Origin of the sequence: Streptomyces sp. NPDC001549 (genome assembly GCF_042894025.1) — a bacterium.
GTDB classification, from domain to species: domain Bacteria; phylum Actinomycetota; class Actinomycetes; order Streptomycetales; family Streptomycetaceae; genus Streptomyces; species Streptomyces kutzneri.
This window is the reverse complement of record NZ_JBIAVJ010000036.1, coordinates 1-48919: the sequence shown is the minus strand read 5'-3', so window position 1 is coordinate 48919 and position 48919 is coordinate 1. Positions and strand designations below refer to the sequence as shown.

Sequence of the window (48919 nt, the reverse complement as noted above, 5' to 3'; positions counted from 1 at the left end):
GACGGTCGTCGCGGCGGAAGCCACCACGGTCGCCACCACGGTCATCGCGGTTGAAGCCACCGGACGGACGGTCGTCACGACGGAAGCCACCACCGGTCGGACGGTCGCCACCGGAGCGGAAGCCACCCGACGGACGGTCGTCGCGGCGGAAGCCACCACGGTCGCCACCACGGTCGTCACGGTTGAAGCCACCCGACGGACGGCCACCGCGGTCACCGCGGTCGTCGCGGCGGAAGCCGCCACGGTCGCCACCGCGGTCGCCACCGCGGTCGCCGCCACGGTCGCCGCCACGGTTGTCGCCACGGTTGTCGCGACGCTCGAAGTTGCCACGGTCGTCACGCTGGGCGCGCTGCTCCTCGCGGCGCTCCTGCGCGGCCAGCTCGGCGGCAGCGGCGGCGGCAGCAGCCGCGACCTCGGCCTCGGCGGCCTCGGCCACCTCGGCGACAGCGGCCTCCGGGTCCTCGCCTCGCTCACGGGCGGAGCGGGCGACCAGGCGGTCGGCCTCCTCGCGCAGCTCCACGGCACGGCGCGACAGGCGCTCGAGCTGCTTGGTGAGCTCGGCGACCTCACGCTCGGCCTGCTTGGCGGCGTTGTTCGCGGAGTCGGCCTGGACCTCGGTCAGCGAACGGGCACCGGTGATCTCGGCGACCTCCGGCTCGAAGGCGCCGGCGCCCTGGACGATGTGACGCGAGGCGTCGACGCCCGCGTCCTCCATCAGGCGGAAGATCTGGCGACGCTGGTGCGGCAGCGCGAGGGAGACCACGACACCGGACTTGCCGGCGCGGGCGGTACGGCCCGAGCGGTGCAGGTAGTCCTTGTGGTCGCCGGCCGGGTCCACGTTCAGGACCAGGTCGATGCCGTCGACGTGGATACCGCGGGCGGCGACGTCGGTGGCGACGAGCGCGTTGACGTAGCCGTCCTTGAAGTCGGCGAGGACACGGGTACGGGCACCCTGCGTCATGCCGCCGTGCAGCGCGTCGGCCTTCACGCCGGCCTCGACGAGCTGCTCGGCGATGCGGTCGGCGCCCAGCTGGGTGCGGACGAAGATGATGGTGCGGCCCTTGCGGGCGGCGATGGCGGCCGTGACCGGCGCCTTGTCCTTCGGCTTCACGACGAGGACGTGGTGCGTCATGGTCGTGACGTTGCCCTGCGCGCTGTCGACCTCGTGCGTGACGGGGTTGGTCAGGTAGCGCTTGACCAGGGTGCCGATCTCGTTCTCCATGGTGGCGGAGAAGAGCATGCGCTGGCCGCCGCCGGGGATCTGGTCGAGCAGCTCGGTGACCTCGGGCAGGAAGCCCAGGTCGGCCATCTGGTCGGCCTCGTCGAGGACCGCGACCTGGACGTTCGCCAGGGAGCAGGCGCCACGGTTGATGATGTCGCGCAGACGGCCCGGGGTGGCGACGAGGACGTCGACACCGCGCTCCAGAGCGAAGATCTGGTTGCTCATGGAGGTACCGCCGCAGACGACCTTCATCTTCAGGCCGAGGACGTCGCCATAGGGCTGGAGGGCGTCCGCGACCTGCATCGCGAGCTCACGGGTCGGCGTGAGGATGATCGCGCGGGGCTTCTTCTTCTCGGTGTGGCCGCCGGCCAGCGAGGCCAGGGTGGGCAGACCGAAGGAGAGGGTCTTGCCGGAGCCGGTGCGGCCACGGCCGAGGATGTCCTTGCCGGCCAGGGCGTCCGGGATGGTCGCGGCCTGGATCGGGAAGGGGGCGGTGACGCCGTTCTGGGCGAGCTTGCGCACGATGCCCTCGGGCAGACCGAGGTCGCCGAAGGTGATCGTGGGCTCCGCGTCAGCGTCAGCGTCGTCGTCGAAGTCGGTGGTCGAGTCCTCGAAGGACCCGTCGGTGTTCACGTCGGCCTCAAGAGCCTCGATGATCTCGTCCGCCTCGGCGGCCTCGATCGCCTCGGTGACCACAAGGGCCTCGGCGTCGATCATCTCGTTGGAGTCGTTCTCGGGCATGACGGAACGGTCAGAGCTGGAAATGGACATGCGAAATGCGAAACCTTCCGGAGTCTCGGCACGCGCCCAAACTCCGTGAATCGCAAATCGACCGCCTCAATGCGGTCAGCCACGGCTAGGGAGAGTACGCGCCACACGGCGCTCTTCGGATTCGGCGCCGGGCAATGGGATCAAACGATCTATAACCATACGCACCCTCCCCGGGGTCTGGCAAGTCGCTCCCGCAGAAACGTCCCTGACCTGCGAAAACGACCCCGGGCCGGACACCGGACCGAGCCCTCACGGACCCGGCCGGACGCCCGCCGGGCCTAGAGCTCGGGGGCCGGCTGGGTGGTCGGCTCCGGCCGCGGAGTCGGCAGCTCCGGAGTGGGTTCCGTCACAGGGGGAGTCGTGGCGGGGGGCGCCGGGGTCGGGCTCGCCGACTGCTGCCCGCCGGCCGAACCGCCCGGCCCACCGGAGCCGCCGCCCGACCCGCCCGTGGTGGGTTCCTGCGGGCCCTGCCCGCCCGCGCCGCCGCCCGGTCCCGCCGACGGTGCGGGCACCCCCGGCCGGGCGCTCGGCGCGCCCGGGCTCGGCGAGGCCCCGGTCGCACCGGAGGCCTTGCCGTCCTCCTTGGGCCTGCCGTCGTGGCTCCCCGTACCGTCCTTCGCGCCGTGCCCGTTGCCGCGGACCCCGGAGCCCCGCCCCGAGGCGGTCCCCGCGCCCGCCTCGGCGCCGCTGCTGCGGTCCCCCGAAGCGGAGGGCCCGGGCTTCGCCGCGTTCTCGCCGACACTCATGCAGCCGGCCGTCGCCGCGACCGCGAGCGCGGTGACGGCCAGTCGGAGGGAAGCGGACAACTGGCGCACGGGGGACCTCCGGAGCCTGAGGGCGAACGTTCCGCATGAGCGGGTCAATGTGCCCAACTCCCTTTTCCCCGTAAGGGACACGCCCTCGGGCGAACACCGGGACGAAGCCCTGGGCCCGACCCCTCAGCCGAAGAGCCGCAGCGCCACCCGCGACCCGAGGTGCACCGCGCCCAGCCCGACCAGCACCGACATCACCACGTTCGCCGCGGCGAGGAACCCCCGGCCGCGTTCGGCCAGCCGCAGCGTCTCGTACGAGAACGTCGAGTACGTGCTGAGCGCCCCGCACAGCCCGGCCCCGAGCAGCAACTGCAGCCGCGAGGAGGCGGCCCCCGCCAGCGCCGCCCCGGCCAGCGCCCCGAGCACCAGGCAGGCGGCCGCGTTGACCACGAAGGTGCCCCAGGGGAAGACGGATTCGTGCCGCACCTGCACCGCCCGGTCCAGCAGGTAGCGCAGCGGCGCACCGACGGCCGCGCCCGCCACCACGAGCAGCCAGTTCACCGCGGAACGCGCCCGGGACCGCGCCCGCGGACCGCGAGCCGGGCCGCCGCGGCCGCCGCCCACACCGCGCCGAGCGCCGCCACCACCGTGAGCCCGCCGTAGGCCAGGGCGGTCCCCGCCTCCCCCTCGTCCAGGAGCCGCGAGAAGTCCACCGCGTAGGTGGAGAAGGTGGTGAAGCCGCCGAGCACGCCGACCCCGGCGAAGGGCCTCAGCAGCGGGTGCGGGGACGTCCGGCCGCCCTCGCTGATCAGCACCATGAGTACGCCGATCAGCGCACTGCCGGAGGCGTTGATCCACAGGGTCGCCCACGGGAAGGCCCCGGGCCCGGCCGGCCACAGCAGGGAGATCCCGTACCGCGCCGCGCCCCCGATCGCGCCGCCCACCGCCACCGCCGCGAGCACCCGGCCCTGCGGCTCGGCGCGCTGCGCGGGCACGTGCAGGTCGACGTCCGGATCGATCGCCTCCGCCGGCTGCACCGCGCGCGCCGCCCCGTCGCCTGGCACCGGGACCGGCCGGGTCACCCGTACCCCAGCGCGTGCAGCCGGTCGTCGTCGATCCCGAAGTGGTGGGCGATCTCGTGCACCACGGTGACCTCCGTCTCCGCGACCACGCTCTCCCGGTCCTCGCACATGCGCAACGTGGGATTGCGGTAGATCGTGATCCGGTCCGGCAGCACCCCGGCGTACCACTCGCCGCGGTCCGTCAGCGGAGTTCCCTCGTACAGACCGAGCAGCTCGGGGTCGTCGGCGGGCGGTTCGTCCTCGACGAACACCGCCACGTTGTCCATCAGCCGCGTCAGCTCCGGCGGGATCCGGTCCAGGGCCTCTGCGACAAGCTCTTCGAACTCCTCGCGCGTCATCTCCAGCACCCGGCCATTGTCGCTCCGGGGGAAACCGTTTTGGCGATAGCTCCCCGGATCCCATATGCTTCTCACGTCCCCGACGCGCTGAGAAGTGCCCGGCGGGCCTTTAGCCCTCATCGTCTAGTGGCCCAGGACGCCGCCCTTTCAAGGCGGTAGCACGGGTTCGAATCCCGTTGGGGGTACGCATTACCGTGTGCAAGACTTGTTCTCGCACACTGCAAGGTCCTGTGGAGCAGTTGGTTAGCTCGCCACCCTGTCAAGGTGGAGGTCGCGGGTTCAAGTCCCGTCAGGATCGCTGAAGCCGGAAACGGTTTCGTGGCTGGGTAGCTCAGTTGGTACGAGCGATCGCCTGAAAAGCGATAGGTCGCCGGTTCGACCCCGGCCCCAGCCACCATCAAGAAGGCCCCGTCCATCGGACGGGGCCTTCTGTGGTTACTCCCCTTCGGCCTCGGCCGCCGCCGCACGCTCCCTGCGGCGCCACTGCACGACGCCGACGGCCGCCGCCCCTACGGCGACCAGCCCGAGCAGCGCCCCGTCCGGAACCGCGTCCGCCAGCGAGCGGACCCGCTGCTCCACGGCGAACGAGTCGTCCACGTCCAGCAGCCCCGGCAGCGCGCTCGCCCCGTCGTAGGCGAGGAACAGCACGCCCAGCGTGATGAAGAACAGCCCGGAAAGCAGCGAGGTGGTGTGCAGCTCGAAGCGGCCGGCGCGCAGGGCCCGCCCGCGCAGCCAGCGCCGCCTGCCCAGGTCGAACCGCTCCCACAACAGCGCCAGTACGAACAGCGGTACGGCCATCCCCAGGGCGTAGACCGCGAGCAGCAGGCCGCCGTAGACGGGGCTGCCGCTGACCGCCGCGACCGTCAGGACGCTGCCCAGGATCGGGCCGGCGCAGAAACCGGCCAGCCCGTAGACCGCCCCGAGCGCGTACACCGACAGGGCGGTGGTCGGCCGGATCCGGCCCGACAGCTCCGAGATCCGCTTCGGGGCGAAGCCGAGGCCCAGGATCTGAGCGAGGCCGAGCGCGATGATCAGCCAGCCGCCGGCCAGCACGAGCTGGTCGCGGTTGCTGTGGAAGAACCGCCCGGCGTACGAGCCGGCCGCCCCCAGCGGTACGAGGGTGCTCGCGAGGCCCGCGTAAAAGATCCCGGTGCGCGCCAGGAGCCGCGAGGTGGAGTCGATGGAATACGCGAAGAAGGCCGGCAGCAGCAGGGCGCTGCAGGGGCTGAGCAGCGCGAGGAGGCCGCCCAGCAGGGCGGCCAGGTATCCGATGCCGGTCACTGCTTCGCCGCCTCGGCCTTCGCCTTGGCGATGGCGGCCGTGAAGGTGCCGAGCGGCTGGGCGCCGGCGATGGGCTTGCCGTTCAGCAGGAAGGACGGGGTGGAGGTGACGCCGATGCGGTAGCCCTCCTCCTGGTCCTTCTTCAGGGCCGCGGCGGCCTGCTCGCCGGCCAGGTCGGCCTTGAAGCGCTCCAGGTCGGGGACGCCGGCCTCCCGGGCCAGCTCCACGAGCCGCGGCTCGCCGAAGCCCTTCTCCTTCGAGCCGGCGGCGTAGGCGGCGGCGTGGAAGGCGTCGAAGCGGTCCTGCTGCCCGGCCGCCCAGGCGGCCTTGGCGGCGGCCTCGGACTCGGCGCCGAAGATCGGGAAGTTGCGCCACTCGATGCGCAGGGTGCCGTCCTCGACGTACTTCTTCATCAGTTCGGGCTCGGTGTCCCGGGCGAACTTGCCGCAGTAGCCGCACTTGAAGTCGGAGTACTCGATGAGCACGACGGGCGCGTCGGCGCGGCCGACGGCGAGCTTGTCCCCGGACTCGCGGCGGGCCAGCGCCTTGAGCTCGGCGGCCGGGTCGGTCCGGGGCGCGGCCACGGCGCCGGAACCGGAGCCGGAACCGGCCGAGCCGGCCTCGGCGGGGGCGGTGGCCCGCCAGGAGACGAGGCCGAGGGTGATCGCGGCGAGGGCGACCCCGGCGGAGATCAGCAGGGGCTTCGTGGCGGACTTCTTGGCGGAGGACTTCGTGGAAGAGGGCATGCGGGTGCTCCAGTGCTGCGGGTGGGTGGGACGGGACCGGGGGGACCGGTCCGTCTAGACCCGCATCACGCAGAGCTCCAGCCGGTCGGGGGCCGGGCGGCCGGGACCGCGCACGGGGTTCCGTACAGGCACGACCGCGGCCGGACCGGCGTCCTCGGGCGCCGCCCGGACCGGCGGGGCCTGGGCGTGCTGCTCGCCCGCGGCGCGCGTGGGGACGGCGGGCGTGCCGCCGTGCCCGGGAGCCGCCGGCGCGCAGGCGGGACCGTCGGCGTCGGTGAACACGGCCGCCCGGGGCCACGCCGTGGCCGATCCGGTGGCCAGGGCCGGAACCGGGAGCGCCGCCGGGGCCGAGGCAGGAGCCGGGTCAAGGACCGAGGCCGGGGCCGAGCCCGAGCCCGGGGCCGGGGCCGGGTCAAGGACCGGGGCCGGAACCAGCGCCCGCGCCCGCGCCGGGGTCGGCGTCTGAGCCGGCGGCGAGTCCGCGGCCGGGGCCGTTCGGGGCGTCGGAGCGAGCGCCACCGCCGGGGCGGCGCAGCCCAGCAGCACCGCCAGTACCGCGAGCACGGCGCAGCCGAAGAGGCGGGGGCGGGACAAGGTGGGCTGCCTCTCACTCGTACGACCGACGGACTCGTCCCGAAATGGTACGGGTCCGCCCCACAAATGCGTTCGCCACCCGGAGGGCCCAGGTGAGATCCTCGACCAGGTATGTCTACTTCCTTCGCCGCCCTGCAGACGCTTCTCGGTGAGATCTCCCTCCGTGACGCGCACCGCCTCGGCCGCCGCCTCGAAGGCGCCCGCCGTATCCGCAAGCCCGAGGCCAAGCAGGCCGTGCTCGACGAGATCGCCGCGGAGGCCACCAAGGCCGCCGGGCGACTGGCCGGCCGTGCCTCGCGGATGCCGGAGGTCACGTATCCCGAGAACCTGCCCGTCAGCCAGAAGAAGGACGAGATCGCCGAGGCGATACGCGACCACCAGGTCGTGATCGTCGCGGGCGAGACCGGGTCCGGCAAGACCACGCAGATCCCCAAGATCTGCATGGAGCTGGGCCGCGGCGTCCGGGGCATGATCGGGCACACCCAGCCCCGCCGGATCGCCGCCCGCACGGTCGCGGAGCGGATCGCCGAGGAGCTGAAGTCCGAGATCGGCCAGACGGTCGGCTGGAAGGTCCGCTTCACCGACCAGGTGGACCAGGACGCGACCTTCGTGAAGCTGATGACGGACGGCATCCTGCTCGCCGAGATCCAGACGGACCGCGAGCTGCGGGCCTACGACACGATCATCATCGACGAGGCCCACGAGCGGTCGCTGAACATCGACTTCCTGCTGGGCTACCTGGCCACGCTGCTGCCGAAGCGTCCCGACCTCAAGGTCGTCATCACCTCGGCGACCATCGACCCCGAGCGCTTCTCCCGGCACTTCGGCGAGGCGCCGATCGTCGAGGTCAGCGGGCGGACGTATCCGGTGGAGGTCCGCTACCGGCCGCTGCTGGAGGAAGAGGGCGACGACAGCGACCGGGACCAGATCACCGCGATCTGCGAGGCCGTGGACGAGCTCCAGTCCGAGGGGCCGGGCGACATCCTGGTCTTCCTCTCCGGCGAGCGGGAGATCCGCGACACGGCGGACGCCCTGAACAAACGGAATCTCCGCTTCACAGAGGTCCTCCCCCTCTATGCACGCCTTTCGCACGCCGAGCAGCACCGCGTCTTCCAGCAGCACACCGGTCGCCGGATCGTCCTCGCGACCAACGTCGCCGAGACCTCGCTGACCGTCCCCGGCATCAAGTACGTGATCGACCCGGGCACCGCCCGGATCTCCCGCTACAGCCACCGCACCAAGGTCCAGCGCCTGCCGATCGAGCGGATCTCGCAGGCCAGCGCCAACCAGCGCAAGGGCCGCTGCGGCCGTACCAGCGACGGCATCTGCATCCGGCTGTACTCCGAGAACGACTTCGACGCCCGTCCCGAGTTCACCGACGCCGAGATCCTGCGGACGAACCTGGCCTCCGTCATCCTCCAGATGACCGCGGCGGGCCTCGGCGAGATCGAGAAGTTCCCCTTCATCGACCCGCCGGACCACCGCAACATCCGCGACGGCGTGCAGCTGCTCCAGGAGCTCGGCGCGCTGGACCCGGTCGAGAAGGATCCGTCGAGGCGGCTCACCCAGATGGGCCGCCAGCTCTCCCAGCTCCCCGTGGACCCGCGGCTGGCCCGCATGGTCATCGAGGCCGACAAGAACAACTGCGTCCGCGAGGTCATGGTCATCGCGGCGGCCCTGTCCATCCAGGACCCGCGCGAGCGGCCCTCGGACAAGCAGACCCAGGCCGACCAGAACCACGCCCGGTTCAAGGACGAGACCAGCGACTTCCTCTCGTTCCTGAACATGTGGCGCTACGTGCGCGAGCAGCAGAAGGAGCGCGGCTCGTCCTCGTTCCGCCGGATGTGCAAGCAGGAGTACCTGAACTTCCTGCGGATCCGCGAGTGGCAGGACATCTACTCCCAGCTGCGCACGGTCGCCAAGGGCATGGGCATCCACGTCAACGAGGCCGACGCCCCGGAGCAGGTCGTCCACGTCTCGCTGCTGGCCGGTCTGCTCTCGCACATCGGGCTCAAGGACACCGACAAGAACGAGTACCTCGGTGCCCGCAGCGCCAAGTTCGCGATCTTCCCGGGCTCCTCGCTCTTCAAGAAGCAGCCGAAGTTCGTGATGTCGGCCGAGCTGGTGGAGACCTCGCGGCTGTGGGCCCGGGTGAACGCCAAGGTGGAGCCCGAGTGGGTGGAGCCGCTGGCGCAGCACCTGGTCAAGCGCACGTACAGCGAGCCGCACTGGGAGAAGGACCAGGCGGCCGTGATGGCGTACGAGAAGGTCACGCTGTACGGCGTACCGATCGTGGCCCAGCGGAAGATCAACTACGGCCGGATCGACGCCGAGGTCTCGCGCGAGCTGTTCATCCGCAACGCGCTGGTCGAGGGCGACTGGCGCACCCACCACAAGTTCTACGCCGACAACCGCAAGCTCCTCACCGAGGTGGAGGAGCTGGAGAACCGGGCCCGGCGCCGCGACATCGTGGTGGACGACGAGACCCTCTTCGACTTCTACGACCAGAAGATCCCCGCCCACGTCGTCTCGGGGGCGCACTTCGACTCCTGGTGGAAGCACAAGAAGCACGAGGAGCCGGAACTCCTCGACTTCGAGCGCGAGATGCTGCTGACCGAGAAGGCGGCCGGGGTCACCAAGGCCGACTACCCGGACTCCTGGCGGCAGGGGCAGCTGAAGTTCCGGGTGACCTACCAGTTCGAGCCGGGCGCTGACGCCGACGGCGTGACCGTCCACATCCCGCTCCAGGTGCTGAACCAGGTCACCGACGAGGGCTTCGACTGGCAGATCCCGGGCCTGCGCGAGGAGGTCGTCACCGAGCTGATCCGCTCGCTGCCGAAGCCGATCCGCCGGCACTACGTGCCCGCGCCGAACTACGCCGGCCGCTTCCTGGACACGGCGGTGCCCCTGCAGGAGCCTCTGCCGGTCACGCTGGCGCGCGAGCTCCAGCGGATGGTCGGGGTCCCGGTCTCGGCCGAGGACTTCGACCTCACCCGGATCCCGGATCACCTGAAGATCACCTTCCGGATCGTCGACGAGCGCCGCAAGAACCTCGCCGAGGACAAGGACCTGGAGGCCCTGCGGCTGAGGCTGAGGCCGAAGGCCCGCCAGGCGCTCTCCAAGGCCGCCGCGGCCACCGCCGAGCGGGCGGGCGGGGAGTCGGTGGAGCGCACCGGACTGACCGACTGGACGATCGGCACGCTGACGAAGGTCTTCGAGACCCGTCGGGCGGGCCAGCCGGTGAAGGCGTACCCGGCGCTGGTGGACGAGGGCACGACCGTCTCCGTACGGCTCTTCGACACCGAGGCGGAGCAGCAGCAGGCGATGTGGCTGGGCACCCGGCGGCTCATCCTGCTGAACATCCCGGTGAACCCGGCGAAGTTCGCCTCCGACCACCTGACCAACCAGCAGAAGCTGGCCCTGTCCAGGAACCCGCACGGTTCCATCCAGGCGCTCTTCGACGACTGCGCGACCGCGGCGACGGACAGGCTGATCGCCGACCACGGCGGCCCGGCGTGGGACGAGGCGGGCTTCCGCAAGCTCTACGAGGCCGTCCGCGCCGACCTGGTGGACACGACCGTGCGCACGGTGAGCCAGGTGCAGCAGGTGCTGGCCGCCTGGCAGGCCTGTGAGCGCCGGCTGAAGGCCACGGGCAGCCTGGCGCTGGTCGCGAACATCCAGGACGTCAAGACGCAGCTGGCGGCCCTCATGCCGGCCGGCTTCGTGACGCTCACGGGGCTGCGCAGGCTGCCGGACCTGATGCGCTACCTGGTGGCGGTGGACCGGCGGCTCCAGCAGATGCCCACGGGCGTCCAGCGCGACACCACGCGCATGGAGAAGGTCCACGAGATGCAGGACGAGTACGCCTGGCTGCTGGAGCAGTTGCCGAAGGGGCGCCCGGTCCCGTCCACGGTCACCGACATCCGCTGGATGATCGAGGAACTGCGCGTCAGTTACTTCGCGCACGCGCTCGGGACGGCGTATCCGATCTCCGACAAGCGGATCGTGAAGGCGGTGGATGCGGCGGCGCCGTGACCGGCGCCGTGGTCCGGTTCGACTGCACCCCCTGAGCTGCGGTACAGTCTGATTCGCAGCCGCCGAGCGGCCGCAAATCAAGGACCTGTGGAGCAGTTGGTTAGCTCGCCACCCTGTCAAGGTGGAGGTCGCGGGTTCAAGTCCCGTCAGGTTCGCAGAAACGTCAGGGCCCGTATCCCTCTGGGGATACGGGCCCTGACGCGTTGGCGGGCGACACCGCCCGGGCGGCCTTGGGGGGCGCCTGGGGCCCGTGGAGCGCCCGCGCCGCCCGTGAACACCTCCGGGCCGCGTCCGCCGCCCCTGCGGGGCACCCATGAGCGCATGCCGGGTCCTCTCCGGACCCGCCCCGGCCTCTCCGGACCCGTCCCCGGACTCTCCCGGCCTCTCCGGACCCCTCCGGACCTCCTGGCGCCGCGGACGAGGCGGCCGCCGGGCCGGCCGTCACCCGGAATCCCCCGTTCGCATGATGCGCCTCGCGAAGCGCGTCCCCTTTACGGGGTGCATTACCGGATATACAAGAGTGATCATCTGTGACGGGAGTCACCGCATGAGTTTTTGAGACTCATACTTTTATCGCACTCATACGCCCGCTCGATAGAATATGTGCAATGGCACCTACCTCGCCGGTGCCCCCGCGCGTTCTTGGAACCGCCCTGACCTGGGCATAAAAAGATCGCGCTGGACCCGGCGGAGTCCAGCGCGATCGAACGGCTTGGAACCTGTTGGGGCAGGCCCGGCCGTATGAAGCTATGTGGGTTTCATCGGATTGGGGGACCCGATATAAACCCGTTAAAGCGGGGTGTTTACGCGACCTCAGGCTTCGCTGCGCTGCTGCGGAATTCCCGCGAGCAGTGCGCGAACCTCGGCCTCGCGGTACCGGCGGTGTCCACCCAGGGTGCGGATGGACGTGAGCTTGCCAGCCTTGGCCCAGCGGGTGACCGTCTTCGGGTCCACGCGGAACATCGTGGCAACCTCAGCCGGGGTCAGCAGCGGCTCGGCATCAGGGGTGCGAGCGGTCATGAGCGGCCTCCTCGGGAGAACCGAACCATCTCGGTTCTTTCCTCTAAATTCTGCACCTTGGCCCGCGTTGCCCGAAATGGACATACGCGGGCCGAGTCGGTTATAGGACGAACGGCTTGTCCTCGGCACTACAACTACACCATCCGTCCAGCCTCGACGGCCAAACCGACGGAATTGCCCTCCGAGGTGTTCATCAGCGGCGGAAGCCGATGGACCGTCCCATAACGGACAGTCACCCCACTGTGACGATCAGTCACAGAGCGATCAGGAGTCATCAGACCCCCCGTAGAGTGCAATGCCGAGCATTCCGCCCTTAGTTGGGCGGAAGGAACCCTCCCCGGACTCCTTGTCCTATTTTGGCACGAGGGTAGGGGAAGGGCGCAAGGGTGTAGTTAGTGCGGTCCGTCACGCTTGGGCCAATGGCCCGTATCAGGACGTAGGTCCTGGCACTACGTCCCAAATGCCATGATCAGGCCTCTGATCAGCCAATATTGACCGATCGACCGATACCGGACGATACGTACTGACCCCTCCTGAGTGAAACCAGCCACACAGGCCCCTTTCGGCCTAATTCGCGAAAAGCCGCTCCCGGACCGCCCGCCACCGCTCCGCCAGCCCCTCGTACACCTCGGTCGCGCCCTCCGTGTCCCCGGCCCGCAGGGCCGCGATACCCGCCGCGAGGTCCCCGGCCGAGCGGTCGGCCGCCAGCCGGTCCGCCGGCAGCGCGTGCAGCAGCCCGCCGTAGTCCAGCTCGACCATCGAGCGCGGGTGGAACTCCTCCAGCCAGCTACCCACCTCCACCAGCCCGTCGGCGAGCATCCCGTACCCCTCCGCGTCGCGCAGGGTCCGCAGCGCGCGGGCGAGCCGCCGCCGGGCCTGCACCATCGGCGTGCGGTAGCGCAGCCGCTCGCCCGGCACGTGGTCCCGCTCCTCGTCCGCCACCAGCACGAACCAGCGCAGCGGAACCTGCCACACCCCCGTACGGATCCAGGGGCGCGCGTCGGGGTTCCGTTCGCGCCAGCGCTCGTACTCCTCGGCAGCCCGCCGGCGCGCCCCCGGCGGGAGCGCCGCGTCCAGCACCGGGCGCGGGAACCACTCGACGAGCTCCTGGAGGGCCAGCCAGCCGCGCAGCCGGGTGCGCCACGGGCAGACCAGCAGCACCCCGTCGACCACCGCGGTGAAGGCGTCGGCGCTCTCGTGCGCCGGCACCCCCACCACCGGGACCCGTACCAAGTCCGACAGCGACCGGCGCAGTTCGTCCTGGGCGGTCGGGGTATCCCCGCGCCGGGCGTAGTCGGCCCAGTGCGTGCGCTCCGGCTCGGCGAAGGCCGCCAGGGGCTCGTAGACGCGCAGGTAGGAGGCGTACGGGACGGTCGGCGCCGAGCGCGCGGACGGCAGCGGGAGATCGGAGGATTCGCTCACGCTCTCGTACTGCCCTTCCGCGGGGTCAGGTTCACCTCCGGGGCGCCCCCGCCCCCTTGCACCACGGGAGTGTTTCGATCCTCGGACAGGTCACCTACGAACGGCCCCCAGGTCTTACTCTGCTCCCAGCACGCCCTCCCCCACCCGCAGGGCGGGCGTCTTTCCGCCGCATCTCTTCCATGGGAGTCACCACCGTGACCGAAATGACCGACGGCGTCCTGCACACCCTGTTCCGTACGGAGCAGGGCGGCCACGAGCAAGTCGTGCTGTGCCAGGACCGCGCCACCGGCCTGAAGGCCGTCATCGCCATCCACTCCACCGCCCTGGGCCCCGCCCTCGGCGGTACGCGCTTCCACGCGTACGCCTCCGACGAGGAGGCCGTCCTCGACGCGCTGAACCTCTCGCGCGGCATGTCGTACAAGAACGCGCTCGCCGGTCTCGACCTCGGCGGCGGCAAGGCCGTGATCATCGGCGACCCGGACGTCCTCAAGAGCGAGGAACTGCTCCAGGCCTACGGCCGGTTCGTGGAGTCCCTCGGCGGCCGCTACGTGACCGCCTGCGACGTCGGCACCTACGTGGCCGACATGGACGTCGTGGCCCGCGAGACCCGCTGGGCGACCGGCCGCTCCCCCGAGAACGGCGGCGCGGGCGACTCCTCGGTCCTCACCGCCTTCGGCGTCTTCCAGGGCATGCGCGCCAGCGCCCAGCACCTGTGGGGCGACCCGACCCTGCGCGGCCGCAAGGTCGGCGTGGCCGGTGTCGGCAAGGTCGGCCACTACCTGGTCGAGCACCTGCTGGAGGACGGCGCCGAGGTCGTGATCACGGACGTACGGGAAGAGTCCGTGCGCCGGATCCTGGACAAGCACCCGGGCAAGGTCACCGCCGTGGCCGACACGGACGCGCTGATCCGCACCGAGGGCCTGGACATCTACGCCCCCTGCGCGCTCGGCGGCGCCCTGAACGACGAGACCGTCCCGGCGCTCACCGCGGCGATCGTCTGCGGCGCGGCGAACAACCAGCTCGCCCACCCGGGCATCGAGAAGGACCTCTCGGACCGCGGGATCCTCTACGCGCCCGACTACGTGGTCAACGCAGGCGGTGTCATCCAGGTCGCCGACGAGCTGCGCGGCTTCGACTTCGACCGCTGCAAGGCCAAGGCCACGAAGATCTTCGACACCACGCTGGAGATCTTTGCTCGCGCGAAGGCGGACGGCATTCCGCCGGCCGCTGCGGCCGACCGGATCGCCGAGCAGCGCATGGCCGACGGCCGCGCCGCGCGCGCCGTCTGAGCCCTTCCCGGGGCTCCTGGGTGCGCCCGCCGGGGTGCGGCGAGACGGAACTCACTGCACTTCGGCGGGTCGCCCGCCAGGAAAAGGTTAAAATCGCAGCTGACCAGCGAGGACGGGGCGCCTTGTTGGTTCTGCACCAGGGCGCGTCATGCGGGCGGCGTACCGTATGGCCGCGGAAGCAGGTACCGTTAAACCCCTACGGACGGTCTCTCCACGGAGAGCCCGCTCCGAACCATGAACGCGTGTCAGACTCTGGGGCCGTCGAGCCCCGTCACCGAGGGGGTCGAGCCATGGGGCGCGGCCGGGCAAAGGCCAAGCAGACGAAGGTCGCCCGCCAGCTGAAGTACAGCAGCGGCGGGACTGACCTCTCGCGTCTGGCCAACGAGCTGGGCGCATCGACCGTGGAACCGCTGCCTGTCAGCGAGCCGGTCGAGGTAGACGACGACGAGCTGGACGAGGACGACCCGTACGCTCGGTACGCGGACCTCTACAACAGGGATGACGACGACGAGGACGAGGAGTCCGGGCCGTCGTCACAGCGTCGCGGCGCTTGACGCCCTGAGGCGTCTGCACGACAGACAAAAAGACTGAAACCCGGTCCAGGGCATCGCCCCGGGCCGGGTTTCAGTGCTGCTCAGCTCGCGTAGGAACCGGTCATGGTCGCGCCCTCAGTGTGGTCGCCGCGGTCCAGGATCTCTCCCGCGACCCACGCGTCGACACCCCGGTCGGCCAGCGCGGTCAGCGCCACGTCCACCGACTCCTGCGGAACGACGGCCATCATGCCGACGCCCATGTTCAGGGTCTTCTCCAGCTCCAGCTGCTCCACCTGGCCGGCCTTGCCGACCAGGTCGAAGATGGCGCCGGGGGCCCAGGTCGAACGGTCGACCGTGGCGTGCAGGTGGTCCGGGATGACCCGGGCCAGGTTCGCCGCGAGACCGCCGCCGGTGATGTGCGAGTACGCGTGCACCTCGGCCGTACGGGTGAGGGCCATGCAGTCCAGCGAGTAGATCTTGGTGGGCTCCAGGAGCTCCTCGCCGAGGGTCCGGCCGAGCTCCTCCACGTGCTGCTCCAGCGACATCTTGGCGCGCTCGAAGAGGACGTGGCGGACCAGCGAGTACCCGTTCGAGTGAAGGCCGGACGAAGCCATCGCGATGACGGCGTCACCCGTACGGATGCGATCCGCGCCGAGCAGGCGGTCGTACTCGACGACGCCCGTTCCGGCACCGGCCACGTCGAAGTCGTCCGGGCCCAGCAGGCCGGGGTGCTCGGCGGTCTCGCCGCCCACCAGGGCGCAGCCGGCGAGGACACAGCCCTCGGCGATGCCCTTGACGATCGCCGCGACACGCTCGGGGTGCACCTTGCCGACGCAGATGTAGTCGGTCATGAAGAGCGGCTCGGCGCCGCAGACGACGATGTCGTCCATGACCATCGCCACCAGGTCGTGGCCGATGGTGTCGTACACGCCGAGCTGGCGGGCGATGTCCACCTTGGTGCCGACGCCGTCGGTGGCCGAGGCGAGCAGCGGGCGCTCGTAGCGCTTGAGGGCGGAGGCGTCGAAGAGGCCGGCGAAGCCGCCGAGGCCGCCGAGGACCTCGGGACGCTGCGTCTTCTTCACCCACTCCTTCATCAGCTCGACGGCGCGGTCGCCCGCTTCGATGTCCACGCCTGCGGCTGCGTAGCTGGCACCGGTGGTCTTCTCTGTCATGACAGGAGAGAGCTTTCGTGTCGTTACTGCGTGTGGTGCCGGGCCCTGGGAGAAGCCTCAAAGACAGGGCCCGGCGCAGGTTGAGCCAGGGCTACGGGCGGCGGAGCGCGTCGGCGGCGTCCGTGCCGCCCGCGAGCTCGGACTCCAGCAGCTGCTTGCCCAGGAGCTGCGGGTCGGGCAGCTCCATCGGGTACTCGCCGTCGAAGCAGGCACGGCAGAGGTTGGGCTTCTGGATCGTGGTCGCCTCGACCATCGCGTCGAGCGAGATGTACGAGAGCGAGTCCGCGCCCAGGGAGGTGGCGATCTCGTCGACCGTCATGCCGTTGGCGATCAGCTCGGCCCGGGTGGCGAAGTCGATGCCGAAGAAGCACGGCCACTTCACCGGCGGCGAGGAGATCCGGATGTGGACCTCCGCCGCGCCGGCCTCGCGGAGCATCTTGACCAGGGCGCGCTGGGTGTTGCCGCGGACGATCGAGTCGTCGACGACCACCAGGCGCTTGCCCCGGATGACTTCCTTGAGGGGGTTGAGCTTGAGCCGGATGCCGAGCTGGCGGATCGTCTGCGAGGGCTGGATGAAGGTCCGGCCCACGTAGGCGTTCTTGACCAGGCCGGATCCGTACGGGATCCCGCTGGCTTCGGCGTATCCGACGGCGGCGGGCGTGCCGGACTCCGGCGTCGGTATCACCAGATCGGCGTCGACCGGGGCTTCCTTGGCCAGGCGCCGGCCCATCTCGACACGCGAGAGGTAGACGTTCCGGCCGGCGATGTCGGTGTCCGGGCGCGCCAGGTAGACGTACTCGAAGACACAGCCCTTGGGCTTCGCTTCCGCGAATCGAGAGGTGCGCAGACCGTTCTCGTCGATCGCGATGAGCTCGCCCGGCTCGACCTCGCGGACGAAGCTGGCGCCGCAGATGTCGAGGGCGGCGGTCTCACTCGCGACCACCCAGCCGCGCTCCAGGCGGCCGAGGACCAGCGGGCGGATGCCCTGCGGGTCACGGGCGGTGTAGAGGGTCCCCTCGTCCATGAAGACGAGGGAGAAGGCGCCCTTGACCTGAGGCAGGACCTTGGCGGCCGACTCCTCGATGGTCAGGGGCTTGCCCTCGTCGTCGGTCTGACCGGCGAGCAGGGCGGTGACCAGGTCGGTGTCATTGGTGGCGGCCACCTGGGTGGCACGGCCGTCCTGACGGGGGAGGTCGGCGACCATCTCGGCAAGCTCGGCGGTGTTCACCAGATTGCCGTTGTGACCCAGGGCAATGGAGCCGTGGGCGGTCGCACGGAAGGTCGGCTGAGCGTTCTCCCAGACGGAGGCCCCGGTGGTCGAATAGCGGGCGTGACCGACCGCGATATGACCTTGGAGCGAGCCGAGAGAGGTTTCGTCGAAGACTTGGGAAACGAGGCCCATGTCCTTGAAGACGAGGATCTGGGAACCGTTGCTCACAGCGATTCCCGCGGACTCTTGTCCACGGTGCTGCAGGGCATACAGTCCGAAGTAGGTGAGCTTGGCGACCTCTTCACCCGGAGCCCAGACACCGAAGACGCCGCAAGCGTCCTGGGGGCCCTTTTCGCCGGGGAGCAGGTCGTGGTTGAGTCGTCCATCACCACGAGGCACGCTTCCGAGTGTAGGCGAGATCGACCACTGGTCCGAATTGGGGACGGCCGGGAAATGTCACAGCACAGAGGGTGACCGATCGATTCCGTCTCGGCATCCGGAATGCCCTTGTTGACAGGCACATGGGCATTCGTACAGGCTCTCGCCCCATGCAGCCTCTCGGTGACCGTACCGTCACCCTCGTCGAGCGCCGGCACGTGGACCTTGTCCGTGTCGCGAGCGCCATCTGTCGCTGTTCTGCGTAGTCACACGCCGCTTTCGTTCTTTTCTTTTCCTGATCCCTGCCCGAGCCTGCCCTGCCGTGCCGCGCGCCGTCCCGCGCCGCCCGGGGCGGGCCGGCAGGCCATGCCTTGGAGTACCTGTGACCTCGTACGAACCCAACCTGTCCCGGCGCGCCTTCGGCGGCGCGGTCGGCGTGACCGCAGCCGCCGCGGCGGTGGGGCTGGGCACCTCCCCGGCCGCCGCCGCCCCGGCCACCGGGGACGGGCAGAACGCGCCGCAGGAGCGGGAGTTCCGGGCCGGGCGGCCCCGGCCGTCCCGCCGGCCGAACATCCTGTTCATCCTCGGCGACGACCTGGGCTGGGCCGACCTCTCCTCGTACGGCTCCCCGCACATCAAGACCCCGAACCTGGACCGCCTCGCCCGCCAGGGCGTCCGGTTCACCGATGCCTACTCGGGCTCCGCGACCTGCTCGCCGACCCGGTTCAGCCTGTACACCGGGCGCTACCCGGCCCGTACCAAGGGCGGGCTGGCCGAGCCGATCGCCGACAAGTCGGTCGGCCTGGACCCGACCCACCCGACGCTGGCCTCACTGCTGAAGGGGGCCGGCTACGCCACCGCGCTGATCGGCAAGTGGCACGCGGGCTACCTGCCCGACTACAGCCCGACCAGGTCCGGCTGGGACGAGTTCTTCGGCAACTTCGGCGGCGCCCTGGAGTACTACTCCAAGCTGGGCCTGGGCGGTGAGTACGACCTGTACGAGGGCGACGCCGAGTACAAGGACCTGCGCTACTACACCCGGATCATCACCGAGCGGGCGAGCGAGTACGTCTCGCGCGACCACCACGGCAAGCCGTGGCTGCTGAACCTCAACTTCACCACCCCGCACTGGCCGTGGATCGCCGACGGGGACACCGAGCAGAGCGCCGAGATCGTCCGCCGGATCAAGGCGGGCGACGGGCGCGCCCTGTGGCACCAGGACGGCGGCTCGGTCGAGAAGTACAAGGAGATGGTCGAGGACCTCGACCGCTCGATCGGCGAGGTGCTGAAGGCGCTCAGGCGATCCGGCCAGGAGGACGACACCCTCGTCGTCTTCTCCAGCGACAACGGCGGCGAGCGCTTCTCGTACAACTGGCCGCTGTCCGGCAACAAGGCCTCCCTCCAGGAGGGCGGGATCCGCGTGCCGAACATCGCGCGCTGGCCCGCCCGGCTGGACGGCGGTCAGGTCAGCCACGTCCCGGTGTTCAGCCCGGACTGGACGGCGACGCTGCTGGGGGTCGCCGGGGCCCGCCCGCACCCGGCCTACCCGCTGGACGGGGTGAGCCTGGCCGGGTACCTGCTGCGCGGCGAGAAGGTGGCCGAGCGGGACCTGTTCTGGCGGGTCCGGGGCGAGCGGGCGCTGCGCCGCGGGGACTGGAAGTACTACCGCGGGAAGGCGGGCAGGGACCAGCTGTTCAACCTGGCCGGCGACGTCCGCGAGCAGGCCGACAAGGCCACCGTGGAGCCGGCCCGGCTGGCGCAGCTGCGGGCGGCCTGGGAGAAGGCGGACGCCCAGCTCCTCCCGTACCCGGCCTGACCGATGTCATGATCACCGAATGACCGAACCCGGTGAGTACGTACGCCGGTTGCCCGTCGGAGAGCCCATACCCCTCGCCTCCGACGGCGTCGCCCTGTGGGAGACCTTCCCCTTCGAGGGCGAGCTCGGCGTCAGGCCCCTGGAGCCGCCGGTGCTCCCCGAGCCGCCGCGCAACGGGGAGGACGGGCCGGAGGGCTGCGACGTGTGCGTCCTGCCCGACTCCGCCTTCCTGTGGACCGACGAGCACTGGCGGCTGCGGGGGATCCGCTCCTCCCTGCCCGCGATGGTGCAGCTCGTCCCGCGCGTCCACCACGACCTGGCGGACCTGCCGCCCGAGCGGGCGGCGGAGCTGGGTCCGATGCTGCAGCGGACCGAGCGGGCGGTGCGCGAGCTGGGCGGGATCGCCCGGGTGCACGTCGGCAAGTACGGGGACGGAGCCGCCCACCTGCACCTGTTCCAGTTCGCCCGGCCGGAGGGCATGCTCCAGCTGCGCGGCTCCAACCTGCCGCTGTGGGACGACGTGCTGCCGCCGCTGCCCGACGAGGTGTGGGCCGGATCGGCGCGCACCATCGCCGCCGCCATGGCGAAGGACGGCGGCACGGCGCACGTGTGAGTCACTCGGCGGCGGAGGCCGCCTTCGCGGTCAGGCCCTTGCCGTCGGGCGCGGTGAGGGTGAGGGTCCGGCCCTCGGCCTTCGCGGTGAGCGGGCCGCTGCCGAACAGCTCGGTCAGTGTCCGCTCGACCTCGCCGACCGGTCCCTCGCAGGCCATCCGGGTCGAGGTCAGCGGCCCGAAGGTGACCGTGGAGCCCTCCACGGTCACCTGGGCGCTGAACCGGTTGCAGCCGAGGCTGCCGCTCACGGTGAGGTCCGGGGCGATGGTGAACCGTGCCTTCCCGGCCGCCCCGGCGGGCAGGGAGGCCGCGGTCCCACCGCTGACCAGGGACTCCACGGTCCACTCGGTCGTGGTGAGCGGGGCGTCCGTGACCGCGGGCGCCGAGGTCATGGCGATGGTGCTCCCGTCGGCGGTCTTCAGGGTGAGCCGGTCGGGTCCCCGGTCGATCACCAGCTTGCCCTGGAACAGCTTGGCGAAGGCCGTCTCGAACTCCATGTCCGCGCAGGCCATGGTGGTCGAGGCGCCGGGCGTGACGGTCACCGCGGAGGTACCGGCGAAGGCCGCCACCGCGGTGAAGCCGTTGCAGCCGTAGTTGCCCTTGATCTCGTTCCGGCCGATGTCGAGGTGGGCGGTCTCGGGCGCGTGCAGGGTGCGGCCGCCCGTGGTCAGGGACTCGACGGCCCAGGAACCCACGGGGTCGGGCAGCCGGGCGCTGCGGCCGTCCTCGGCCCGGCCGCAGCCGGCCAGGGCGAGCGCGAGGGCCAGGGCCAGGCCCGTGGAGGCGGGGACGTGCCGGAAGGTACGCATGCCCCTGGGACGGACCGGGCGTCGCAGTGGTTCCACCACGGTTGTTCCCCTCAGCTCATCAGCGGGAGCAGCGCCGACAGATCGGCCCGCTCGCCACTGGCCCGTACGTGCGCCCCGTCGAGGGCCGCGGCCCAGCCCGTACGGCCGGTCGCGAGCCGGATCCAGGTCAGCGGGTCGGTCTCCACCACGTTCGGCGGGGTGCCGCGGGTGTGCCGCGGACCCTCGATGCACTGGACCACCGCGAAGGGCGGCACGCGGACCTCGACCGAGCCGCCCGGCGCCTTGAGGGCGAGGGCGTCGGCGAGCAGCCGGGTGCAGGCGGCCAGCGCCTGCCGGTCGATCGGGATCTCCAGTCCGGCGGCCCGGTTCAGGTCGTCGGCGTGGACCACCAGTTCCACGGTCCGGGTGAGCAGGAAGTCGGCCAGGGTCATGTCCCCGATCCACAGGTCCAGCACGCGGTCGCCCGGATTCTCCGCGAGCGCCTGCGCCATCCGGGCGGCCGCCCGGTCGTACAGCTCGGGCAGCGGGGCCCCGGTCAGGGTCTCCCGGGCCGCTTCGGAGATCACCCCGGCGAGGGAGGCGGTGGCGAAGGGCCACTCGACCGCCGACAGCTCGGCGACGGCGGCGGGCGGCCGGGCCAGGCCGGCGGCCAGCGAGTCCGCGATCCAGGCGACGTGCCCGGCGAGTTCGGCGACGCTCCAGTCGCCGAGCCCGCTGGGCCGCGCCAGCTGCTCTGGCCCCAACTCCCCGACGGCCCGGCACACATGCGCGAACTGCGCGGTGACGGCCGTACGGATCTTCGCGGGGTCGTAGGTACGCGGCTTCTTCCCTCGGGGCGGCATGTCCCGACCCTACTCGGGCCGCGGCAGCACCAGCCCGGTGCACCCGCGCTGCGCGGCGGGGTGGCGCAGGGGACGGCCCCGTCGGTTCCACCGACGCCACGAGCCCCCGGCCGCGGGAAGCGGGCGGGGGCTCGTGGCAGAGGCGGTGGGATCAGGCCAGCAGGGCCGGGATCGTCGTCTCGTGGGCCTCGCGGAGCTCGGCCAGGGGGAGGGTGAACTCGCCCTGGATCTCGATCTCCTCGCCGTCCACCACACCGATGCGGGTGACCGGCAGGCCGCGCGCACCGCACATGTCGGTGAAGCGGAGCTCCTCGCTGCGCGGGACGGCCACGATGGCCCGGCCCGCGGACTCGGAGAACAGGAAGGTGAAGGCGTCCAGGCCCTCGGGCACCACGATCCGGGCACCGTTGCCGCCGCGCAGGCAGGACTCGGTGAGCGCCTGGATCACGCCGCCGTCGGACAGGTCGTGCGCGGCGTCGATCATGCCGTCGCGCGAGGCGGAGATCAGGATCTCGCCGAGCAGCTTCTCGCGGCCCAGGTCCACCTTCGGCGGCATGCCGCCGAGGTGATCGTGCACCACCTGCGACCAGGCCGAACCGCCGAACTCCTCGGCCGTGTCGCCCAGCAGGTACAGCAGCTGGCCGGCCTCCTTGAAGGCCATCGGCGTACGGCGGTTGACGTCGTCGATCACACCGAGGACCGCCACGACCGGGGTCGGGTGGATCGCGATGTCGCCCGTCTGGTTGTAGAGCGAGACGTTGCCGCCGGTCACCGGGGTGCCGAGCTCCAGGCAGCCGTCCGCCAGACCGCGGCAGGCCTCGGCGAACTGCCACATGACGTCCGGGTCCTCGGGGGAACCGAAGTTCAGGCAGTCGGAGATGGCGAGCGGCTTGGCGCCGGTCGCCGCCACATTGCGGTACGACTCCGCCAGCGCCAGCTGCGCGCCCGTGTACGGGTCGAGCTTGGCGAAGCGGCCGTTGCCGTCGGTGGCCATGGCCACGCCGAGGTTGGACTCCTCGTCGATGCGGACCATGCCCGCGTCCTCGGGCTGCGAGAGGACGGTGTTGCCCTGGACGAAGCGGTCGTACTGGTCGGTGACCCACGACTTCGACGCCTGGTTCGGGGAGGAGACCAGCGCGAGGACCTGCGCGCGCAGCTCCTCGGAGGTCTGCGGGCGCGGCAGCTTGCCGGCGTCGTCCGCCTGGAGCGCGTCCTGCCAGGAGGGGCGCGCGTAGGGGCGGTTGTAGACGGGGCCCTCGTGGGCGACGGTGCCCGGGGGCACGTCCACGATCTGCTCGCCGTGCCAGAAGATCTCCAGGCGCTCGCCCTCGGTCACCTCACCGATGACGGTGGCGATGACGTCCCACTTCTCGCAGATCTCCATGAAGCGGTCGACGTACTGCGGCTCGACGATCGCGCACATGCGCTCCTGCGACTCGCTCATGAGGATTTCCTCGGGCGAGAGCGTCGCGTCGCGCAGCGGCACGGTGTCCAGCTCGACCCGCATGCCGCCGGAACCGGCGGAGGCGAGCTCGGAGGTCGCACAGGAGAGCCCGGCGCCGCCGAGGTCCTGGATGCCCGCGACCAGCTTCTCCTTGAAGATCTCCAGGGTGCACTCGATGAGGAGCTTCTCCTGGAAGGGGTCGCCGACCTGCACGGCGGGGCGCTTGGTGGGCTTGGTGTCGTCGAAGGTCTCGGACGCGAGGACCGAGACGCCGCCGATGCCGTCGCCGCCGGTGCGGGCGCCGTAGAGGATGACCTTGTTGCCGGGGCCGGAGGCCTTGGCGAGGTGGATGTCCTCGTGCTTCATCACGCCGATGCAGCCGGCGTTGACCAGCGGGTTGCCCTGGTAGCAGGCGTCGAAGACGACCTCGCCGCCGATGTTGGGCAGGCCCAGGCAGTTGCCGTAGCCGCCGATGCCCGCGACGACGCCGGGCAGGACGCGCCGGGTGTCGGGGTGGTCGGCGGCACCGAAGCGCAGCGGGTCCACCACCGCGACCGGGCGGGCGCCCATCGCGAGGATGTCGCGGACGATGCCGCCGATGCCGGTGGCCGCGCCCTGGTACGGCTCGATGTAGCTCGGGTGGTTGTGCGACTCGACCTTGAAGGTGACCGCGTAGCCCTGGCCGACGTCGACGACGCCGGCGTTCTCGCCGATGCCGACGAGCATGGCGTCGTTCCGGGGGGCCTTCTCACCGAACTGCTTCAGGTGGACCTTGCTGCTCTTGTACGAGCAGTGCTCGGACCACATGACCGAGTACATGGCGAGCTCGGCGCCCGTGGGGCGGCGGCCGAGGATCTCCCGGATCCGGGCGTACTCGTCCTCCTTGAGGCCGAGTTCCTTCCAGGGCTGGGAGGCGTCCGGGGTTTCGGTGGCGTTCTTGACGGTGTCGAGGCTCATGCGCTGACCAGCTTCTTCAGGACCGAGGTGAAGAACGGGAGGCCGTCGGTTCGGCCCGTCCCGATCAGCGGCTCGACCGCGTGCTCGGGGTGCGGCATGAGGCCGACGATGTTGCCCGCGGCGTTGGTGATGCCTGCGATGTCGCGCAGCGAACCGTTCGGGTTGCCGTCCAGGTAGCGGAAGGCCACTCGGCCTTCGGCCTCCAGTTCGTCGAGCGTGCGCTCGTCGGCGGTGTAGCGGCCGTCCATGTTCTTGAGCGGTACGGAGATCTCCTGGCCGGCGGTGTAGTCGCCGGTCCACGCGGTCTCCGCGTTCTCCACCCGCAGCTTCTGGTCGCGGCAGATGAAGTGCAGGTGGTTGTTCCGGAGCATCGCCCCCGGCAGCAGGTGGGCCTCGGTGAGGACCTGGAAGCCGTTGCAGATGCCCAGGACGGGCATGCCGCCCCTGGCCTGCTCGATGATGGTCTCCATCACCGGCGAGAAACGGGAGATGGCCCCGGCGCGCAGGTAGTCCCCGTAGGAGAAGCCGCCCGCGAGGACGACCGCGTCGACCTGGTGGAGGTCCTTGTCGCGGTGCCACAGCGAGACCGGCTCGGCCCCCGCGAGGCGGACGGCGCGCAGCGAGTCACGGTCGTCGAGCGTTCCGGGGAACGTGACGACTCCGATGCGAGTGGTCACCGTCAGGCCTCGACCTTCACGGTGAAGTCTTCGATGACGGTGTTGGCGAGGAACGTTTCGGCCATCTTGTGGATGCGGTCGAGGGCGGCCTGGTCGACCGGTCCCTCCACCTCGAGCTCGAAGCGCTTCCCCTGGCGGACGTCGGCGATCCCTTCGAAGCCCAGGCGCGGCAGTGCACGCTGCACCGCCTGGCCCTGGGGGTCGAGGATCTCCGGCTTGAGCATGACGTCGACTACGACGCGTGCCATCGGGCACTCCCGTGTGGTGGTTGGTGCGAAGGCGGTTCCATCAGCGTACCCGGCTGAAATTTCTACGCGGGTAGATATCCCGTGGGCATGATCACCGGGCCGTTTCGGCTTCACCAACGCTTCGCAAAATCCGCCGGAAAACCACGCGCCCGGCATTGCGGCGGGACACGCGGAGAGAATTAACTGGGATTCGCAATGCAATGGGAATCGAGGTACAAAGGAATCACTCCGGATTCCGGATGAAAGTTGCATTGTCCCGAAACATCCACACAGGCGACATCGCCCCACGTCAGCAGGTGGCGACGCCGCACGAAGGGACCGATATCCGTGGCGCAGCGCGTAGTAGTCACACTCTCCGACGACATCGATGGCGGAGAAGCGGCGGAAACGGTCGTGTTCGCTCTGGACGGAAAGTCCTACGAGATCGACCTCAATGTGGCGAACGCAAAGAAACTGCGGAAGGGCCTCGCCCCCTTCGTGGCGGCCGGCCGTCGCCAGTCACGCTCGGGGAAGGCCTTCAAGCACACCGCCGTCGCCCCGGACCCGGCGGTCGTCCGCGCCTGGGCCCGGTCGAACCAGTTCGAGGTGCCCCCGCGCGGGCGCATCCCGAAGAAGATCTACGAGGCCTACAACGCAGCCCACTGAGCGTCGATTTGCCATGCACCCCCATCCGTCGGCTAATGTGTGGATCACGCCGAGGGGCCAGACCGCAGGTCAAAGCCTCCAAGGTCGTGCGGGTGTAGTTCAGTAGCAGAACATCCCTCTTCCAGAGGGAAGGCGCAGTGTGCGATCCCTGTCACCCGCTCTGCATCACTTCCGGACCACTGCTGTGGATCGGGTAGAGTGATGCACGCATCGCCTCAAGGCAATGCAGTGCATGCGGACGTAGCTCAGTTGGTAGAGCACCACCTTGCCAAGGTGGATGTCGCGCGTTCGAGTCGCGTCGTCCGCTCTGTATGTAGAAGGCCCCGATCATTGCGATCGGGGCCTTCTTCGTGTTTCCCCCGACTTCGACAGGGCCTGGGGCGCCAGGCCTGCTGACAAATGTCATCGGCGGCGGTGACAGCGCGCACTGCCGGCCCGGCGCCGGCGCCGCGAGCCTTGGAACATGACTGAGACCGTGATCGAAGCCGAGGGCCTGCGCCGCGGCTACGCAGGTGGGTTCGAGGCCGTACGGGGCGTCTCCTTCTCCGTGGCCCGGGGCGAGATCTTCGCCCTGCTCGGCACCAACGGCGCGGGCAAGACCTCCACCGTCGAACTGCTGGAGGGGCTGGCCGCGCCGAGCGAGGGCCGGGTACGCGTCTTCGGGCTCGATCCGTACACACGGCGGGCCGAGGTCCGCCCGCGCACCGGGGTCATGCTCCAGGAGGGCGGTTTCCCCTCCGACCTGACGGTGACCGAGACCGTCCGGATGTGGGGCGGGGTCACCACGGGCGCCCGCCCGGCGGCGGAGGTGCTGGAACTGGTCGGCCTGGCCGCGCGGTCCTCCGTACGCGTCAAACAGCTGTCCGGCGGTGAACGGCGGCGCCTGGACCTGGCGCTGGCCCTGCTCGGCCGGCCCGAGGTGCTCTTCCTGGACGAACCGACCACCGGAATGGACCCGGAGGGGCGCCGGGACACCTGGGCGCTCGTACGGGAGCTGCGCGCGCAGGGCACCACGGTGCTGCTGACCACGCACTACCTGGAGGAGGCCGAGGAGCTCGCGGACCGGCTCGCCATCCTCCACGAGGGGGAACTCGTGCTCTCCGGCAGCCCGGCCGAGGTGACCGCCACCCGGCCGGCCCGGATCCGCTTCACCCTGCCGGCCGGGGTGCCCGCGGCCCGGCTCCCGCTGGCGCTGTGCGCGGCGGCCTACGGGCAGCGCGTGGAGATCCGTACCGAACACCTCCAGGCCGACCTGGCCGAACTGCTTGGCTGGGCCCGGGAGTGCGGCGTGGAACTGTCCGGGCTCGACGCCCGGTCCGCCTCCCTGGAGGAGGCCTTCCTGGAGATCGCGGAGAACCGCCGCACCGCGGGTGGCACCCGCACCGAGGACGACGCGAAGGCGGGGACCCGATGACCATGCTCACCCTGAACCCCGGCCGGCTCACCGCGCTCGGCCGCTCGGAGCTCACCCTGCTGGTGCGCAACCGGGCGGCGCTCAGCCTGGCCGTCCTGATGCCCCTGCTGATGGTGTTCATCCTGCGCTCCTCGCTGAGCGGGGCCGAGGGCGCCGAGGCGGTCGGCGTGGCGACCCTGACGGGCGGGATCGGCATGGTGCTGATCCTCGTCGTCCACATGAACCTGGTGTCCGCCTACGTCGCCCGGCGCGAGGAGCTCGTCCTCAAGCGGCTCCGGACGGGCGAGGCGAACGACCTGGAGATCCTCGCCGGGACCGCCCTGCCCGCCGCCGTCCTGGCGCTCGGGCAGATCGTCGTCCTTGCCGTGGCCGGAGCGGCCGTCCTGGACGTGCCCATGCCGCGCAACCCCCTGCTGCTCGTGGTGGCCGTCCTCGCGGGCATCGTGGTGCTGGCCGGGCTGTCCGCGCTGACCAGTTCCGTCACCCGCACCGTGGAGACGGCGGGCCTCACCACGCTGCCGCTGTTCCTGGCGACCGCGCTCGGCTCGGGGCTGTTCCTCCCGGCGGACACGCTCCCGGACGTGGTGGCCTCGGCGTGCGAACTGCTGCCGCTGAGCGGGGTGATGACCCTCGTACGGGCCGGGTGGAGCGGCGCGGGGGACGCGGACCTGGTGGGAGCCTCCCTGGTCACGCTGGCCTGGACGGTGAACTCCGTGTTTGCTGTTCCGCGGTGGTTCCGCTGGGAACCGCGCCGGTAGAGCGAGTCGGGGGACGGGGAACGTGTCGAATATGACGGGGTGGTGGAAGAACCGCAGCAGTGCGGGGAAGGTCGAGCTGTACACGCGGTGGTCGTTCCACCTGTTCGTGCTCATCGAGATCACGTCGTTCGGGCTGCCGGTGATGGCCTCCGCCGCCGAGAAGTCCTCCGACCTGGCGCTGCCCTTCTCCCTCTTCCTGCTGCTGTGCGCCCATGCGGTGCTGTGCGGGGTGCTCTCCTCCACGGCGCTCACCTGGGTGGTGGGGCGGCGCGAACGCCCCACCCGGCTGGCGGTGACCACGGCCTCCCTGACGGCCGCGGCCGTCCTGGGTGTCCTCGCCCTGAAGGCGGCCGGGAAGATCGGCGTGCCGACGATCGCTCCGACGCTGGTCACGGGGCTCACCTGCTTCACCGCCGGATCGCTGGTGCTCTGCATGCGATCGGTGCGGAGCATGCGGTATGTCGCCCCGGCCGCGGCGGCCGGGACGGGAGTGACCGTCCTCGCCCTGGGCCTGCCGGCCGCACATGCTCTGGGGTACTGCGTCGGGGTGCTGGCGGGCTGCCTGTTCTTCAGCGCCACCTGCGGGTTCTCGGCCTGGCTGCTGAGGATCGTCCACGAGCTCGACCGGGCCCGCGAGGACCAGGCGCGGCTCGCGGTGGCGGAGGAACGCCTGCGGTTCGGACGTGACCTGCACGATGTGATGGGCCGCAACCTGGCGGTGATCGCGCTCAAGAGCGAGCTGGCGATACAGCTGGCCCGGCGCGAACGGCCGGAGGCGGTGGAGCAGATGATCGAGGTGCAGCGGATCGCCCAGGAGTCCCAGCGGGAGGTGCGGGACGTGGTGCGGGGCTACCGGGAGGCGGACCTCTCGGTGGAACTGGAGGGCGCGCGCGGGGTGCTCAGCGCGGCCGGAATGGACTGCCGTGTGGACTTCCGTGCCCCGCGGGGCACGGAGCTGCCGGCCGAGGTCCAGTCGGCCCTCGGCTGGGTGGTGCGGGAGGCGACGACGAACATCCTGCGGCACGGGGACGCACACCGCTGCCTGATCCGGCTGACCGCCGCGGAGGCGGGCTCCGTGACGCTGGTGGTGGAGAACGACGGGGCGCCCGAGGCCCCGGCCGGGCCGCCGGGCTCGGGGCTGGCCGGGCTGCGGGAACGACTCGCGGCCCTGGACGGGACGTTGCAGGCGGGGCTGGTCGGCGACGGCCGCTTCCGGCTGCTGGCGGAGATCCCGGACCGACGACTGCAAGGACTGGAGGTGCGGGCGTGAGTCCCGTACGCGTACTGCTCGCCGATGACGAGCATCTGATCCGGGGCGCGTTGGCGGCGCTGCTCGCGCTGGAGGACGACCTGCTCGTCGTCGCGGAGGCGGCCTCGGGCCCCGAGGCACTGGCGATGGCGCGGGCCCACCGGCCGGACGTGGCGGTGCTGGACCTGCAGATGCCGGGGGCGGACGGTGTGAGTGTCGCCACATCCCTGCGGGCCGAACTGCCCGGCTGCAAGACCATGATCGTGACCAGTCACGGCCGTCCCGGGCATCTGAAGAGGGCCCTGGCGGCGGGGGTGCGGGCCTTCGCCCCGAAGACCGTTTCGGCGCAGCGGCTGGCCGAGCTGATCCGGACCGTGCACGCCGGAGGGCGCTATGTGGACCCGGAGTTGGCGGCCGACGCGATCAGCGCGGGGGACTCGCCGCTGACCGCGCGGGAGGCGGAAGTGCTCGAACTCGCGGCGGACGGGGCACCGATCGCGGAGATCGCGGAGCGGGCCTCGCTGTCGCAGGGGACGGTACGGAACTACCTGTCCTCGGCGGCGACGAAGCTGGGCGCGGAGAACCGGCACACGGCAGTGCGTCTCGCACGCGAGCGAGGTTGGGTATAGTAGCTCTCGCGTTACGGCGCACCTGCGGACATAGCTCAGTTGGTAGAGCACCACCTTGCCAAGGTGGATGTCGCGCGTTCGAGTCGCGTTGTCCGCTCTGTAACGAAGAAGCCCCCCGGTCCTCGAACCGGGGGGCTTCTCTCATCTCTGCGTCCCTGCGTCTCTACGTCTCTACGACCAGGACTGGCCGGTGAGGCGCTCGAAGGCCTCGATGTACTTGGCGCGGGTCCGGGCGACGACCTCCTCCGGCAGGGCCGGCGGCGGGAGCTCGCCCTTGCGGTCCCAGCCGGACTCGGGGGAGGCCAGCCAGTCGCGGACGTACTGCTTGTCGAAGGAGGGCTGCGAGCGGCCCGGCTCCCACGCGTCGGCCGGCCAGAAGCGGGAGGAGTCCGGGGTCAGCACCTCGTCGGCGGCTACCAGGGTGCCGTCCTCCGGGTCGAAACCGAACTCGAACTTGGTGTCCGCCAGGATGATCCCGCGCTCGCGCGCGATCTCCCTGGCGCGGCTGTACACGGCGAGAGTGGTCTGGCGCAGCAGCGCCGCCGTCTCGGCGCCGGCGGTGCGCGCGACCTCCTCGTAGGAGACGTTCTCGTCGTGCTCGCCGACGGCGGCTTTGGCGGCCGGGGTGAAGATCGGGGCGGGCAGCTCGGAGCCGTCCACGAGCCCCTCGGGGAGGGCGAGCCCGCAGACCGTGCGGGTCTGGTCGTACTCGACGAGGCCGGAGCCGGTGAGGTAGCCGCGGGCCACGCACTCGACCGGGACCATGTCGAGGTTCTTGCAGATCAGGGTGCGGCCGGCCCAGTCGGCGGGGGCGCCGGCGGGCAGGTCGGTGGAGATGACGTGGTTCGGTACGAGGTCCGCGAGCTGGTCGAACCACCACAGGGAGAGCTGCGTCAGGACGCGGCCCTTGTCCGGGATCTCGGTGGGCAGCACCCAGTCGAAGGCGGACATGCGGTCGCTGGCGACCATGACGAGGCGGCCGTCCTCGTCACGGTAGAGGTCGCGCACCTTGCCGGTGTGGAGGTGGACGAGGCCCGGAACCTGAACCGGCTCGGGCTTTTCGACGAATCCGGACACGGGGTCTCCCTGTGGTTCTGTATGAAGCGCACCCCGATTCTCGCGCACCTGTGTCCCCTCCCGTGGACAGGGGTCCGCGCCGCGGGCCGGTCGCGGCGTCGATCGCCGGCCGGTCGCGGGCCGGTCGCGGGGTCAGTCGCGGGCCGGTCGCGGGGTCAGTCGCGGGCCGGTCGCGGGGTCAGTCGTGCTTGCAGATCCGGTCGAGGAGATTGGCCGTGGCCCGCTGCACGCGCTCGTCGACGTGGCCGGGGCGGTCGAGGGCCGGGGACCAGGCGAAGGTGCCGGAGGCGAAGACCAGCGCGCCGCTGGGCGCCCGGTAGAGGGAGGTCTCCTGGTGGCGGCGGTGGCCCTCGCTGTCGAGGTACGGGGAGTGCGCCAGCAGGATCCGGTCCTGGTGCTCGGGGAGCTGGGTGCGCGGGAAGTAGCGGTCGGCCTCACCCGCGACCAGGCCGGGCAGCTCGTCGTTCTCGCCCGCGCCGGTGGAGTCCCAGAGCCAGTGGGTGGCATTGCGCACGATCAGGGGCGCGGGTTCGGGGACCCGGCCCGCGTACTGGATGCCGAGCAGCTGCTGCTCCGGGCGGTCGACCTCGCGCCACAGGCTGGGGCGGCCCGGGCCGCGCCGTTTTCGGCAGGTGAGGAGCCGGTCGTCGACCCCGGAGGGCGACGGGCCGAGCTCGACCTGCCAGTACATGGTGTTGGCGGAGAGGAAGACGAGCGAGGTGCCGTGCCGGCGGGCGCGCTCGACGGTGCGGCGCATGGGGGCCGACCAGTACTCGTCGTGGCCGGGGAAGACCAGGCCGCGGTAGCGGGTGGGGTCGACGCGGCCGGCGTGCAGGTCGCGGGTGTCGGCGTAGGCGATGTCGTAGCCGTAGCGCTCGGCCCAGCGGATGAAGTCGTAGGCGTGGCCGACGTGCAGGGGCAGGCCCGCGCCGGCGTAGGGGCGGTCGAAGGAAACGGTGACGGCGGCGTCCTGCTCGCCGAGCAGCCGGCCCTCCTCGTCCCAGGCGTGGTAGAGGCTGGCGCCGCTGCGGCCGTCCTCCGGATAGAGGTTGTAGGCCTGCCAGGTGATGTCGGGGAGCAGGAGCAGGAGGTCGGCGGGGTGGTCGTCGCGGACCGTGAAGGGGATGTGGGAGCGGTAGCCGTCGGCGGTGGTGAGCACGGCGACGTACGCGCCGACGCTCCAGTAGGAGGGGACCTGCAGGCGCCAGGACAGCCACCAGTGGTGGCAGGAGACGGTGCGGTCGGCGGCGAGCGGGGCCGGCTGGACGATGCCGGAGAGCCGGGGGCTGGTGGTGATCTTGGAGGCTCCGTCGCCGCCGTAGTGGCCGATCCGGTAGACGTCGACGGAGAACTGCTGGGGCGGGTCGACGGTGATGTGGAAGTCGATGGCCTCGCCGGGGGTGACGGCGCCGGTGGAGGCGAAGCCCTTGATCTGGCGGTGCACGTCGTCGGCGGTGCGGGGACCGCCGTTGCCTCGGGCGCGGGGGATCTGGCCGGTGCCGGCCGCCGCGGCGGCCGGGTCCACGTACCAGGGCATGACCTGGCCGGTGTCGTCGAAGTAGAGCTCACTGCCCCGGAACCAGGGCAGGGGGCCCTGTCCGAAGGGGTCGTTCACCGCGTGCGCGAGCGCACCTGATTCCCAACGCCGGATCTGGTCCGCACCCATGACCGCTCCCCTCCCTCGCTCCCCCGAACGGGCGTACATCGCTTCGGCGCGCGGCTCCTGGCTGAGCTGAGACGGTATTTCTCGGCACCCGCTTCGGAGCACCCAGCCGCGACCGGTCCCAGCACATCACATAACGCACGCAGTCCGTCACTGTTCGTCGCGAATTGACGGGAACGGAACATTGACATCCGGTTTTCCGTACGAGCCGTAGCCCTCCCGGGGGCCGTCCCCGACCCGCCTCAGACCAGGCGGACCGGCTTCTCCGGGCGGACGCCGAGGGCCGAGAGCCAGTCCCGCAGCGGTTCCGGGTTCCCCTCCTCGACCAGGCACAGCACGCGCGGCGCCAGGTCGGAGCGGCGGTCGCCGCCCACCAGCAGGACCGGCCCGTCGAGCCAGTCCAGCCCGGGGGTGGCCCCGGCCGAGTCCACGGCCGCGCAGCACACCATCGCCGTGACGTGGTCGGCCAGCAGGTCCCGGCCGCTGCGCGGCGGCTGGAGCGGGAACAGCGGTACGGCGTCCGCGCCGCGCGCCTTCCCGGCCCCGGCGGCCGGTCCGGCGGCGCGCTCCTCGCGGGCCAGCTCCCCGGTGATCCGGCCGGCCAGCGCCTCGCCGGCCGCGCCCTCGCCGCCGAGGTCGGTGAGGTAGCCCAGCACCCGCTCCAGGGTGGGCCCGGCGAAGGCATCCGCGGTGGCGGAAGGGGAGTCGGCGGCCGCGAGCGTGGCGGGGCCCGCAGCTCCGGCCGCTCCTGAGGCGCCCGAAGAGCCGGGGCGGGCCGTGGCCCCGGTGGAGCCGTTCGGGGCGGCAGAGGGGGCCGGAGCGGCCGGTGCGGGGGATCCCGAAGGGCCCTCGGGCAGCCCCGTCGGGACGGCCAGGGCGTCCAGCGCCGCGTGCAGGCGGGCCGCCTCCGTCCGCCACTTGCGGTCCACGACCTCCTCCGGGTACGCCGCCCAGTCCACCGGGGACCAGTCCGGACCGGCCTCGGCCGGACCTCCGTGGAAGAGCCGCGCGGCCAGCAGCGAGGTCGCCTCGTCGATCAGCCCGGGCTGCTCCAGCAGGTCGCAGGCGGGGCGCTCGCCCAGCCGCGAGGTGAACCCGTCGGCCAGCCGGTCCCGCCGGGACAGCTCGGTCAGCGCGGAGACCACCCCGGCGTCGAGATGCGCCGGCCAGCGGCCCATCCGCCAGGCGGGCAGCGCGACCCGGGTCAGCAGCCGGTCCCAGCCCGCGTAGGCGAGGCCGACCTGCTCCTGGGCGACGATGCGCAGCCCGTAGTCCACACCCTGTGCACGCTCCGAGGCGGCCGCGGCCACCCCGCGCTCCATCTCGGCGGCGTCCGTCCGGCACAGCCGCAGCAGCAGCCGGGCCGGCGGGGCGATCCAGCCGAGGCCGCGCCGGCTGCCCACGTCCACGGCCGCGTCCAGGCCGCGCACGAAGCCGCGCGCGTCGGCTATGTCCGGGTGCGCGGAAGGGCCCGTACCGGCGACGACGGGCGCGAGGACCGCCCGCAGCTCCGCGACCCGCATCCACCACAGGAAGGGCGAGCCGATCACCAGCACCGGGGCGGCGCCCGGCTCGGACTCCGGCCCGACGGGTCCGGGCGCGGCGCCGAAGACGCGGGCGGCGCCGCGGCGGTGGGCCGCGTGGCTGCGGTCCTCCAGCCAGCTGTCGCAGTCCGGCGTCAGGGCTATCGCGGAGGGCGGCGGCACGTCCATCCGGTCGGCCAGGTCCCGCACCAGCCGGTAGAGATCGGGCGCGGCGGCCTCCGAGAGCGGCACCGTCGGCGTCACGGCGGGGCTCGCCCGGAGCACCACCGCGGCGAAGGCACCGCCGACGAGCAGCACGACCGCGGCGACCGCGCACACGACGAGGGTCACCGTGGGCCAGGGATCACCGGCCAGCCGGCCCGTCGCCCGGGCGGCCACCAGGACCACCGCGAGGGCGGCGGGCAGCAGCCCGACGGCCAAGACCCTGCTGCGCACGCGCAGCACGGCCAGAGCGCGGGAACGCGCGGACGGTGCGCCCGCTTCCATGATCGAACCGGTTCCGGACACGGCCGGACCTCACCCCCTCTGCCCTGCGGCGACGTTGCTCACTCCCCCACTGTGACACCCGCCACTGACATCGCAATGCCGGTGGGCCAAGTGCCGGAATGCTTGGCATCGCACCCTAGTTGGGGCACGCGCGGCCGTCAGGCAGACCGGGTGACGATCACCCGATGGAATGGCTTTGGGTAAAGGTGGATGCGTTCGAACGCGGCCGGATGCAGTCGCACGCGGACACGCCCGCGGGCCCGGACGCACGAGGTGCGCACCGGGCCCGCGGGTCTGCGGAGCCGCTGGTCAGCGGCCCTCGGCCGCCTTGGCCGCAATATCCGTACGGTGCTGCGAGCCGTCGAGACGGATGCGCGCCACCGCCTTATACGCCTTCGCGCGCGCCTGCGCCAGGTCGGAACCGGTCGCCGTCACCGACAGCACACGGCCGCCGGCGCTGACCACCGCGCCGCCCTCGTGCCGGGTCCCGGCGTGCAGCACGTAGGCGTCCGGCCCGTCCTCGGCGGCCACCTCGGCCAGACCCTCGATCGGGTCCCCGGTGCGGGGGGTCTCGGGGTAGTTGTGGGAGGCGATGACCACCGTGACGGCCGCGTCGTCGCGCCAGACGAGCGGGGGCAGGGCGTCCAGGGTGCCGTTGGCCGCGTTCAGCAGGACACCGGCCAGCGGGGTGCGCAGCCTGGCCAGCACGACCTGGGTCTCGGGGTCGCCGAAGCGCGCGTTGAACTCGATGACCCGGGTACCGCGGCCGGTGATCGCGAGGCCCGCGTAGAGCAGCCCGGAGAAGGGGGTGCCGCGGCGGCGGAGCTCGTCGACGGTCGGCTGGAGGACCAGCTCCATGACCTCGTCGACCAGCTTCGGGTCCGCCCAGGGCAGCGGGGAGTACGCGCCCATGCCGCCCGTGTTGGGGCCCTCGTCGCCGTCCAGGGCGCGCTTGAAGTCCTGCGCCGGCTGGAGCGGGACCACGGTGACGCCGTCGGTGATGGCGAAGAGGGAGACCTCGGGCCCGTCGAGGTACTCCTCGATGACCACCCGGTCGCAGCCGAGCGCGTGCGCGCGGGCGGCGGCCAGGTCCTCGGTGACCACGACGCCCTTGCCGGCGGCGAGGCCGTCGTCCTTGACGACGTACGGGGCGCCGAAGGCGTCGAGGGCCTCGTCCACCTCTTCGGGGGTGGTGCAGACGTAGCTGCGGGCGGTCGGGACCCCGGCCGCGGCCATCACGTCCTTGGCGAAGGCCTTGGAGCCTTCGAGCTGCGCCGCTTCGGCGGACGGGCCGAAGACCGGGATCCCGGCGGCGCGCACGGCGTCGGCGACGCCGGCGACCAGCGGGGCCTCCGGACCGACGACGACCAGCCCGGCTTGGAGTTCGGTGGCGAGAGCGGCGACGGCAGCACCGTCGAGGGCGTCGACCGGGCGGAGCTCGGCCACCTCGGCGATGCCGGCGTTGCCGGGAGCGCAGTACAGCGCGGAGACGTCGGGGTCGAGGGACAGAGAGCGGCACAGGGCATGTTCGCGGGCGCCGCCGCCGATGACGAGGACCTTCACGCTGCTCAGACTAGCCCGGACGGCGCGGCCGCCTTCGTGCGGCCACCCAATCAGGACCGGTCACTCATTTGTGTATTCCTCCACAACGGTGGCTCCGAGCTCGCGCACGATCAGGTCGTGTCCGGTCAGCGCGCTCTCGACGAGGTCGGGATCGTCCTCCTCGGCGAAGTCGTCCTCGGGGGCGACCGGCGGGGGCGCCTGCCGTACGGGGGGCTGCGGGGCCGGAGCCGACTGCTGGGACGGCTGCTGCGGCGTGTACTGCGGGGCGGGCGGGGCCTGCGAGGCGGAAGCCTGCTGCTGCGCCTGGGCCGGCGGCGGGCTGTAGGCGGGGGCGGGCGCGGCCGGGGCCCCGTACGAGGAGCCGTACGAGGAGGTCTGGACCGGGGCCGGGGCTCCGCCGCCGACGACGGCCTCGATCTTCCAGTTGACCTGGAACTGCTCGGCCAGGACCGCCTTCAGGACGTCCTCGCTGCCGCTGCTCGCGAAGTTGTCGCGGGCTCCGGCGTTGGGGAAGCCCAGCTGGAGGGTGGTCCCGTCAAAGCCGGTGACCTGGGCGTTCTGGCTGAGCAGGATCCAGGTGAAGCGGCGGCGGTTCTTGACGGCCTCCAGCACGCCGGGCCACATCGCCTGCACCTGCCCGGCTCCGGCGGCCATGCCGGGGGAGGGCGCGGCGGCCGGGGCGGGGGCGGCGGCCGGGGCGGCGGGCGCGGGAGTGGGAGTGGGAGTGGGGGCCGGGGCGGACGCGGCCGCGCCGGGCCAGGCACCCGCGGCGGGAGCCGCGGCGGCGGCCGGGGCCGCGGCACCGGGCCAGGCACCGGGCGCGCCGCTCCCGGGCTGCGCGGCACCGGGCCAGGCGCCGGGGGTGGGGGCGGGGGCGGCCGGGGCGGGCGTGGGAGCAGGTGCGGGGGCCGGGGCGGCCGGAACCGGCTCGGGAGCCTGCACCGGGGCGGGCGCGGGCGCGGCGGCGCGCGCGGCGGCCGCACCCCCACCGGGACCGGCGGGCGCCATGGCATGCGCCTCGGGCCCGGGCACGTAGCCCATGGCGGGCGCGGCGGCCGGCTGCGCGGCGAAGGCCGCGGCCGCGGGCGGGCCGCTGCGCTCCAGCCGGTCGAGCCGGGCCTGGAAGGACCGCTCGTCGTCGAAGGCGGCGGGCAGCAGCACCCGGGCGCAGATCAGCTCCAGCTGCAGCCGCGGCGAGGTCGCGCCCCGCATCTCGGTGAGCCCGGTGTTGACCAGGTCGGCGGCGCGCGACAGCTCGGCGGCCCCGAACACGGACGCCTGGGCCTGCATCCGCTCCACGACATCGGCGGGGGCGTCGATCAGCCCCTTCTCCCCGGCGTCCGGCACGGCGGCCAGGATCACCAGGTCGCGCAGCCGCTCCAGCAGGTCGGCGACGAACCGGCGCGGGTCGTTGCCCCTCTCGACGACCCGGTCGACGACCTCGAACGCGGCCGCCCCGTCCCCGGCGGCGAAGGCGTCGACGACGGAGTCGAGCAGCGAGCTGTCGGTGTAGCCGAGCAGCGAGGTGGCCATGGCATACGTCACACCGTCGTCGGCGGCGCCGGCGAGCAGCTGGTCCATGACGGACATCGAGTCACGTACGGACCCGGCGCCGGCGCGCACGACCAGCGGCAGCACGCCGTCCTCGACCTGGGCGCCCTCGCGGCCGCAGACCTCGCCCAGGTAGTCCCGCAGGGTGCCGGGCGGCACGAGCCGGAAGGGGTAGTGGTGCGTCCTGGACCGGATGGTCCCGATCACCTTCTCCGGCTCCGTGGTGGCGAAGATGAACTTGAGGTGCTCCGGCGGCTCCTCGACCACCTTCAGCAGGGCGTTGAAGCCCGCCGAGGTGACCATGTGGGCCTCGTCGATGATGTAGATCTTGTAGCGGCTGGACGCCGGCCCGAAGAAGGCCTTCTCGCGCAGGTCACGGGCGTCGTCCACACCACCGTGCGAGGCGGCGTCGATCTCGATGACGTCGATGGACCCCGGCCCGTTCCTGGCCAGGTCCCGGCAGGACTGGCACTCCCCGCAGGGGGTGGGGGTGGGACCCTGCTCACAGTTCAGGCACCGGGCGAGGATGCGCGCGCTGGTGGTCTTGCCGCAGCCGCGCGGCCCGCTGAACAGGTACGCGTGATTGACCCGGTTGTTCCGCAGGGCCTGCATCAGCGGGGCAGTGACATGCTCCTGCCCGATGACCTCGGCGAACGACTCGGGGCGGTAGCGGCGGTACAGCGCAAGGGACGACACGTATACGAGGTTATCCGGGCCCACCGACATCAGCGGCCCGCCGAAGCCCCTGGGGGCATCCCGGACGCCGCCCGGAACGCAAAGCGCCCCCCACGCACCCGCCAGAGCCCACTTACCCTTGCTGCCTTCCGGCCCTGGGGGAGTTGGGTGAGATAGCGCCACGTGAGGGGCTGGCCCCACCCTAGCGGATGAAAGGCCCCGGAATCGAGCCGGACCCCGACCTGCCCTCCGCCCGGCGATCACGTTCGCGAGCACCCCTCAACGTCTTGTATTGTTTGCGGCGGAGGATTCGCCTAGTGGCCTAGGGCGCACGCTTGGAAAGCGTGTTGGGGGCAACCCCTCACGAGTTCGAATCTCGTATCCTCCGCCAGTGCCTCACCGGGCACGATGTCGAAAAGCCCCGCTGCTCGCAGCGGGGCTTTTCGCTTGTCCCGTCTCAGTTTCCGTCTCAGTTGGGGCCTGGAGCCCCCGCGGCGGCACCCCAGAGCGCGTCACCGATCTGCCTGGCGACGTTCTTCAGCATGGGCCCGGTCACGTGCATGTAGCGGGCGCGCATCCGTGCCGACCCGCCCGGCTCCCAGCCCATGATCGCGTCGACCACCACGTCGGGGACCCCGAGCAGCAGAAGCACCGTCCCAGCCGTGTGGCGTGCGTCATGGAGCCGACCGTCCCGGACGCCGGCATCCCCCAGGAGCTTCTTCCAGTGGTGGTAGTCCGTGTTCGGGATGAGGGGCCCACCGGTGGGCTGAGCAAAGACGTACCCCTTGTCCTCCCACTCGTCCCCGGCGTGCTTTCGCTCCCGGCCCTGCTCTTCCTGGTGCTTGCGCAGGAGCTTGATGATCGGCTCGGGCAGGCCGATGGTGCGGCGGCCGGCACGGGACTTGGTGTTCTTGACCTCGCGCCGCATCTCTTTGCGGGCCGGGCAGTACCCCGGCTTCCGGCCACAGCTCTCCCGGCACCCGTGCTCGTACTTCGGGCGCAGGCGGTTCTTCCGGACGCGGATGTACCCAGCGTCCAGGTACACGTCCTCCCACATGAGGCCCAGGGCTTCTCCCTGGCGCAGCCCGAGGGCCAGGGCGATGACCCACCGGGCGCTGTTACGGAGCTTCGACGCTTCCAGGAGCAGGCTCTGAATCTCCTCGATCGTGTACGGCTCGATCTCCTCCTCTTCGAGCCGCGGGGCCTTGGCAATCTCGGCGACGTTCTTCGGGACGTGTCCCCGCCGTACTGCCTCGGTGAGCGCTACCCGGATCGTGCGATGGACATGGTGCGCCGTCCCGGCCGCGCTGCCCTTCTTCTGCATACGAGCGTAGAACTCTTCCAGGTGCTCCGGCTCCAGCCGATCCAGCTTGTGGGCCCCCAGGCCCGGCACCAGGTGGACCCGAACGTCCACCTCGTACCCGTCGTAGCTGTTCTCGCTGACGTACTTCTTCGCGATGTTCTCGACCCAGTGCTCCAGCCAGGTCTTCACGGTCCACTGCTGGCCGATCTTTCGTACGGTCCCCGCCTTGCGCTGCTGCTCCAGAGCGCGCACCGCCTCGGTGACCTCGGCACGTGTCTTGCGCTCGACGTGCCGGCGGTCGGGCTTGCCGTCCGGCCGTACGCCGACGGTCACCCGGCCGTGCCACTTGCCGTCGGTGCCGAGATAGATCGATGACGCGCCGTTGGGCTGGCGGGTGCGCTTCTTCTGCTCTTCCACGTCGTCCTCGTTAAGCCGCGGATGCGGCAGGTCGGTTGGCTTCACGCAGTCGGGCCACGTAGGCGTCCACGGCGTCGGGCGGGATCCTGCGCAGGCGCCCGATGGGCACGGATTCCAGCTCGCCCGTTCCGACAAGCCGGAAGCAAAGGGTTCGACCGATCCGCAGGCGGCGGGCCGCCTCCTCGACGGTCAGCAGGACGAGCGTCGGATCGGCGGTCGGGTCGAGTTGAACCGATTCCATGCACTGCCTCCATTGCCAAGCGTGGCGGGGACTTGGGCCCCTTCTGGGAGTCCGCTACATCCGCTACACCGCTACATCGCAGGTCAGCGGGTGCGTTTGTGTAGCGGAAGGCTTCGATGTAGCGGCTACGCCCCGCTCCGGGGCGCCCTCAGACGAGGGCTGAGGGGCGCGTCGGGCTGCTCTTTGTGAGGCCCGTGAAGGTGGGGGTGTAGCCGCTACATCTGGGGTTGCCGCTACACGAGCACCTGCTGTGAGCTGGGCTGTAGCGGCGTAGCGGATGTAGCGGAGTTCTGCGGCGGGGTGCAGTACCGGGTCCAGGCGTCGTGGAGGTCCACGGCATAGAAGCCCTTGAGGATGCCGCCGGCGGTGCGGATATTGCGGGAGGCGATCGGCTCGTCGGCGCCGGTCCGGTACTCCTTGAGCATCTTCGACAGGCGGCGGGAGTCGAGCGGCTTGCCGTCGATGTCGGCCCAGGGCGCGTCTTCGAGCGCGTTGAGACGGTCGAGGACGGCGATGGTGGGCAGCTTGTCGAGCCCGATCAGGACGTGGTCACGCAGGTCTGTGAGCAGCCGGATCCCCAGGGATGCCTTGTCGTCAACCTGGGAGGCCTTGACCAGTTCGATGCAGGCGGCGCGGGCCCGCTCGGGCCAGTCGCCACCAGCTGCGTCGGCGACGGCGAGGAGGGGTTCCCAGACGTCGGCGGGACGGTCGGTGACACCGTCGGGCATCTTGGGCCACGCGCCCTTGAGCTGGTCGCGGACCTGGTCGGCCCAGACGGCGAGACGGTCGCGGATGGCGTTGCCCTGCTGCTCGTGCGTGCCCAGCCGGTAGGGCTCGACGGACTCGTTGGGGGCGCGGCGCCGCATGCGGATGATGACGGAGCGGGTCAGGATCGTGTCGGGCAGGGAGCCGAGTCCAGCCATGGCCACGGCGCAGTAGGACGGGAAGCCCTGGACCGTCTGGTTGGCGCCGTCTCCCACACACCGGTACATCAGGCGGCCGCGTCGGTGTCCGGCGTTGAGGAAGCCGCGGAGCTGTTCGTTCTCTCCGGCCTTAGGGCCGAACACGGTGTCAATCTCGTCGTAGAGGATCGTGGGCCGTTCGCCCTCGATACCGGCCACGGACCGGAAGAGCGCTGAGGGCGAGGCGTCCACGGCGGCCATCTTGTTCGGCACCAGGGTCTCCATGACCTCAAGCGCCCGCGACTTGCCCGAGCCGGGTTCCGGGGAGAGGAAGGCGATGCGGGGGGTGGAGTCGAAGGCGTCGAGCAGGTGAGCGTGCGCGTCCCACAGGGCGACGGCAACGTACGCGCCCTCCCGGGGAAAGATGTTGAAGCGGCGGTGGAAGGCCTCCACCTCGTCAAGCAGCGCGGCGCCGACGATTGTTGCGGTGGGCGTGGTCGGGTCGCTCATCAGCGGCAATCCCTTCGGAGGGGGCGAGGAGGGGGCAGACGGTGCGGTGTTGTGCGTGGTCCGCGATGAGCGCGAGGGCGCGGGCGCGTCCGGCGGCGAACATGTCGCGGCCGCAGGAGCACCAGGAGCGAACGCTCGGGCTGGCCTCATACGAGGGCGGAGCCACGATGTGGAGCCAGGCCACGGGCCGACGTCCGTCGTCGGCGGGTGGGTCAGGGCGAACAGATGAAAGGACGCCTTCGGCGACGACCTTCAGCGCGCCACTCCCGTCGAGGGCGGGGGTCGGTTCGGCGGAGCGGGGGCCGGTGGTCACGATGCCCTCACCGCCACCGCGTTGAAGCCGTTGGCCACCGCGCGGGCGGCGTACGCCTCGGGCACGCCGACGGCGACGGCCGCGTCGATGATCTGGCGCTCGATGGCCTCCAGGCCGCACGGGCCGGGGCATGCGGTGTGCTGCTTGGCGAGGAAGCGGGCCACGCCGTACGCCGAGCTGCCGGCGCCCTCCTCGCGGCAGGCGGCCACCCTGGCGAGACCACGGATCAGGCCGGTCCGGACGAAGCTGTCGCTGTGGCGGCAGCCGGTCGCGACCGATCGGTCCCAGGTGGCGCGGGCGGGAGACGAAGAGTCCACCTCCCCGCGAAGGGCCGGGGTGGTCTCTTCCTTCACGACCAGCGCGCGGACGGCATCCGGCAGCGCGGTCATGTCACCGGTGCCCGGCCCGTACCAGCGGGCGTAGACCATGAGGGACTTGATGTCGACGCCGGGTCGGACCCCGTTGGCGGACTGCATGGCGCCCCGGTAGATCCAGTGCTCCCCACGCGTCGTCGGCACGGTCCTGGTCGCCGGGAGTGTCTGGCGGGCCCAGGTGACGGCGTCGGCGTTGTCGAGGTCCACGACCGTGAAGCCGCCCCCGCCGGGGTGGTAGGCGACCGCTCCAGCCTGCTGCCAGGCCCGCGCCCACACCCGGGACGTAAGGACGGCCGGGTCGGTGGTTGCGGCGGCCCAGCCATGGCAGGGAGCGGGGCACTGGCAGGGGCCGGCGAACTTCATGTTCGGGCGGTCCCCGCACCGGCAGGGACCGACGCCTTTGCTGCTGGTGCAGGTGCGGCAGTTCCCGAAGGGAAGCTTGCCCTCCCGCAGCGGCAGAACGGGCAGCCCGAATTCGGCGAGCCAGAGCGCGGTACGCAGGTACCCGGTCACGGTGGTCATGCGGCCACCGCCCCGGACAGGGTTCGGGCGAGGAAGGCGCAGCAGAACAGATCGAGTAAGGCGGGCCGGTGGCCCTCTCGCCGGATGTCGGCGGTGTGGGTCATGCTGAAGTCCTCCAGTTCAGTTGGATGTGCTGGTTGACGAGGGCGGCCCCGGACTTTGGCGAGACGGGGGCCGCCCTCGGCGTAGCTAGCGCCCGTGCTTGTGCCGGGCGTCGAGGAGCGCGTAGCGCAAGCCGGACTCGGCGAGCTGTCCGTACGCGAACGCGGCGTCGGGCAGTTCGGCCGCCGCGGTTTCGGCGTCGTGCATGGCGCTGGCTTCGTGGTCGGCGAGGTAGTCCTCGTCGGCGAGGTCGGCGGCGTACTCGTTCGCGGTGTCTGCGGTTTCCATGCGCTGGCGGGCCTGCTCGAACCTCTTGGCCCCGGACCACCCGTCCAGGGCGGGCATGGCGGGCGGAACCGGAGCCAGGCCGTCGGGGATGACGAAGCAGCCGGGGCTCCTCACCGTGAGTTCGACAGCCGTCGGCTGATGGCCGTCGATGACCTGCTGGATGGCCCAGGCGGCGCCGTATCCGTAGCTGAGCGCGGCCGTGGTGAACACCTTCCGCAGGGCCTGTTCGTGGGCCATGTGGAAGGTGGCGAGAACGGCGACCGTGTTGTCGAACGGGTACACGGGCGGCGCGCCGTGGTGGCGGCCGGGGTCGGTCACGGTGCCTTCGAGGGGCCGCAGCCGGAGGTAGTCGTAGTGGTGGGTGGTCACCTGTGCGCCCTGCCAGGCCCGCTGGGCTTCGAGGGCGGCGGCTCCGAGCGCGGTGACGCTGTCGGTGAGGGTCTCGAACCACGGCATCGTGGTGCGGGTCATGGGCTTTCCCCTTAGCGGTTGTTGAGGGTGCCGGTGGCGCGGCCGAACATCCCGGACGCGCTGATGTGCTGGGTGACGTGCTGGACCGGAGCCGCCCCTCGGCCGCCCGTTCCTCGGGCGGTGCGGAGGAGGAGAGGTGCGAGGGCGCCGGCGGCGATGAGGGCGACGGCGGCCCAGAGGGCTTCGGCCATGGCGAGGACTCCGGGTGCGGCGTAGGAGATCCCGAACCCGGCCGCGGCGATCCCGCCGCCGATGGTCGGGGCGAGCAGGGCGGTCGTGCGGGCCCACCGCGGGATCGGCTCCGGCCGGTGGACGGGTTCCGGTTGAGTGGTGGGAGGGTGCTGCGGGTGGGTGTAGGCGAGAGTGCACATCCCGTTGGGGAGGGTGACCCATTCGACGCCGGGCGGGATGTCCGCGGGCAGCAGTACCGGCTGCTGGACGGGGGCGGGGTGGTAAATCGGGTCGCCGTAGCGCAGGGCGGTGATCGTGCGCGGCTGAGTGGGGTCGGAGTGCACAACGGGGTCCCTTCAACGGGGCCCGGTCACCTACGAGAACTGGTAGGTGACCGGGGGCGCGGCTTGTCGTCTGCTTGTCGCCTGGCTTGTCGTGTTGCCTTGTCGTCCGGCTTGTCTTGTCGCTTGTCGCCTCCCAGGTCGAAGCCCGGTTTCCGACCCTGCGGGGCCGGATTCGGGGGTAGGTGACAAGGGGGCGACAAGGGGCCCCGGGTTAGGGCTCGGGGGTGTGGGTGTGGTGGACGTAGCGGGTCTTGGTGCCGGTCCCGATGCGGGTGGCGGTGCCGTCGTCGGCCCATTCCTGGAGCCATCCGCTGATGGTCTGCCGGGTTGTGCCGAACTCGTGGGCGAGGGCTCGGGCGATCGCGGATGCCCCGGTCCCGGCGGGTCCGGCGGCCTGCAGGACGGTGAGGGCTGCGGTGCGGGCGGCGGTGTCCTGCTCCCCGCCGAGCGCGGACAGGTTCAACCCACCCCCGCCCCCGCGCGGTGTCGCGGGCGGTTCCGTTTCCGGGCTCGTGGTGGGGAAGGCTGCGTCGATCTGCCGCCGGAACTCGGCGGCCAGCCGGTCCTCCTCACTCACTCCCGCGGGAGCGGTGGTGTCCCGTAGCGCGGAGAGGGCCAGCCCGCCGGCGGCCGCTCCGCCTGTCGCCGGCGCGGATGCCGGCGGGGTCATGTCGTGGGTGTCGGTGATCCAGGCGGTGCGGTTGTGGTCCCAGCGGCGGGCGTAGTCCGGCCCGGCGGCCTTGGCGCTGATGTCGTCCAACCGGGGGTGGCGGTCGCTGGTGGCGTGGACGATGTCGCGGATCTGTGCGGGCTTGATCCGCCAGGCCTTGAACAGGCCCGGCGACGATTCCGGGGTCCCGAAGAACCCGGACCCCTTGTACGGGGCCTGTTCGACCCGTAGGCCGGGGGCGCCGGGGAACAGCTTGGCCAGGTCCATGCCTTCCTTCTCGCCGCCGGTCAGGGCGACGCGGACCTTGGCCTCACGGCGGATCATCAGGTTCCCCAGGACCGAACCGGTGGCGCCGAGGGCGGTCAGGACGGTGCGCAGGGCCATGGCGCGGGAGATCCGGATGACTTCGAGGATCTTCTCGGCGAGGCGGCGCATCTCGCGGTCGGCGCTGGCGAGGATCTCCGCGCCCTCGTCGATGATCAGGATGATCTGGGGGAGGTTCGGGCTGACGGGGAGGAGATCGGTGTTGGCGTCGGCCATGAGCTGTTGGTAGGCGACCTTGCGGCGTTTGGCGATCGCGATTGCCGCGTCCAGCATCAGGTGGGCCTCTTCCGGGGTGGAGGCGAGCCAGTCGATCCCCGGCCGCACCGCTGTGCCCTCGGCCCCGGTGAGGGCGGGACGGACCCAGGGCAGGCCCGCTGATCCGGCGTTGAGGTCGATGACCCACGGGAGGATGTCCGTGGCCCGGGCCATCGAGGCGATGACCTGGTGGACCCAGTTCGTCTTGCCGGATCCGGTGGGGCCGGCCGCGAGGGCGCACTGCTCGCGCAGGAACGCGTTCACCGGCCGTCCGTCTGTGCGGACCCCCCAGGGGAGGCCGGTGTGGATGGACAGGGGGCCGTAGTCCTCGGGGTAGGGGAGGTCTTCGGCGAGGACGTTGACGGTGGTCACGTCGATCAGGACACGGCCCTGGTCGATGCCCGGGGAGGCGGTGGCGGTGCACCCGTGGGGAAGGCGGGCGTCCGCGGCGAGTCGGGCGGATTCGCGGGCGATGCGGTCGTAGGTGGTGCCGCCGGTGGGGAGTTCGGCGTCGATGCTGAACCCGGTCCCGGTCGGCCACATCTCCACCGCCAGGACATGCAGGGTCACCCCGCACACGCGTTGGATGCGGTCCGCCCACTCGATGGCGATGGAGCGGCGTTCGGCGGACAGTTCCCGGGCGATCTGCGCGGCCGCTTCCTCCATCGCGACGTTCTCGCGGGCCTCCTCGTACAGCCCGACGGAGCGGGCCGCGGCGGCCATGCCGACGCCGAGCGTGGCGAGGGAGCCGAGGGCGGTCCAGGACAGCGGGGTGGTGGCAGTGGCCCAGGTGGTCCAGCCTCCGGCGAGGAGCCAGGAGGAGGCGCGCGCTCCGAGGGTGCGTCCGGCGAGGCGTTGGCGCAGTCCGGCGGCGGTGTGGCCGATGGCGCCGGCGGTGGCGGCGGCGAGGGCCCAGGCGGGCGGCATGTGGGTGGCGGCGCCGATGGCGGCCACAGCGTAGGAGCCGGTGGTGGCGGAGAGGGCGCCGGTCACGGGTCCGTGACCGGCCGCCCAGTCCAGCGGCACCCCAGTCTTGTTCTTGGGGGTGGTGGCCATGATTTAGACGTTCCAGCCCTTCTCGGCCTCGTGGCCGTTGCGGGGGTCCTCGTGGCGGGCGATGTCGGCCTCGTGGACGCGGCGGAAGATCGTCCCCATCTCGTCCGTGAGGGAGGAGGCGGCCATGACCGCGCCGAACGCGTCGCGGAACGTCTCGGCGACGGCCTTGTCGAGGGGGAACTCGGTGTCGGAGCGCTCGGCGAGGATCTTCATGACGTTCGCCACCGACTCCAGGGCCTGGGGCAGGCCCTCGATCATGGCGAGGATCTCCATCGCGGACTCGGGCTCGTAGGACTGGGCGGCCTGCTCCATCTCCGCGGCCAGCTCCTCGAAGCGGAAACCGTTCGTGCTCGTGCTCACAGCGCCTCCAGGGGCGGTCGTGGTGATGGCCGGTGCGGCAGCAGGTGGGGTGGTGGCGTCGGGACGCTGGACGCGGTCCCCGACGGTGGTCTCGTTCTCGGACTCCTCGGCCGCGGCCTGCTCCTCGGCCGCGGCCTGCTCCTCGGCCGCCTGCTCGGCGCCCTCGCGCTCGGCGCGGATCGCCGCGTCCCGGGTCTCCCGGGCGGTGCGGGCGCGTTCGGTGAGCCTGGCCAGGAGGCGCCGGCCTGGGTGGATGAGCCAGGCCCAGCCGAGCTTGCGGCCCAGCGGGCTGGTCACCATCCCGAGGACACCGACGGCCCCCGCGAGGAGCGCACCTGCGGCCCGGCGGGCGTGGAAGCGAGCGGCGGAGCGGAGCAGGGCCCGGCGTGCAGCCTGCTGGGCGGGCCGCTTCAACGCGGCGACCCTCTTCGCACGGGCCGCCGCCCTGATGGACTGCTCAGCGGCCTTGACCTGCCCGGCGGCCTGCCGGTCCGATGCCGACCGGCCCGCAGCCACCGCCTTGCCCCGCAGGCTCGCGGCGCCGCTGCGGACCTTGCCCGCGGCCTTGGTGGCCGTACCCGCCGGGCGGCCGCCGGCGGCGGGGCTCTTGCGAGTGGTGCTGTTGTGGCCCGAGGGGGCGGACAGCTTGGCCGGTCCGCCCCGTGCAGTGCCGGTGTGGGCGGCAGCGGCCTTGGCCGTGCGGCGAGCGTCGGCAACCTGGCGGCGTGCGGCCGTGCTCTCGGTACGGCGAGCGGCCCGTGACGGCGCCGCTCGTCCGGCCGCCGCCCGCAGCGCTGCCGCCTGTCCCACCTTGTGGCCGCCCGGGACTCGGGCCAGGAGACCCGAACCCGCACGGCCAGCGGCGGATTTCGTCTGGCCGGATGCCCGACCGGCGACGGCAGCACGACGGCTGCTCCTTGAGGACGGTCGTCCGGCGGCCCGGGTGGGCTGGGAGGGGATCCGTCCGGCAGACGGACCGGGCGTACGGCCCGCGGCCGCAGACTTGCCGCCCTTGGTGCGGGGGGTGTTCTTGCGGGTGTGGGTGGCGGTTGCGGCGAGGACCAGCGCGCCGGTCATGGCGAGCGCGGCGGCGATCGGCCCGCCGATCAGCGCGGCCGAACCGACCACGCCGGCCGCACTGTTCGCACCGGCCAGGGAAAGCGGGACGACCGGCCAGCCGCCCGCCGTGTGGTCCAGGGGCTTCTGGCCTGTGGTGGTTGCGGGGGTGGGCGGCGCGGGGGCCGCGGTCCCGGGTGGGGCTGTCGGAGCGCTGAGGGTTTCCGTCATGCTGAACGTGCCTCCAAGAGGTGGAGGGGCCCGGCCGGATCTGTGGTGGAGAGGGCCGGGCCCCCGTGCATCAGGGGTGGGTGTTCAGGCGCAGGTGTTGCAGACGCCCAGGTGGGCGGGGAGCACGTAGCCCGCATCCCGCCCGCAGGACGGGCACATGCGGCGGGCCGTGTTGGCCTTGGCCAGCGCCGCACAGCGGGCCGGGGTCATCGGCCGGACAGGCTTGGCCAGGTCGAGCCGGTAGAGGTAGGCGACCAGCGGGCCGCGCCGGCGGCGCGGGCGCTCCAGCTGGGCGGCGACGTCCTGCCCGCCGGGCCGCAGCCCGAGCGAGCGGAGCTGACGGCGGGTGGCCAGACCATCCGGGGCCAGGCGCCATCGGTAGACGGGCAGCGTGGCCATCAGCGGAGGCAGTGGTAGGAGGCCCGGCAGCTCGTGGCGTGCCAGTTGGCGGAGTCACGGGTCAGGTGAAGGCTGAAGCCGTAGTCGGTGTCACCGCAGCCGTGGC

42 protein-coding genes, 8 tRNA genes and 1 other RNA gene are annotated in these 48919 nt (G+C 71.7%); 19 read left to right on the top strand and 32 right to left on the bottom strand.

What is annotated here, in order from left to right:
• From ACFY04_RS38850 to ACFY04_RS38830, 5 genes are all read right to left on the bottom strand, one after another.
• Positions 1-1993, bottom strand: a 1993-nt coding sequence (locus ACFY04_RS38850; protein ID WP_389124807.1) for a DEAD/DEAH box helicase, incomplete at its 3' end; no start/stop codon positions are given.
• Positions 1994-2271: 278 nt separating this feature from the next.
• Positions 2272-2808 carry a hypothetical protein gene (locus tag ACFY04_RS38845; RefSeq protein ID WP_389124804.1) on the bottom strand — a complete coding sequence of 179 codons (537 nt, stop codon included), beginning with the start codon at positions 2806-2808 and terminating at the stop codon, positions 2272-2274.
• Between the two features lie 123 nt (positions 2809-2931).
• Positions 2932-3306 (bottom strand): fluoride efflux transporter CrcB, encoded by a 375-nt coding sequence (crcB, locus tag ACFY04_RS38840; protein WP_389124802.1) that lies wholly within the window; start codon positions 3304-3306, stop codon positions 2932-2934.
• The gene (locus ACFY04_RS38835; RefSeq protein ID WP_389124799.1) at positions 3303-3827 is read right to left on the bottom strand and encodes a CrcB family protein; all 525 of its coding nucleotides are present in this window, start codon (positions 3825-3827) and stop codon (positions 3303-3305) included. Before ACFY04_RS38835 ends, crcB begins: the two co-directional genes overlap by 4 nt.
• Entirely contained in the window at positions 3824-4174 is a 351-nt protein-coding gene (locus ACFY04_RS38830) for a metallopeptidase family protein (protein WP_030726307.1), read from the bottom strand. Before ACFY04_RS38830 ends, ACFY04_RS38835 begins: the two co-directional genes overlap by 4 nt.
• Before the next feature lie 103 nt (positions 4175-4277).
• Between ACFY04_RS38830 and ACFY04_RS38825 the strand changes: the two genes are divergently transcribed.
• The 3 genes from ACFY04_RS38825 (at position 4278) to ACFY04_RS38815 (ending at position 4562) form a co-directional block, all read left to right on the top strand.
• Positions 4278-4350 (top strand) — tRNA-Glu (locus ACFY04_RS38825).
• 39 nt (positions 4351-4389) lie between these two features.
• Positions 4390-4463: transfer RNA gene (locus tag ACFY04_RS38820), tRNA-Asp, on the top strand.
• A 22-nt stretch (positions 4464-4485) separates the two neighbouring features.
• Positions 4486-4562: transfer RNA gene (locus ACFY04_RS38815), tRNA-Phe, on the top strand.
• Between the two features lie 38 nt (positions 4563-4600).
• Here ACFY04_RS38815 and ACFY04_RS38810 read toward each other — a convergent pair.
• Genes ACFY04_RS38810 through ACFY04_RS38800 form a run of 3 tightly spaced genes read right to left on the bottom strand, consistent with a single transcriptional unit; the run spans position 4601 to position 6786 of the window.
• On the bottom strand, positions 4601-5446 hold the full coding sequence (locus ACFY04_RS38810) for a cytochrome c biogenesis CcdA family protein (RefSeq protein WP_389124796.1): 846 nt from the start codon (positions 5444-5446) through the stop codon (positions 4601-4603).
• Positions 5443-6192, bottom strand: a complete 750-nt coding sequence (locus tag ACFY04_RS38805) for a DsbA family protein (RefSeq protein ID WP_389124794.1) — start codon at positions 6190-6192, stop codon at positions 5443-5445. The genes ACFY04_RS38810 and ACFY04_RS38805 overlap by 4 nt, the downstream gene beginning before the upstream one ends.
• Before the next feature lie 54 nt (positions 6193-6246).
• Complete coding sequence (locus ACFY04_RS38800; protein ID WP_389124791.1) at positions 6247-6786, bottom strand: hypothetical protein; 540 nt, start codon at positions 6784-6786, stop codon at positions 6247-6249.
• 111 nt (positions 6787-6897) lie between these two features.
• On the opposite strand from ACFY04_RS38800, the gene hrpA reads away from it, so the two are divergent.
• Entirely contained in the window at positions 6898-10821 is a 3924-nt protein-coding gene (hrpA, locus tag ACFY04_RS38795) for an ATP-dependent RNA helicase HrpA (RefSeq protein WP_389124789.1), read from the top strand.
• Positions 10822-10902: 81 nt separating this feature from the next.
• Positions 10903-10976 (top strand) — tRNA-Asp (locus tag ACFY04_RS38790).
• A 658-nt stretch (positions 10977-11634) separates the two neighbouring features.
• On the opposite strand, the gene bldC is transcribed toward ACFY04_RS38790, so the two are convergent.
• Together bldC and ACFY04_RS38780 are read right to left on the bottom strand one after the other, a co-directional pair.
• A complete protein-coding gene (gene bldC, locus ACFY04_RS38785; protein ID WP_003949541.1) occupies positions 11635-11841 on the bottom strand; it encodes a developmental transcriptional regulator BldC in 207 nt (68 codons plus the stop codon).
• 567 nt (positions 11842-12408) lie between these two features.
• Entirely contained in the window at positions 12409-13263 is an 855-nt protein-coding gene (locus tag ACFY04_RS38780; protein WP_389124788.1) for a hypothetical protein, read from the bottom strand.
• A 194-nt stretch (positions 13264-13457) separates the two neighbouring features.
• Here ACFY04_RS38780 and ACFY04_RS38775 point away from each other — a divergent pair, with 194 nt between their 5' ends.
• Both ACFY04_RS38775 and ACFY04_RS38770 read left to right on the top strand, forming a co-directional pair.
• A complete protein-coding gene (locus ACFY04_RS38775; RefSeq protein WP_389124786.1) occupies positions 13458-14552 on the top strand; it encodes a Leu/Phe/Val dehydrogenase in 1095 nt (364 codons plus the stop codon).
• Between the two features lie 290 nt (positions 14553-14842).
• A complete protein-coding gene (locus tag ACFY04_RS38770; RefSeq protein WP_030009392.1) occupies positions 14843-15106 on the top strand; it encodes a DUF3073 domain-containing protein in 264 nt (87 codons plus the stop codon).
• Between the two features lie 80 nt (positions 15107-15186).
• On the opposite strand, the gene purM is transcribed toward ACFY04_RS38770, so the two are convergent.
• A complete protein-coding gene (gene purM, locus ACFY04_RS38765; protein ID WP_327384511.1) occupies positions 15187-16257 on the bottom strand; it encodes a phosphoribosylformylglycinamidine cyclo-ligase in 1071 nt (356 codons plus the stop codon).
• Positions 16258-16348: 91 nt separating this feature from the next.
• Complete coding sequence (gene purF, locus ACFY04_RS38760; protein ID WP_189737618.1) at positions 16349-17866, bottom strand: amidophosphoribosyltransferase; 1518 nt, start codon at positions 17864-17866, stop codon at positions 16349-16351.
• A gap of 122 nt (positions 17867-17988) precedes the next feature.
• Between purF and ACFY04_RS38755 the strand changes: the two genes are divergently transcribed.
• The 3 genes from ACFY04_RS38755 (at position 17989) to ACFY04_RS38745 (ending at position 20274) form a co-directional block, all read left to right on the top strand.
• The gene (locus ACFY04_RS38755; RefSeq protein ID WP_351150916.1) at positions 17989-18111 is read left to right on the top strand and encodes a putative leader peptide; all 123 of its coding nucleotides are present in this window, start codon (positions 17989-17991) and stop codon (positions 18109-18111) included.
• A 116-nt stretch (positions 18112-18227) separates the two neighbouring features.
• The gene (locus ACFY04_RS38750) at positions 18228-19661 is read left to right on the top strand and encodes a sulfatase-like hydrolase/transferase (protein ID WP_389124783.1); all 1434 of its coding nucleotides are present in this window, start codon (positions 18228-18230) and stop codon (positions 19659-19661) included.
• 19 nt (positions 19662-19680) lie between these two features.
• Positions 19681-20274 (top strand): hypothetical protein, encoded by a 594-nt coding sequence (locus ACFY04_RS38745; RefSeq protein WP_389124781.1) that lies wholly within the window; start codon positions 19681-19683, stop codon positions 20272-20274.
• 1 nt (position 20275) lies between these two features.
• Here the strand turns inward: ACFY04_RS38745 and ACFY04_RS38740 are convergent, their stop codons facing one another.
• The 5 genes from ACFY04_RS38740 to purS form a co-directional block, all read right to left on the bottom strand.
• Positions 20276-21082 carry an META domain-containing protein gene (locus ACFY04_RS38740; protein WP_389124779.1) on the bottom strand — a complete coding sequence of 269 codons (807 nt, stop codon included), beginning with the start codon at positions 21080-21082 and terminating at the stop codon, positions 20276-20278.
• A 50-nt stretch (positions 21083-21132) separates the two neighbouring features.
• Positions 21133-21924, bottom strand: a complete 792-nt coding sequence (locus ACFY04_RS38735; protein ID WP_389124776.1) for a sterol carrier family protein — start codon at positions 21922-21924, stop codon at positions 21133-21135.
• Between the two features lie 151 nt (positions 21925-22075).
• On the bottom strand, positions 22076-24325 hold the full coding sequence (gene purL, locus ACFY04_RS38730) for a phosphoribosylformylglycinamidine synthase subunit PurL (RefSeq protein WP_389124773.1): 2250 nt from the start codon (positions 24323-24325) through the stop codon (positions 22076-22078).
• Positions 24322-25002 (bottom strand): phosphoribosylformylglycinamidine synthase subunit PurQ, encoded by a 681-nt coding sequence (gene purQ, locus ACFY04_RS38725; RefSeq protein ID WP_030390145.1) that lies wholly within the window; start codon positions 25000-25002, stop codon positions 24322-24324. Before purQ ends, purL begins: the two co-directional genes overlap by 4 nt.
• 2 nt (positions 25003-25004) lie before the next feature.
• Positions 25005-25250: a phosphoribosylformylglycinamidine synthase subunit PurS gene (gene purS / locus ACFY04_RS38720; RefSeq protein ID WP_030009438.1), complete on the bottom strand. Its 246-nt coding sequence runs from the start codon at positions 25248-25250 to the stop codon at positions 25005-25007.
• Positions 25251-25577: 327 nt separating this feature from the next.
• Here purS and ACFY04_RS38715 point away from each other — a divergent pair, with 327 nt between their 5' ends.
• The 8 genes from ACFY04_RS38715 (at position 25578) to ACFY04_RS38680 (ending at position 30042) form a co-directional block, all read left to right on the top strand.
• Positions 25578-25895 (top strand): Lsr2 family protein, encoded by a 318-nt coding sequence (locus ACFY04_RS38715; RefSeq protein WP_389124770.1) that lies wholly within the window; start codon positions 25578-25580, stop codon positions 25893-25895.
• 88 nt (positions 25896-25983) lie between these two features.
• Positions 25984-26055, top strand: a tRNA-Gly gene (locus ACFY04_RS38710).
• Positions 26056-26129: 74 nt separating this feature from the next.
• A tRNA-Gly gene (locus ACFY04_RS38705) sits at positions 26130-26202 on the top strand.
• A 156-nt stretch (positions 26203-26358) separates the two neighbouring features.
• Positions 26359-27309: an ABC transporter ATP-binding protein gene (locus ACFY04_RS38700; protein ID WP_389124768.1), complete on the top strand. Its 951-nt coding sequence runs from the start codon at positions 26359-26361 to the stop codon at positions 27307-27309.
• Positions 27306-28067: an ABC transporter permease gene (locus ACFY04_RS38695; protein ID WP_389124766.1), complete on the top strand. Its 762-nt coding sequence runs from the start codon at positions 27306-27308 to the stop codon at positions 28065-28067. Before ACFY04_RS38700 ends, ACFY04_RS38695 begins: the two co-directional genes overlap by 4 nt.
• Positions 28068-28098: 31 nt before the next feature.
• Positions 28099-29337 (top strand): sensor histidine kinase, encoded by a 1239-nt coding sequence (locus ACFY04_RS38690; protein WP_389124860.1) that lies wholly within the window; start codon positions 28099-28101, stop codon positions 29335-29337.
• Positions 29334-29945 (top strand): response regulator transcription factor, encoded by a 612-nt coding sequence (locus ACFY04_RS38685; protein WP_030009443.1) that lies wholly within the window; start codon positions 29334-29336, stop codon positions 29943-29945. The genes ACFY04_RS38690 and ACFY04_RS38685 overlap by 4 nt, the downstream gene beginning before the upstream one ends.
• A gap of 24 nt (positions 29946-29969) precedes the next feature.
• A tRNA-Gly gene (locus ACFY04_RS38680) sits at positions 29970-30042 on the top strand.
• Positions 30043-30116: 74 nt separating this feature from the next.
• Here the strand turns inward: ACFY04_RS38680 and ACFY04_RS38675 are convergent.
• From ACFY04_RS38675 to ffs, 6 genes are all read right to left on the bottom strand, one after another.
• A complete protein-coding gene (locus tag ACFY04_RS38675) occupies positions 30117-31022 on the bottom strand; it encodes a phosphoribosylaminoimidazolesuccinocarboxamide synthase (RefSeq protein ID WP_389124762.1) in 906 nt (301 codons plus the stop codon).
• 178 nt (positions 31023-31200) lie between these two features.
• Positions 31201-32688, bottom strand: coding sequence for a N,N-dimethylformamidase beta subunit family domain-containing protein (locus ACFY04_RS38670; protein WP_373043978.1), 1488 nt, complete (start codon positions 32686-32688; stop codon positions 31201-31203).
• Between the two features lie 239 nt (positions 32689-32927).
• On the bottom strand, positions 32928-34715 hold the full coding sequence (locus tag ACFY04_RS38665) for a hypothetical protein (protein WP_389124857.1): 1788 nt from the start codon (positions 34713-34715) through the stop codon (positions 32928-32930).
• 309 nt (positions 34716-35024) lie between these two features.
• On the bottom strand, positions 35025-36278 hold the full coding sequence (gene purD, locus ACFY04_RS38660) for a phosphoribosylamine--glycine ligase (protein WP_389124760.1): 1254 nt from the start codon (positions 36276-36278) through the stop codon (positions 35025-35027).
• 60 nt (positions 36279-36338) lie between these two features.
• A complete protein-coding gene (locus tag ACFY04_RS38655) occupies positions 36339-38525 on the bottom strand; it encodes a DNA polymerase III subunit gamma and tau (RefSeq protein WP_389124757.1) in 2187 nt (728 codons plus the stop codon).
• 76 nt (positions 38526-38601) lie between these two features.
• Positions 38602-38700, bottom strand: an RNA gene (gene ffs / locus ACFY04_RS38650) — signal recognition particle sRNA small type.
• A 107-nt stretch (positions 38701-38807) separates the two neighbouring features.
• Between ffs and ACFY04_RS38645 the strand changes: the two genes are divergently transcribed.
• Positions 38808-38895: transfer RNA gene (locus ACFY04_RS38645), tRNA-Ser, on the top strand.
• 78 nt (positions 38896-38973) lie between these two features.
• Here the strand turns inward: ACFY04_RS38645 and ACFY04_RS38640 are convergent.
• The 9 genes from ACFY04_RS38640 to ACFY04_RS38600 all read right to left on the bottom strand — a co-directional run bounded on the left by ACFY04_RS38640 (position 38974) and on the right by ACFY04_RS38600 (position 48813).
• Positions 38974-40224 (bottom strand): tyrosine-type recombinase/integrase, encoded by a 1251-nt coding sequence (locus ACFY04_RS38640; RefSeq protein ID WP_389124755.1) that lies wholly within the window; start codon positions 40222-40224, stop codon positions 38974-38976.
• Positions 40225-40234: 10 nt separating this feature from the next.
• Entirely contained in the window at positions 40235-40465 is a 231-nt protein-coding gene (locus tag ACFY04_RS38635; RefSeq protein ID WP_389124752.1) for an excisionase family DNA-binding protein, read from the bottom strand.
• A 233-nt stretch (positions 40466-40698) separates the two neighbouring features.
• Positions 40699-41877: a DUF3631 domain-containing protein gene (locus tag ACFY04_RS38630; protein ID WP_389124750.1), complete on the bottom strand. Its 1179-nt coding sequence runs from the start codon at positions 41875-41877 to the stop codon at positions 40699-40701.
• Between the two features lie 309 nt (positions 41878-42186).
• Positions 42187-43086: a bifunctional DNA primase/polymerase gene (locus tag ACFY04_RS38625; RefSeq protein ID WP_389124748.1), complete on the bottom strand. Its 900-nt coding sequence runs from the start codon at positions 43084-43086 to the stop codon at positions 42187-42189.
• 189 nt (positions 43087-43275) lie between these two features.
• The gene (locus ACFY04_RS38620) at positions 43276-43947 is read right to left on the bottom strand and encodes a hypothetical protein (RefSeq protein WP_389124745.1); all 672 of its coding nucleotides are present in this window, start codon (positions 43945-43947) and stop codon (positions 43276-43278) included.
• Between the two features lie 11 nt (positions 43948-43958).
• Positions 43959-44462 carry a hypothetical protein gene (locus ACFY04_RS38615; protein WP_389124743.1) on the bottom strand — a complete coding sequence of 168 codons (504 nt, stop codon included), beginning with the start codon at positions 44460-44462 and terminating at the stop codon, positions 43959-43961.
• 211 nt (positions 44463-44673) lie between these two features.
• On the bottom strand, positions 44674-46767 hold the full coding sequence (locus ACFY04_RS38610) for a hypothetical protein (protein WP_389124740.1): 2094 nt from the start codon (positions 46765-46767) through the stop codon (positions 44674-44676).
• A 3-nt stretch (positions 46768-46770) separates the two neighbouring features.
• The gene (locus tag ACFY04_RS38605) at positions 46771-48414 is read right to left on the bottom strand and encodes a hypothetical protein (RefSeq protein WP_389124737.1); all 1644 of its coding nucleotides are present in this window, start codon (positions 48412-48414) and stop codon (positions 46771-46773) included.
• Between the two features lie 84 nt (positions 48415-48498).
• Positions 48499-48813 (bottom strand): RRQRL motif-containing zinc-binding protein, encoded by a 315-nt coding sequence (locus ACFY04_RS38600; protein WP_389124734.1) that lies wholly within the window; start codon positions 48811-48813, stop codon positions 48499-48501.
• Between the last annotated feature and the right edge of the window lie 106 nt (positions 48814-48919).

What these genes read in the sequence shown, in the direction of transcription:
- ACFY04_RS38805 (WP_389124794.1), bottom strand. Translation starts at nt 6,192, where the DNA reads ATGCCCTCTTCCACGAAGTCCTCCGCCAAGAAGTCCGCCACGAAGCCC.
- hrpA (WP_389124789.1), top strand. Translation starts at nt 6,898, where the DNA reads ATGTCTACTTCCTTCGCCGCCCTGCAGACGCTTCTCGGTGAGATCTCC.
- bldC (WP_003949541.1), bottom strand. Translation starts at nt 11,841, where the DNA reads ATGACCGCTCGCACCCCTGATGCCGAGCCGCTGCTGACCCCGGCTGAG.
- ACFY04_RS38770 (WP_030009392.1), top strand. Translation starts at nt 14,843, where the DNA reads ATGGGGCGCGGCCGGGCAAAGGCCAAGCAGACGAAGGTCGCCCGCCAG.
- purM (WP_327384511.1), bottom strand. Translation starts at nt 16,257, where the DNA reads ATGACAGAGAAGACCACCGGTGCCAGCTACGCAGCCGCAGGCGTGGAC.
- ACFY04_RS38755 (WP_351150916.1), top strand. Translation starts at nt 17,989, where the DNA reads ATGGGCATTCGTACAGGCTCTCGCCCCATGCAGCCTCTCGGTGACCGT.
- ACFY04_RS38745 (WP_389124781.1), top strand. Translation starts at nt 19,681, where the DNA reads ATGACCGAACCCGGTGAGTACGTACGCCGGTTGCCCGTCGGAGAGCCC.
- ACFY04_RS38740 (WP_389124779.1), bottom strand. Translation starts at nt 21,082, where the DNA reads ATGCGTACCTTCCGGCACGTCCCCGCCTCCACGGGCCTGGCCCTGGCC.
- ACFY04_RS38735 (WP_389124776.1), bottom strand. Translation starts at nt 21,924, where the DNA reads ATGCCGCCCCGAGGGAAGAAGCCGCGTACCTACGACCCCGCGAAGATC.
- purL (WP_389124773.1), bottom strand. Translation starts at nt 24,325, where the DNA reads ATGAGCCTCGACACCGTCAAGAACGCCACCGAAACCCCGGACGCCTCC.
- purS (WP_030009438.1), bottom strand. Translation starts at nt 25,250, where the DNA reads ATGGCACGCGTCGTAGTCGACGTCATGCTCAAGCCGGAGATCCTCGAC.
- ACFY04_RS38700 (WP_389124768.1), top strand. Translation starts at nt 26,359, where the DNA reads ATGACTGAGACCGTGATCGAAGCCGAGGGCCTGCGCCGCGGCTACGCA.
- ACFY04_RS38695 (WP_389124766.1), top strand. Translation starts at nt 27,306, where the DNA reads ATGACCATGCTCACCCTGAACCCCGGCCGGCTCACCGCGCTCGGCCGC.
- ACFY04_RS38690 (WP_389124860.1), top strand. Translation starts at nt 28,099, where the DNA reads ATGACGGGGTGGTGGAAGAACCGCAGCAGTGCGGGGAAGGTCGAGCTG.
- ACFY04_RS38670 (WP_373043978.1), bottom strand. Translation starts at nt 32,688, where the DNA reads ATGGGTGCGGACCAGATCCGGCGTTGGGAATCAGGTGCGCTCGCGCAC.
- ACFY04_RS38665 (WP_389124857.1), bottom strand. Translation starts at nt 34,715, where the DNA reads ATGGAAGCGGGCGCACCGTCCGCGCGTTCCCGCGCTCTGGCCGTGCTG.
- ACFY04_RS38635 (WP_389124752.1), bottom strand. Translation starts at nt 40,465, where the DNA reads ATGGAATCGGTTCAACTCGACCCGACCGCCGATCCGACGCTCGTCCTG.
- ACFY04_RS38630 (WP_389124750.1), bottom strand. Translation starts at nt 41,877, where the DNA reads ATGAGCGACCCGACCACGCCCACCGCAACAATCGTCGGCGCCGCGCTG.
- ACFY04_RS38625 (WP_389124748.1), bottom strand. Translation starts at nt 43,086, where the DNA reads ATGACCACCGTGACCGGGTACCTGCGTACCGCGCTCTGGCTCGCCGAA.
- ACFY04_RS38620 (WP_389124745.1), bottom strand. Translation starts at nt 43,947, where the DNA reads ATGACCCGCACCACGATGCCGTGGTTCGAGACCCTCACCGACAGCGTC.
- ACFY04_RS38610 (WP_389124740.1), bottom strand. Translation starts at nt 46,767, where the DNA reads ATGGCCACCACCCCCAAGAACAAGACTGGGGTGCCGCTGGACTGGGCG.
- ACFY04_RS38605 (WP_389124737.1), bottom strand. Translation starts at nt 48,414, where the DNA reads ATGACGGAAACCCTCAGCGCTCCGACAGCCCCACCCGGGACCGCGGCC.
- ACFY04_RS38600 (WP_389124734.1), bottom strand. Translation starts at nt 48,813, where the DNA reads ATGGCCACGCTGCCCGTCTACCGATGGCGCCTGGCCCCGGATGGTCTG.